This window comes from Labrys sp. F242 (assembly GCF_057813875.1).
In genome coordinates this window covers 456,900-511,283 of record NZ_JBVASG010000004.1, presented here as the reverse complement: position 1 = coordinate 511,283, position 54,384 = coordinate 456,900, and the positions used below count along the sequence as shown (strand labels likewise).

The following is a 54,384-nucleotide window of genomic DNA, read 5'->3' as shown; positions in this document are numbered from 1 at the left end:
GCGGGCGATAGCCCAGCCCCTCCAGCACGCCGCTCAACACGTCGAGCAGCTTCACCTCGTCGTCAACGAGCAGGATCGTTTGGGACATCGCCTGCCCTCCGTTGAGATGCCGGTATCACGAGTTCGAAAATGGCGCCGCCATGCGTGGCGTTGCGGGCCTCGATCCAGCCGCCATGACCTTCGGCGACGGCGAAGACGCGTGCGAGGCCAAGCCCGGTGCCGCTGTCCTTGGTGGTGACGAAGGGATCGAAGATGCGGTCGATCAGGGTTGACGGGATGCCAGGTCCATTGTCGGCAAAGATGAAATGCACCTCGTCTCCCTCGGTGGTGATGCGAATGTCGAGGCGTGGGCGAACGGCAAGACCGGGTGCCGTCGCCAGTTCGGGCGTTCCTTCCATGGCCTGCAGAGCGTTGAGCACCAGGTTGAGGCAGGCCTGGATCATCTGATCGCGATCGACATGGATGCGGGCTCCGCCGCTTTCGTCCTCGACATTGACGAGGACCTGCTGCTGCTCGATCTCGCTCTGGCAACTGCCGAGAACCCGGTCGACAAGATCGACGGGAGCCAGGTCCGTCATGCGCTGCGGCGGCCGGGCAAAGGCCAGGAAGTCGCGGATCAACTGGTCGATCCGGCGGACCTCGTCGATGACATAGCCCAGGCGCCGCGTCTCCACCTCGGTCAGGTTGGCGCTGTTCTGGAGGAGCTCGGCGGAGGTCTTGATGATGCCGAGCGGATTGCGCACCTCATGCGCAAGGCCGGCGGCAACCTCGCCGAGCGTGGTCATGCGCTCGCGCCTTCTGAGCTTGGCTTCCATCTTGCGCAGCCCCTCGAGCTGTTGGGCCATCGAGTTGAACGCGATGGACAACTGGCCGAGTTCATCGTGGCGGCGGGTCGGCACGCGCTGGGTGAAATCCCCCTTCGCGATGGCGTTGACGCCCTCCGCAAGACGAATGACCGGGCTGGTGAGCAGGCGCGACATGATCAGGCCGGCGCCGAGCGACAGCAGCATGCCGAAGGCGAAGATGGCGATGAACAGGTTCTTGCTCGTCACCCAATCGGCAATGCCCGACTCCGAGCTGAGGCCACAAAACAATACGCCAATGAGGGTGTTGCCATCTCGGATCGGCGCATAGATGCCGATGGAGATATCCTCGCTAGCGATGTCGGCGGATGTATACTCATCGACGCCATTGCCGGCGACCTCGGCCAGCGTCGCCGCGGGCAAGGCAATGGGCGCTTGCCCGTTGGAGGCATAGACCTGAGTGAACTGGCCATTGACCTTGTAGTAAAGGCGAACGGTCAGCGACGACAATGCCCCCATATTGGCGACGAAGCTCTGGTCGACCAGCGTACCGATCAGCACGTGGTAGCGCTGGCCTTGATAGTCGAAGGTGCTGGAGCCCGCCGCCATCAGGGTCGGCGTGCCGTCGATCACGTCGAGATAGAGCTTCTGGCCCTCGCCGAAGGGCACGCTGGTGATGTTGGTGGCCGGCTTGGAGGAGAAGACGACCTTGCCTTCATTGTCGGAGATCAGCAGGAGATCATAGCCGAGTGCATTGATCATATGCGACACCGCCGGCGGCATCTCGCGCGTTTGTCCGGTGACGAGAGCGGTCAGGCTGCCATTCTCGGCGAGCACGTCGGCGATGCTGGCGGTTTCCCGACGCTGGTCGAGGATGTTGGCCACGAAAAAGTGCGAGGTCTGGAACAGCCAGGCCTCGACATTGTCCTCGAACGTGGTGGAGACCACTTGCGTGGCGAATTTGGTCGCGATCAGCATCGGAATGACGCTGATGATGACGAACACGCCGACGAGCTTCCAGCGTATCGAGCGGCTCCACCATTTATAGAGAACGGTGAGCATCGTCACCCGTCGCCTCCCCCCATGACGACCACCCCCGCCACGATCAGGCCGATGCCCACCATGCGCCAGGGCGAGAGTTCTTCACCAAAGACATAGTGGGAGGCGATGGCAACCACCAGCATCACCACGGCGGTGAGAGGAAAGCCGAAGCTGAGCGGAATGCGATCGAGAATGACCATCCAGGCGGAGAAGGCCCCTAGATAGCCGAAGACCCCGACGATGACCCAGGGATTGCTCGCCGCTTCCATAAGCCAGGCGAGGCCGAAGGGAAGATGCGCCAGCGCCTCGCCGCCGATCTTGAGGGCGAATTGCGAGGTGGTTTCGAACACGAGCAGAAGCAGCCACGCAAACAGGGTATTGCGGTAGCCCGGACGCGGAGTGGATATCGTGTTGGTCATGCCGCATCCTTCACGAGATTGGCGATCGCAGGATCGAAGCGGTCCAACCGCACGAATTTGGCGACGACTTGCAGTATGGTGTTAATTGCCGCGTTGCGATGGCGGAAATATTGCCAATTGGGTTGCAGCCGGCAGCCCAGCCGCAGCTTGGGGCCATAGAAGGCCTGGCCGCTCTGATAGACCGGGATGCCGCGCTCGATGCAATAGCGGACATTGTGCAGCCAACTGTTGAAATAGAGACTGAATTTCGGAACGACGGCGTAGTTCATGCCGATATATTTGTCGATCAGTCGGTCCGCGGTCTCGATCACGAAATTGAAGGCGACCAGCTCATTGCCATGCCAGTAGAGGAAGACGCTGGCTTCGGGGGTAAGAAAGCGCAGCAACTGCGGGAAATAGTCCGGCGGCAGATACTCGAACTGAAGGTCGCTATGGGCGACCGTTTGCTGGTAGAGGGCGGATACCTCGCCAACCACGTCGTCGATCTCGCGGCGCTGCTCGACGCGAATATCCTTGAAGGCCTTGAGCTTGCGCCGCATGTCCTTGCGGGTGGCCTTGCTCAAGCTTTCGAGATAGGCGTCGAAAGTGACAAAAGGCAGGTCGAGCATGGCCGTCGGCAGGCCGGGCAGGCGGGTGAAGCCGCTTGGCGTGAGCGCGCCGCGCCACAGCCCGTCATCCCGGGAGGGGGCATCCTTGATGCCGAGCAGGCCGTAGCGCTTGGCGGCGCCAAATTCCTGCAGGGCGGTGACGATACGCCGGAGCAGAGCCGGCCGGTCATAGGCCGGCACCTCCGGCGCAAAGCCGAGATGACAGATTTCGGCAACCGGCGAGCCGAAGGCGATCAGGCGCAGTGACAAGAGAGCGGGCAGCACGCGATGGATCTGGTTGGTGATCCGCTTCAAGACCCCCTGCACGGTGGTGTCGAGGCGATATTCGGTGCCGAAGGCCGGCACGACGGCGACCAACCGGCCATTATCGCGGATGGCCGCGTAGTACCAGGTGAAGCCCGGAGGGCCGGCTTCCTCGCAGGCACGATAGAAGGCCCAGTTTTCCGGATCGGACGGAAAGCAGCGATTCCAGTCCGCACTGTCGAAGGCGGCGATCGAGTTCTCGACGACGGCGGTCAGCGTCATGATCGTCCTCGATTGAGCGCCAGGCTCAGCGCGGGCTGGGCGAGCCGGCGCGGCTCGGTACGCTTGAGGAAGCCGACGGAATGGTCGACCACCAGATCGCGCTCCTGGTCGAGCGTGATCATGTGATAGCTGTTTTCGAGCAGGATCTTCTCGACATTGCCGCCGAGATTGGCCGCCAGATAATTGGCATTGCGGATGCTGGTGACGTCGTCCTCGCGGGCATGCAGGACCAAAGCGGGCATGCGCAGGGCGGGCAAACGTGGTTTCAGATCCCGGATGAGGTAGAGAAGCTGGGCAAGGCTTCGGCCGGGCATATAGAGCAAGCCCGCCTCTTCACTGCGGCCGGATTCCATGGCGGCCTGCACCCGGGCCCGCAGTCGGTCGTCCTTGATGCCGTAAGGAAAATTCTCTCGGAAGCGGAAAAAGCGCCCGAGCCCAAGCAGGATGGCCACGTGCAGAAGCACGCTGCCGCGCGGCACGCTCCAGCCATCATAGAACATGGTCGGTGAATAGAGCAGGCAGCCCGCGACGCGATCGGAACGGTGGGACGCCACCAGGAGGGCCAGCAGCGCACCCATCGACAGGCCACCGACGAACACGGCATCGTGGTTCTGGCGGATCCGGTCGAAAGCTTCCAGGGCACTGGCGAGCCAGTCCTTCCAGCCGGTCGCCATGAGGTCGGCTTCGCTGCCGCAATGGCCGGCGAGCTGTACGCCGTAGACGGAATAACCGGCCCGGGCCAGGCCCTTGGCGACCAGCTTCAGCTCGGCCGGCGTGCCGGTCAGCCCATGAATCAGCAGGACGGCGGTCGGGCCGCCGGCATAATGGAAGGCATGGGCCAGAGGGGGCGCGGACTGGGTTTGGGTCTCAGATTTGCCGATCGGGGGGGTATGAACGTTCATGTCGAGGTCCCCACAATAGCGACACCCACGGCAATGAGGGCGGTCCCGAGCCAGCGCCGGCGCGATACCGGCTCCTTGAGAATGAAGCGACTTGCGAGCGCGATGCCGCAATAGGAGAGGCTCGCCAACGGGAAAGCGACGCTCAATGGCATGCGTGACAGCACGAACAGCCAGGCGCCGATCTCGATGGCGTAGGTCGCCACGCCCAGCCAGATCAAGGGCGTGGTCGCGACCTTGAGCCAGACCGGACGGGACGAATCCCCGCCTGTGACACCGTCGAGGCCAGCCTTGAAACAGAGCTGTCCGACGACGTCGCACAGGATCGTGCCGAAGAGGACGAGGAAGGCAAAACCGTTCATAGGACAGCCTCGAAGGCAGCGATCAGCCGCTCGTTGGTATGGGCATTGATAGTGAGATCAGGCTCTGCATCGACGCGCGGCTGGTCCAGCCGGGATTCGATAAGCTTGAAAGGATTGCGGTGGCGGATCGGCGCATATTCGCCGCAGATGTCAGCGCCGACCACGCTGAAATTGGCCGCCAGGCGCTGGATGGCTTCGATCAGGCGCTGCAGCGGCAGCCCGCCCTGGTCCCAGTTGGTCACGGCTTCGGTCGGCGGCAGCACGTCCTTGTCGATGGTGATCCAGATCCGTTCCGTCGGTACGCGCTCCATCAGGGCGCAAAGAAAGCCGCTCCAGTCCTGATCCACCAGATTATGCCAGCGGATCAGTCCGTCAGCAGCAATATGGCCGGCACCGCTGCGGACTTCCTTGCGCGTTTCCGAGGGACCATGCCACCAGGGGAAAAGCTCCAGCCGCCCGTTCGACAAGGCCTCCAGGTTGGCCCCCTTGCGATCCGGACGCACCAGATCGTCGCTGCAGGGACCGATGGTGACCACACGCTCGACATGCGGCAGGGCGAGCGCTTCGTTGACCCACGACCCACAATGGCGGCGGGGCATGGTCCAGCACCAATCGGGATGATTGTCGAAATGAACCACCGTCAGCGGTCCCGGTGCCGAGGCGATGAAGCCGGCGGTGAGATGATGGAAATCGCCCGAGCCCACCAGGGTGAGTGCTGGCTCGGACGGCGCCGGCAGGCTGGCCCAGAAGCTCTCGAAAGCGGCGTAGGTCTGCCGGCGCGCCCACAGACGCAAGGCCGGGCCGAGCGAGCGCAGATCATGCAGCACCGCCTGGCCGGACTGAAGGCGCCGGGCGATCGGCTTCTGGCCGGGTAGGCTACCGTCAAGATCCAGGATCCTGATCGGCATCATGGCAGCACCCTGCCTGGGATGCAGGCCTCGAGCAGGCCGGTATGCTTTTCCTGCCCGAGGAAGGCTCCATCGGGGACCTGCGCTGCCAGGCCGGCCAACCCGGCGCCGAGGCTCGGCAGTCGTTCGGCCAGAAGCTGCGTGACCTCGGCAAAATCCCTGTAGGGCAAATGCACGATGCCGCTGGCCTGGCAATGCTCCAGAAGGCCGGCCTTGGCGAAGACGAGATCGACGGCCCCGGCCGCGCAATAATCCGAGCGGCCGTCGCCGACCAGGATGGTGGTATGCGGCCCCGCTCCGCCAGTCGCCCTGACGGCCTCGCATTTGCAGGTTCCAGCAGCCGAACGGCAGGCCGTGGAAGCGTAGGGGCTGAGCATGGCATGACGGTCTTCGGCCAGGAACATCAGGCGGTTGGCGATAACAGGCAGGTCACCCAGGCCAAGACGCGAAAGGATGCGTCGGATGGCATAGTCGAGGCCGTCGCTGACGATGGTCGGCTCGATGTCATGGTCCCGGCAGAAGGCGACGAAATCGACGAAGCCGGGATCGATGTCGATGGAATCGAGCAATCGATCGAGGGCAGGGTGGCTGCAATGCAGGAGCGCGACCTGGCGCGCCATGCAATCGGCGGAGCCAATCAGGCCCGCCTGCCATTGGGCTTCGATGTCGCGCCAGCCGGGGGTCGCGAAAGCCTCGAGCAGGACGTCGGTAACGTCGCTGGTCGCTATCGTTCCGTCGAAGTCGCAATATATCCGATACGCCATTTCACGATCCGCTGGCAGAAGGTTTGCCTCTCGGGTGGCAAGATGCGTGCCAGTCGGCCTTCTTGGGGTCGCAAACCGGTGTGCCGGTCTCCAGACCGGCATGGAGACGAATGCTTGCCGGCGGAAATGCCGATCCCGCTCCATCGACCTGCCGATGGAACGGAGAAGATCGGCACGCTAAGGCCGCGGCTTCCTCGGCTCCCTCCAAATTGCGAGCTACAAGTTTTGTAGCTCGCGTCATGAAATGTCGGAGTGGCAATCGGCGCACTGCGCGCCGCCATGGCGGGCAATGTGCCAAAAACCTTGGTGGAAGGCGGCCATTCCCTGCTTTGGCGATCTTGGCACGTTCCTTGCGGTTGGTGCGGCAGCCGCTCTGTTGGTTGCCTGACCAGGCGACCGAACCAGGAACGTTCAAGATGCGCATGCTGCAATACTCAAAATGGGACTGGGTACCCGTGGTACTCGGCACCGCTCATTTCCTTGCCGTGATCGGACTGTTTTTCGCCTTTCCGCATTTGTCGTGGTGGAGCTTCATCTGCCTGGCACTGATCTATTCGCTGTCGATATCATGGAATATCAACAGTATATCCCACAACTTCATTCATAATTCGTTCTTTGCCAGCCAGACCTTGAATGTCGCCTTCAGCTTCATGCTGTCGATTACGCTCGGGTTTTCGCAGATCATGTATAATTTTGTTCATATGCGCCATCACAGTGGCAACATGGACCGCCCCGACGGCAGTGGAAAGACGATCGATTATCTGTCGATCTACAAGCATGGCCATGACGGAAAACCCGAAAACGTCTGGGCCTATACCTTCCTGAGCTATTTCCGTGATGACCCTGCCGAGATCCTCAGGGCCATGGCGGTCAGGCGTCCGGGCGAGGCTCGTCAGGCCAAGTTCGAACTTGCCGTGATGATCGGCTTCTACCTGGTGCTGGCGCTGCTCGACTGGCGCTTCATCGTCTGCATGCTGCCCTTCAACTATCTGGGCCAGTGCCTGTCGTCCCTCAACGGCTATTACGAGCATTTCGGTGGCGACCCGGAAAAGCCGCTGGCCTGGGGCGTGAGTACCTATGAAAAGGTCTACAACTGGACCTGGATGAACAACGGCTATCACGCCGAGCATCACTACAGGCCCAAGGTCCATTGGACCAAGATGCCCGAGCTCCACCGCAACATTGCCGCGGAGCAGGAACAGGCCGGCACGCGGGTGATCCGCCCGCCCCATCCCCTCGGTTTCCTCGACGCCGATCTAACCCAGCACTGAGCCCAGGAGCACCCGTCGAAGGACGGGGCGTTCGCCAACTCCCTCTTCAATCGAGATAGTTCCGTGAATTTCATCAGCACCACTCTCACGCGCACCGCCACCAGCGCCGCCCTGTTCGAAACGGCGCGCCATGTCATTCCAGGGGGCGTGAACTCGACCGCCCGGGCCCAATGGTCCGGCTGGCTGCCCTATCCCCTGTTCGTCGAGAAGGGCGAGGGATCTCGGCTCGTCGATGTCGACGGCAATCACTACATCGACTATTTGCTTGGGCTCGGCCCGATGATCCTCGGGCATCGCCCGCCCAAGGTGACCCGCGCCGTTGTCGATTTCATCGAGCAGCGCGGCACCGTTTTCGCCCTGCCGACGGCGGACGAGGCCGTCCTGGCCGAAAAGATCGTGGCCGCGGTACCTGGCGTCGAGCAGGCGCGCCTGTGCAATACTGGCACCGAAGCGGTGCTCTATGCGACGCGCCTGGCGCGGGCCTTCACCAAAAAGCGTAAGATCATCCGCTTCGAGGGCATGTATCACGGCTTTTCCGACGGCGTGTATTGGAGCAAGCACCCGCCGATCGACAAGGCCGGACCGGACCACAGCCCCACGGCCGTTGCACAGGGCCCCGGCATGCCGCGCGGCGTGGAGGAGAACCTGATCATCCTGCCCTGGAACGATGCGCAGGTGCTGGCCGACGTTCTGGCCAAGCATGGCGAGGATATCGCCGGCATCATTACCGAGCCGGTGATGTGCAATACCGGCTGCATCCTGCCCAAGCCGGGCTATCTGGAGGCGATGCGCGATCTCGCCACCCGGCATGATGTCGTGCTGATCTTCGACGAGGTCATCACCGGTTTCCGCCTGGGCCTCGGTGGCGCTCAGGCGCGGCTCGGCATTCGGCCTGATTTGTCGGTGTTCGCCAAGGGGCTCGGCGGCGGCTTCCCGGTGGCGGCCCTCGGCGGCAGGAAGGAGATCATGAGCCTGGTCGCTGACGGGACCGTGTCGATGGCGGGCACCTATACGGCCAATGGCATCGCGGTCGCCGCCGCCAATGCGGCGTTGGACGAACTCGGCCAGAATGGGATCTATGAGCAGCTGGATGCTGTCTCGGACGAATTGAGGACAGGCCTCGACCGCGTCCTGAAACAGGCCGGGCTGCCCGCCTACACGGTTGGTCTCGGCCCCCTGATGCAGGTGTGGTTCGCCGACAAGCCGATCCACAACTATCGTGATGCCGAGCGCTATGCCGACCAGGAACTGTTCCGGCGCTGGTGGGAAGGCATGCTGGAGCGCGGCGTGCTCTTCCATCCCGGGGCCTACGAGAACCTGTTCGTGTCGACGGCCCATAGCCGCGAAGACATCGCAGTGACGCTGGCGGCCGCCAAGGATGTCGCCGACAGCCTCGCACGGACGATGTGATCCATCCGGCCGCTGCTTGCTTTCCGCTGGCGGCGGCCGAAGTGTTTTCCATGCGATGATTGCTGAATGACCCTGAACCAGACCCTGTTCGCGATCCTCAATGCGGGCGTGCCGGCCAGTGCGGTCGGCCTCGACATCGGCTATCTCGCCGCTGTCTTTCTGATCTTCAGCCTGCCAGCGAAGCTGATGATCGACTGGCTATGGGGCAATTCGCGTGACCGTGGTGCCGCGATGGCCGTCGTGACCGCCATCTTGTTGGCTCTGGGGATCAATCTGTTGATCTCGACCGGGGTTCAGATACCCAGGCCGCACGAGGCTGGGATCGGACACAGCTATCTGGCGCATGCTGCCGATAGCTCGTTTCCCAGCGATCATGCGACCGTCCTGTTCGCCGCGGCCTGGGCTTATGCGTTCGCCGGACGGGCGGCTAGCGCCTGGCTGTTTGCCGTCATCGGGTTGATGGTCGGTTGGGCGCGCATCTATCTTGGCGTGCATTATCCCCTTGACATTTTCGGCGGCGCGCTAAGCGGCCTGACAGGAGCCATGCTATCGCGAGGCCTGATGGTGCTCGCGGGAACGAGGCTGCTCGCCTTTGCCGAGGCCTGCTATCGCCGCCTTTTCTCCATGTTGATCCGGGCCGGGTGGGTGCGGGCGTGATCCCGTGCCCGACGGCGGGCCGGTTCCGGCCTGCCTGATCCCGCGGATCATCCATGCGTGCCGCTGTCGAAAACAAGCGAGCGGTGCGCGGACACACCTGCCATCACACCGGTTGCAGACGCCAGCGTCGCATTTGCCATCATGCTGGTGACATCGCCAGCGGCAAAAACGCCCTCGATGCTGGTGCGCTTCTGGTCGTCGACGCCGATGAGGGGCCCGAGGGGGCCGTCCTCGATGCGGCATCCGAGCTGTTCGGCAAGGGGAGACGTCAAATAGGTCTGTGGTGCGGTGAAAATGGCTTCGACCGGCACCGTCAGGCCATCCGCGGATCGGACGGCCTCGACCGCCGTGCCGGAGCCGATAATCTCGACGATCGGGCTGTGTTCGACCTCGATCTTGCGCGTACGAAACAGGGGGAGGAGTTCCTCATCCGGCTCGAACCGGCCCTGAGTGAAATAGACAGTCGGGCCCCAGTCCGACACGAGGACGGCCTGATGCGCCGACATCGGATGGTTGGCGATTACGCCGAGGCGGCGATCCGCGACCTCATAGCCGTGACAATAGGGACAGCTGAAGATGGAAAGGCCCCAGCGCTCGCGCATGCCGGCGATCTCCGGCAGGTCGTCCCCGACGCCGGTTGCCAGGATCAGCCGCCGGCCGCGCACGGTGCCTTTTTCTCCCAGATCGATTTCGAAGAAATCTCCGTTCTTGCGTGCCTGCAGGGCCTGTCCGGCGAGAAAACCGAAAGTCGGATAGGCGGAGAGCTGGGCAAGAGCGGTGCCGATGATCTCGCGCGGGGGCCGTCCATCCTGTCCGAGAAAGCCATGGGCGTTCTCGACGAAGCGGTTTCGCGGCTGGCCGCCATCGATGAGAAGCACGCGGCGTCGGGCGCGGGCGAGCTGCATTGCGGCCGAGACGCCGGCAAAACTGCCGCCGATGATGATGACGTCGTGATCAGCGGCGTGGCGAGGGCGGTCGATACCGTTAAGAGGCGATGCGGCGATCATTGGAGCACCTGTAGGTCCGGAGTTGAGAAATGGCTCGCTGGCATGCCTGCCAGATTCGTATCATTAAGAGTTACATGATATGCGGGGCGCTCAAGAACGCAACTTTTATTGTTACGAGATCATATTGCGGCTATCTCTGCATCAGCGGAATCTCCGTGCAACGGTGCGATTGCCGGATCGGGGATGCCGGAAGAAAAGGGAACGGAAATGGCTCGCGACAGCCGGCTGTCACGCATGCTCCATGTGCTGCTCCACATCGATCAGGCCGAGCGCGGCCTGACCTCGGATGAGATCGGCAGGATGCTCGATACCAATCCCGTGGTGATCCGCCGCACCATGGCCGGACTGAGGGAGCAGGGCTATGTGACGTCGGAGAAAGGCCATGGCGGCGGCTGGAAACTGGCCCGGCCCCTCGATCAATTCACTTTGCGCGATGTCTATGCCGCCATCGGCGAGCCACCCATATTCGCCCTGGGTCTGGCCGAGGACCACCCGCAATGCCTGGTCGAACAGGCTGTGAATGCGCGTCTCGACGATGCGCTCGGCAAAGCCCGCCAATTGCTGCTCGATCAGTTTGCCAAGGTGACGCTGGCGGATCTCTCCGGCGATTTCCAGGCGCGCCTGGCGGCGCACCGTGAACGCGGCTGCGATGGGCATGGGAAGGAACGGTAGAACGACCTGCTGCGCCAGCGAGCAGGGGCTCAGTTCTTCTCCTCCATATCTGCTCCATCCGGTGGGCTGCGGACGAAGGTGTCCTGCGCGCCCAGCACACGTCCGTCCTGGGCACGAAGCTCGAGCCGGCGCACGGGCAGGGTGGTCTTCTTGTCCACCAACAGCACATGGGCTTCGTCCGGCTCGAAGAAGAAATCCTCTCCCCATTGCCGCAAGGCCACCAGAACCAGGAATAGGCCGCGGCCCTTCTCGGTCAGGACGTATTCGTGATGGGGACCGCCGTCACCGGCGGGCGCCAGATCCATGATGCCGTGGGCCACCAGGTTGCGGAGCCGGGCCGAGAGGATGTTCTTGGCCAGGCCAAGGCTCTTCTGAAACTCGCCGAACCGACGCAGGCCATCGAAGGCGTCGCGCACGATCAGCAGCGACCACCAGTCGCCGATCGCATCCAGCGGCCGGGCGACGCCGCACGCAGATTCCCGGTGGCTTACCCGCTTGGCCATGGCACTCGCCGATCCATCCTTGTTCGTGCCGAGGGGACGGCTCGACTGTCACGCATCGAAACGCGCTCCAGCCGTTCTCGGCTTGTCCCTCGAACTCATAGCATATCGGTTGCAAATTAAAACTGCAGGATTTAGTCCTGTCATGGTTTCAATCTAAAACCATGACAGGAGATATTCCCAATGATCGAGGCGGAAGCGACCTTCGACGGCACCTTTCCATTCGCTCCACACTTCACCAATGCCGCTGGTTTTCGAATGCACTATGTCGATGAGGGCCCCGATGATGGCGAACCCGTCCTGTGCCTGCATGGCGAGCCGACCTGGGGCTATCTTTTCCGCCATCTGATTCCCGTTTTAAGCCGGACGCATCGGGTGCTCGTTCCCGATCATATGGGTTTCGGCAAGAGCGGGACCCCGGCAGGCCGCAGCTATTGGCTTCAGGACCACATCGACAATCTCGAGCGCTTCGTCCTCGCGCTCGACCTCAGCCAGATTACCCTCGTCATGCATGATTTCGGCGGCCCCGTCGGCATGGGCCTTGCCGCCCGGCAGCCGCAGCGGATCCGTCGGATTATCTCGGTCAATGGACCGACGCCCTTCGGGCAAGCCGATCTCGTCGAGCGCCTCACGGCCAATGCACAAGCGGCGCCCTGGTTCCAATGGATTGCCCGGGCTCATGCCGGGGGCGTGTTGAGGAGCGTGCTCGACCAGCTCGGCTTCAACATCCTGAGCACACTGAAGCTCAACGGTTTCGAGAACAATGCCGTCATCACCGACGCATGGCTCTCGGCCTATGGCGCTCCTTTTTCAGATCCGGCTGAATGCGTGGGTGCCATCGGCTGGGCAGAGGGTTTTGCCCTAGGCGCCCACCGTTTCGAGCAGCCGGGCCCAGTGGCCTTCGAGATCATCCGCGACAAACCCGCCTTGGCGATCTGGGGCGAAGCAGACCGCACATTGCGGGCAGCGCATTTCCTGCCCTTGTTCTCCGAACTCTTCCCCCAGGCTCCCGTCGAGCGGCTCGCCGGAGTCGGGCATTATTGTTTCGAGGACGCTCCCGATGTCATCGCCGATCTGATCTGCAATTTCATTCGCCGGTCGTGATTTGACGCAGGAGGCCTCGGTGAGAGGCTGAATGAGTGGGCGATCCGGAAAGGCAGGATAGCATGATCGCCCAGGCGGGAAGGCCTCTTATCGAGCGCTTGGCGACCCGGTTTGCGCCTGGAGCAACTGCATGGCGAGGCGAGTTACGTCCTGCAGGCGCTCGCGCGATACGCCGTCCCGCGCCTTGAGCGACAGGCCATGCATCACGGTGGCGAAAGTGTCGCCGAGGGCGCGGGCATCCGCCTCGGGCCGCAACTCGCCCTCGCGGATGGCGCGATCGAGCCGTCCGGTGATCGCATCCGTCTGAGCACGGCGGCGCTCGGCCAGCCAGTCGCCTATCTTCGCATTCTCGGTCGCGCAATTGGTGGCAGCAGTGACGACCATGCAGCCCCAAGGCTTTCCCGGCCGCGTATAGGTGTCCACCGCCTCCCGAAAGATCCGTTCGGCGGCCGCCAGGGCCGTCGGCTCCTGGGCTAGCGCCCGTTCCACGAAGCCGCCTTCTTGCGCTTCGTAAAGCGCGACCGCTTCCCGGAACAAATCCTCCTTGGAGCCAAAGGCGGCATAGATGCGCGCCGAGGCGAGGCCAAGTTCGCACACGAGGTCGGCCATGGAAGTTCCCTCATAGCCACGGCTCCAAAAGACGTCACGTGCCTTTGCCAGGGCCTCGCCACGATCGAACTCCCGAGGGCGCGCCATCGAAGCCTCCATTCTTGACCAATCGACAAATAATTCTTCACGAGCCACATGGCAAGCCGGGCGCCTGCAGGCACTTTTTCCGGACGACAGACGTTCGGCGCGTTCAGCCTGCATATCGAGGTCAAGCTGCTGGGGTGAGCGTCAGGACGTTTTTTGAATGTTTGACATAAGGAATGCCATGGAATAATTTGAAATATATGAATTAAATTATATTTTTTATTGAGCTTCATCCGACGGGACGATAAGGGCGAGGTACAATCCGGCATGATAGGCTCGATCGGTTCTGCCGGTCAAATACCGCAATGAGGAATCAGCATGCTTACCAGCCAGATCAGGCCCTTCCTGCCGTTCATACCCGTTGCCCTGCTGGCACTGACGGCCTGCGCTTCCAATGCCGCACAGCCGGGGCCATCTTCATCTTGCGTGGCGGAGGCGGCGCAGCGCCTGGTCGGCCAGCCCAAGCCGGCGGACGATGAGGCCAGGAAACTGACAGGCGCCCAGATCGTGCGCCAGATCAAGCCGGGCCAGGCCGTCACCTTCGATTTTCGTCAGGATCGGGTCACTATCACCACCAACCCGGCGACCGGGCGGGTGGTCAGCGCCAGTTGCGGCTGAGCGACTGCCCATCCCCACCGGCCAGGTTCCTTGTTCAGGGTGGCCCGGTCACATCCAGCTTCTGCCGTCGCCGCTGGAGCAGCCATAGGGCGGCAGGCGGTCCCCGAAACGCTTTTGCAACTGATAGCAGCCCCATTTGCGCAGGGCCATCGGCATGCGGCTGTTGAGCTCGATGCCCACTTCGTCGAGCGGGTCCTTGGCAGCCGTCACATAGTCGTACCAGCGATAGCCGGCCGTGCCGACGATGGCGATGACGGCCACAGCCACGATCATGATGAGTTTTCGCAAGATCAGCATATTCGATACCTCAAGCAGGGCGCGTTCAGAGCTGGAGGCATGTTTGCTCCAGCTCCTTGTTTCCAAGCCAATCCGACGGATTGGCTTGAGCGTCTTTGCGATTTGACGGAATCGCAAAGACGCTTCAGGGCGTGATGGCATCCTACTGGAATGAACGGAATTTCTGCTGGAGAGCCATCGCGGCCTGTCCCTTGGCGTTGAAATCGTCGAGAAGCGGCTGCAAGGCCGACAGGGTCTTCTGATCCTTGGCGGTGATCATCATGCCGCTGACCTCGAGCCTGTCCTTATTGCCGGTGATGAAATCGGCGAGCCGCAAGGCAGCAGTGGTCATGTCCTGGACCGGCGGCAACATCTGCTTGACGTTCCTTGCAACCTCCGTCACGTCCCGCTCATAGGCCTTGTCGAAGACGGCCTTGAGATCGTCCGGCTGCTTGAGCTGCGCCTTGGCAGCGTCGGCCTTGGCAAGGGCCTGGTCGATGGCGCTGCCGAGCTCGCCGACAAGATTGTGCACGGCTGCCAGATCCTCGCGCCGCGTCGCCAGATCGCTCATCGAGCGAATAGAGCCCTTGGCCATGATGGCGCCGAAGCGCTGCTGTAGATTGCCAGGCTCACCCGTCGGGCCTGCCGCGAAGTCGGTGATGATGGCGTAGTCCTTGACGTAGGGGCCGAAGGCGTCCTTCTGGTTGCCGCTCAATTGCGGCACATGGGCGCCGGGCTTGTCGAGAATGCGGGTTTGCAGGAATTCGATGAATTCCTTGCGCTGGCTGGGTTCCTGGTCGCCGCAGGCGGAAAGGGCAAGGCAGAGTAGAACACCCACAAACGCTATGGGTCGGGCAAACACATTCATACGATCGATTCCAGGCAATTCGAATTGCGTGATTTGATGAGCGATTCCAGCAAGAACATTGAAATCATGACGATTTCCAGCTTTCCAACAGCATGCCGAAGCCAATCGAAGAAAAGCAAGGACAAGAGGAAGGCAGGATAAGTATCTCAAGAGCAAAGCGCGTTCATGGCTGGCGCTCGTCAGCTTTAACGCCTTGTTTGGACGCATCTTTGCGATTCTGGGCGGGCTCGCCGAACCGAAAAATGCTTTAGCATGCCGCACCGTTCATTCAAGCCTTGTGCACGACTAGATCGATCTGCGCCCTCCGGCGATCGGCGAAGTCTGGGCCGAGGTGCCCCGAAATTGTTCATTGAAGAAAATCATATTGAGGCTTCCATGCGCGACGATACGGCTCCGACATTTCTATCCTCGACGGTCTCAGCTCCCGCTGCGTATTTCCTGCGCGAGATCTGGCAAGCCGTCGGCGGAGATCCTGCGCATCTCAGCCATCTGACGATAGAAGGCGCCGGTGCTTTGCCCTCGACATTCCACGTTACCGATCTCGCCGGCGCGGCGGTGGCCGCCGCCAGCCTCTCTGTCGCCGAACTGGCGTCGTTGCGACAAGGCAAATTCCCCGCCGTGCAGGTCGATCGGCGGCTGGCCTCGTTCTGGTTCCTCACCACGCTACGGCCGCAGGGATGGTCGATGCCGCCGCTATGGGATGCTGTGGCCGGCGATTATAGGGCGGCAGATGGCTGGATCCGGCTGCACACGAATACCCCGCATCACCGCGATGCAGCCTTGGCTGTCCTGAGGACGCATGCCGAACGCGAGGCGGTGGCTGCCGCCGTGAAGCAATGGCAGGCGACGGCCCTGGAGACGGCCATCGTGGCGAAGAATGGCTGCGCCGCCACCATGCGGACGCTCGAGCAATGGGCCGATCATCCACAGGGAAGGGCCGTCAATGCCGAGCCGCTGCTGCATCGTAGCAGCACCGCTGGCGGTGACAGGCCGCACCTGCCGCTGTCGGCAGGTCGGCCTTTGCAGGGCATCCGCGTACTGGACCTGACGCGCATTCTTGCCGGTCCCGTTGCGACGCGCTTCCTCGCGGGCTTTGGGGCCGAGGTTCTGCGCATCGATCCCCCGGGCTGGGAGGAGCCGGGCACCGTGCCCGAGGTCGTGCTCGGCAAACGCTGCGCCCGGCTCGATCTGAAGAACCCCGACGGTCTGCGCACGCTGGAGCAACTGCTCGCGCGGGCGGACATCTTCGTTCACGGCTATCGGCCCGACGCGCTTGCCCGCCTAGGGCTTGATTCGACGCGCCGCCGGCAACTCAATCCGGGGCTGGTCGATGTGTGCCTGGACGCCTATGGCTGGAGCGGCCCCTGGAGCGGACGGCGAGGCTATGACAGCCTGATTCAGATGAGCACGGGGATTGCCGATGCAGGCATGCGCGCGGCAGGGCAGGACCGCCCGACACCGCTGCCCGGGCAGGCAATCGACCATGCCACGGGCTACCTCCTGGCCGCCGCGGCCGTCCGGGGGCTGGTGGAACGGCTGCAGACGGGGCGGGGATGCAGGATACGCGGATCGCTCGCGCGCACCGCGCGCTTGCTGGTTTCAGGTAGCAACCAACCGGACGACGCCGAAGCGCCGGCGCCCGAGCAACCTTCCGACTGGTCCGACCTCGTCGAGCAGACCGTTTGGGGACCGGCCCGCCGCATCCGCCCGCCCGTTGCGATCGCGGATATCCCAATGATGTGGGATTTGCCCGCGCCGAAGTTGGGATCTTCAGCGGCGGCCTGGCTGGCCGACAAGGCCTGACCACGCACCCGCAGCAGCGCCGCTCATGTCTGAACGCCCCCGCTCCTTAGGCCGTGGCTCTAGGACTTGGCCAGGGAAGCGCGTTTTTGTGCCGGGTGATTCCAATAGGTGGTCTGGCCCTGATAGGCTGTGACCCCGGCAATGGCCGTGGTCACGAGCGCCGCGGCGAGCGTCGCTACGATACAGACGGCGAAATAGTGCTGGCGACGAGCGATCCCCCGGCGGGCCTTCCTGGCCCGGGATTTTCCCTCGATAAGGTCCAGCAATGTTTCTTTCCGCACCAAGATTTCGCCCTCGAACTGTCGATATGACGTAACGACAAGGCAGGACGCGATCAGACCTGTCAGTGCGATTTCGCACATTGCGATCATCATCTGGCCGCAATGGCTGAAAAGGGGAATGAGGCCGGCGCGACGACCGTTGCATACGGGGTTGCCGTCGGAACCCGCGAGGAGGCGGGTTCCGTAAACGGCCGTCAAAAGCCCATGCCGCCGCCTCCGGGCATGGCTGGCGGCGCCTCCTTGTCAGGCAGCTCAGCCACCAGAGCTTCGGTGGTGATCAGCAGGGCGGCGATTGACGCCGCCCCCTGCAGGGCTGTCCGCACCACTTTGGCGGGATCGATCACGCCGGCCCGGACAAGATCTTGGTATTCACCCGTGTAGGCATTGTAGCCCCAACTATAGCTGTCCTTTTCCAGAAGCTTGCCGATGATGATGCTGGCATCGGCGCCGGCATTCGCCGCGATCTGCCGCGCCGGCACTTCGATTGCGCGTCTGACGATATCGATGCCGGTCTTCTGGTCGCTATTGCCCGGCTTCACGCTGTCGAGGGCGCCGAGCGAACGCAACAGGGCTACGCCACCACCGGGAAGAATGCCTTCTTCCACGGCCGCGCGGGTGGCGTGGAGTGCATCGTCGACCCGATCCTTGCGCTCCTTGACCTCGACTTCGGTAGCGCCGCCGACCCGGATCACCGCCACGCCGCCCGCCAGCTTGGCCAGGCGTTCCTGCAGTTTCTCCCGGTCGTAGTCAGAGCTGGTCTCCTCGATCTGCGCCCGGATCTGGGCGACGCGGGCCTGGATCTCGGCCTTCTTGCCAGCGCCGTTGACGATGGTGGTGCTTTCCTTCTCGATCACCACCTTCTTGGCCTGCCCAAGCATTTGCAGGTCGATATTTTCGAGCTTGATGCCGAGATCCTCGCTGACGACGCTGCCGCCGGTGAGAATGGCGATGTCTTCCAGCATGGCCTTGCGGCGGTCACCGAAGCCCGGCGCCTTGACGGCGGCAATCTTCAGCCCGCCGCGCAGTTTGTTCACCACCAGCGTGGCGAGTGCCTCGCCTTCCACATCCTCGGCGATGATCAGCAGGGGGCGGCCACTTTGCACGACGGCTTCGAGCAAGGGGAGCAATGCTTGAAGACTCGAGAGCTTCTTTTCATGGATGAGGATGTAGGGATCTTCGAGGTCGGCCCGCATCTTCTCTGCATTGGTGACGAAATAGGGCGAGATGTAGCCCCGATCGAACTGCATGCCTTCCACCACCTCGAGTTCGGTGGCCAGCGCCTTTGCTTCTTCGACGGTGATCACGCCCTCATTGCCGACCTTCTTCATCGCCTTGGCCAGGAACTCGCCGATCTCCGCATCGCCATTGGCCGAGATGGTGCCGACCTGGGCGATTTCATCGTTCTTGGTAACCTTGCGAGCGTGCTTCCGGAGATCGGCGACCACGGCTTCCACTGCCATGTCGATACCGCGTTTGAGATCCATCGGATTCATGCCGGCGGCGACAGCCTTGGCGCCCTCCCTGACGATGGCCTGGGCCAGAACGGTGGCGGTGGTGGTGCCGTCACCAGCCGAGTCCGAGGTTTTGGCGGCGACCTCGCGGACCAATTGGGCCCCCATATTCTCGAACCTGTCTTCTAGTTCGATTTCCTTGGCGACGGTCACGCCATCCTTGGTGATGCGGGGGGCGCCGAAACTTTTTTCGATGACGACATTCCGGCCCTTGGGGCCGAGCGTCACCTTGACCGCGTTTGCAAGCACGTCCACGCCTTGCAGCATCTTCTCACGTGCTTCGGATGAGAACTTCACGTCCTTGGCAGCCATGACAATTCCTCCTTTGACTGGCTCGACGTTTGGCAGAAATGCGCCTTTTCGCGCCAACTTCTTGTTTTGTCGTGTTTTCTTAATCGAAAAGTCTATCAACTTTTTCGGAAAACGCTCTAGCCCAAATATGAACCTGGCTTCTCTCCTGTTCCAGCTCTCAACATTGCTGCGACGGAAGAGCAAACGGGCCGGAATTATCCCTTGGCGCCGGCAAGAGGGCGTTGCAAATGTCGGAAGGGGCCGCTTTTTGCACGGTTGCGGGAATGCCCTGCAGCAGATCTTGGCTGCGCCGCGAGGGTCCCTCTCCATTCGATCGCAGGTGCGGTCGTCGAGTGGATACGTTGCCGGAAGCGCACCTGAAGGTGCAATGATCCTGCAAGGAACCCGGTATAGTGGATATTGTCGGTGGGAAGAGGACGATATTTCGCATTCCACCCGATCTGGCGGTTTGCCAAGCACGGTCGAGGGTGTAATGCTTGCCGCGTTCCACGACTCGCCAACAAGCATACATTCCTGAATGAAACCCCCCTCCAAGCCTTTCTTTGTCGAGGTCAGGCGATCGCGATCGACTCCGACCCAGGCCTCTCCACCCCCGCGACAGACGTCGTCCTGGGAGGATACGCCTGAGCCTGCGAGTTCGCGATCCAGAGCTTGGCAACATGCTGAGCAATTCTTTCAGCCTCGACCTGCCGACCCTGGGGCCGAGCGCCCAGAGCCTGCTCCTCTGGAGCCTGTGGCTGTTCCCGCTCAGGCCGCAGTCGAGCAGAAAAGCGAGGCCGAGGTTTCGCCGCGAGTCGAGGCTCGTGGTGGAGAGGAAGGCAAGAACGGCGCCAAACGCGGCCGGAAGGTCGCCAAGGTCCCGGCGCTTGAACCGGAGGAGGCGAAGACTTCTTCGGTAAAAAAGGCGCGCAAGAAAAAGGTGCCACGGGAAGATTCCGTTTCCGTGCAATCGCAGCCATCAGCCTCTCGGCCGGAGGAGGCCAGCACGGTCCTGCATAAGGCGCCTTCTGCTTCGAGTTCATATCTGGACGGCACCGCCGCCGAGGATGAAGCCGAGGTGGGCGGGCGAAAGCCCCTGTCGGCGCGCGCCGCGCGCTCCGCAGCCAAGCCTGCAGAACGCTGGACTTGCCGGTTGCGGCATGTCCGCCGGAGTCTGGGCGCGGGCCGCATCGGATAATTGCGTCCGCAACACACTTCCAGTCTCGCCAAAGGCATCGCCTTTCGACTGACGCTGTTGGTACGACCGTCTGCCTGCCGGGCGATGCCCGGGCCTGCGTGCATTCAGCGCGGAGGGTAAAGGCGTTGGCTGTTCGGCAAAGCGGGAGCTGAAGGTGTACACGGAACAAGGCATTCTCAAAGTCTCGATCGCCGTCACGATTTTCGTGGCCGGCTTCGGCGTCGTGTTCGGCCTGCTTTCCGGCTCCTTCTCCATCGTCTTCGACGGCGTCTATATGCTGGTCGATGCCAGCATGAGCGGCCTTGCGCTGATCGTGGCGAGCCTGATTGCGACCAATTCGTCTCCCGCCACCGCCGTGGGCAAGCTGCATGAGCGCTTCACCATGGGCTTTTGGCACCTGGAGCCGATGGTTCTCGGCCTCAACGGTGTGATGCTGATCGGAGCGGCCATCTATGCGATGATCAATGCCATTGGCAGCCTGATGGTCGGTGGCAGGGATCTCCAATTCGGATATGCCATCCTCTATGCAGCCGTGGCCTTGGCGGCCTGCGTCGCCATGGCCGTGGTCGAGACCCGCATGAACCGGACCATTCGCTCCGATTTCGTGGCGCTCGATGCCAAGGCCTGGATCATGTCGGCCTCGATCACCGGGGCGCTCCTTCTGGCCTTCTGCATCGGCTATGCGATCGAAGGGACCCGTTTGGACTGGCTCACGCCCTATGTCGACCCCGCGGTCCTGCTCCTGCTTTGCCTGGCCATCATTCCTCTGCCGGTTTCGACCGTCAGGCAGGCCCTGTCCGAAATCCTTCTGGTGACGCCATCCTCTCTCAAGGACCATGTCGACACAGTGGCCAAAACCTTCGTCGCCAAATATGGCTTCCTGACCCACAAGGCCTATGTCGCAAAGGTCGGCCGAGGCCGGCAGATCGAGCTTTATTTCATCGTGCCGGCTGGCCGGCCCGCCATGCGCCTGGAGGAATGGGATCGGATCCGTGACGAGATCGGCGAAGCGATTGGCGGGGAGAGCCGGGATCGTTGGCTGACCATCGCCTTCACCACCGATGTCGAATGGGCGGTGTAAGGCGGGCCAAGGTCGCCAGTCTGACCTCCAACCTCGCTGAGGCTGTAATTTCTGATAGAAATTTTATATATATCAAATTTTTATGGTTATTTTCTAAAGTAACACAGAAGGGAGGTTAAGGCAAAATCTTAGCCTTGAGCCATAGGAAGAGGGGCAGACGCGTCCACTGATTGAGGCGATCCGTATTCGCAATGTCGGGAACGGGCTCACGCAGGGCCGTGATCGCCAAGCCCGCTTGCGAGAGCGCGGCGACATAGTCCTCGAGCGGCTGCGACCAACCGGCGAAGTGCATGCGAAGGCCATCATGCTCCTCTTCGCCCTCGAAGCGCACGCGGCCGTAATAGCTGCCCTCCAGGACGAAGGGCGCATCGGGTGCGGGGCCGGCGAAGTGACCCCGATCCCGAAAGGGATGCACCAGTGAAATCAGGAACTCGCCGGCCGGCTTGAGGACGCGCCGGGCTTCGGCAACGGCCGCAGGGACATCCTCGACATCCATCAGGACGTTGTAGGCCACGACCAGATCGAAGCTCGCAGCAGCGAAGGGCAGGCGAGCAGCACTGGCGACGGCATAAGCGTCGGCCGATTCCGCTTCCCGGGCAGCATCGACCATGGGCGCCACGGCATCGGTTGCCGTTACGTGATAGCCCAGCTTGCGCAGTTCGCGGCTGACCCGCCCTTCACCGCAGCCGATCTCCAGAGCCTTGCCCTGGCCGGGGCCGATGAATGCGAGCAGTGACTGGCGATAGGCCCAGAAGGCGTCATGTTCGGGCGAGCGCGGCCAAGCGATCCATTGCTGGGCGACACCGGTCCAATGGGCTTCGTCCGATGAACGGTCCATCTTGTCTCACTCCGATCGGATTGCGATGATTCGAAGCGGCGAACCTAAAGCAAGGCGCGTTCAGGCGGAAACGGCCTTTGTCCGGGCCTTTGTTTCGAGACGTCTTGGTGATTCCCGATCGTCACGTCGAACCGCGAGATGCTTTCGGAGAGTGCCCACAGCGCGCGCAAAAGACCATTGCCGTCTCCAGGCCTTTCCCGCGAGCCGAGCGGCAAACCAGCGCGGTTGCGGTACCACTCGACGAAATTGCTTGCGGGCATGCCGGCGCTCGGCGCAAGGACAGGCGCGAAATGGCCGGCCGTCATATGCTCCACGATGGAACGGTCAGGTCTTGGTTACGATCGAGGTCTTGGCCATGATTGAGGTCTTGACCCCGATATTGCTTGGAGGCGGGGGTCCATGGTTCAGGTCATCAGGCAATCGAGCGATGTGCTGGTACTCGGTGCCGGCATCATCGGTGTCTCGATTGCTCTGCATCTTCAGAAATTGGGACGATCCGTCATTCTCGTCGACCGGCGCGCCCCCGGCGAGGAAACCAGCTACGGCAATGCGGGCCTGATCGAGCGCGCAAGCGTCATTCCCTACGGCTTTCCGCGCGAGCTCTCGACGGTTCTCCACTATGGGCTGAACCTTTCGGCGGATGTGCGCTACCATTGGCGCTTCCTGCCCAAGGCCCTGCCGTGGCTCGCGCGTTTCTGGTGGGAATCCTCTCCCAGGCGGCTGCGCCAGGCTGCCCTCGACATGCTACCTTTGATCGAGCATTCGGTCGATGAGCATGCCAAGCTGATGGCCGATGCCGGCATTTCGGAACAATTGCGACCGACCGGCTGGATGGAGGCCTATCGCACCACCGCGGCCTTTGAAAAAGCCTGTTCGGCGGCCAGACAGCTCGACGAATTCGGCCTGCGCTACGATCTGCTTGGCGCTTCCGCTCTGCGCGAGAGAGAACCGAATCTTGCGGGGGTGTTCGCAGGCGCGGTGCATTGGCGCGATCCGGCCACGATTGCCGATCCCGGTCGGCTGGTGAAGGATTATGCCGCGCTTTTCAGCCGCAATGGCGGTAACTTCGTTGAAGCCGACGCGACCGCCCTGCGCCAAGAGGAGGACGGCTGGAGCCTGGAGAGCCCGACCCGACACTATCATGCGCGCGAGGCCGTCGTCGCCCTCGGGCCGTGGTCGGACCGGCTCTACACGAAATTCGGCTATCGCATGCCGCTCGCGGTCAAGCGCGGCTATCATGTGCATTTCAAGCCGGCTCCCGGCGCCGTACTCAATCGACCTATCGTCGACATCGAGCGCGGTTATCTGCTGGCGCCGATGACCCGCGGTATCCGACTGACGACGGGAATCGAGTTCGCCTCACGCGATCACGCGCCGACGCCGGTGCAGCTCGACCGGACCGAACCTCATGCCCGCGAGGTGTTTCCGCTCGATCAGCGCGTCGAGGCCGAGCCCTGGATGGGATCGCGCCCATGCCTGCCGGACATGCGTCCCGTGATCGGCCCGGCACCGCGCCACAAGGGTCTTTGGTTCGCCTTCGGCCACAACCACCATGGCTTTACGCTCGGCCCGGCCACGGGGCGGCTGCTGTCGGAAATGATGATGGGGCTGCCCACTTTTGCCAATCCGGCTCCCTTTGCGATGGGTCGATTCGGCTGAAGGCGACGGCCAGCCGGCGCGTTCAGCCATGAGCGCGCTTTGCCCCAAGCGACATGGTGGTGCGGATCTTGGTGAAGAGGGCGGCCGGCAGAACCGGCTTGTGCAGCAGGGGAATGCCGCTGGCCTCCGCTTCGCGCAGCCGTTCAGGCGCGGTATCGCCAGTGATGAGAATGGCAGGCAAGCCGGGGATTTGTTCCCGCAGGATCGCGATCGCCTCCGCGCCGGTCCGCTGCTCGCGCAAGCGGTAGTCGCAGATCACCAGATCCGGCGCCAGACGGCCGAGGCAAAGCCGCGCCTCCTCGATGCCTTCTACCGCCTCACACTGCGCTCCCCAGGTTGTGAGCAGGCGCAGCATGCCTTCCCGGACGGCTTCGTCGTCGTCGATGACGAGGATCCGGCATGGCGCGCCCAACGCCGTGTGTTCGGCTAAGGATTCGGACGGCGCGGGATCTGCAGGCATACCCGGCTGCCCTGTGGCGAGCGGCAGCACGAGAGCGAATTTGCTGCCGCGGCCGACCACCGAGCGAAGCCGTAATTCATGATTGGCCGCCCGGGCGAGCCGCTCGGTAATGGCCAATCCGAGTCCAAGCCCCTTGCGGCGGTCACGCTCGGGGTTGCCGAGTTGATGAAACTCGCGAAAGATCTCCTGCTGATTGTCGGCGGCGATACCGATGCCGCTGTCCCAGACCTCGACATGCACCTGATCGAAACGGCGCCGGCAGCCGATCAGCACGCCACCGCGATCAGTATAGCGAATGGCGTTGGAGATCAGATTGCGGAGGATCAGTTCAACCAGCGCTGGGTCCGATTCCACCACGACATCGGTATCGCGCTGGCGGTAGACGATGCCTTTTTCATCCGCCGACGGGGCAAGTTCAGTGCCGATCCTGTTGAGCAGGGGCTGGAGTTCGAAACAGCGCTTGCTCACCGTGACCACGCCGGCTTCGAGCCGCGAGAAATCGAGAAGCGTGTTGAGCATGTCGCCCGAGGCGCTTGAGGCGGCGCGGGCATTGTCCAGGATTTCGCGTTGCTGTACCGTCAACTGGCCGCGGGCGAGCACCTCCAGGAACAGGCCCTGGGCATGGATGGGTTGGCGAAGATCGTGGCTGGCGGCGGCCAGGAATTTCGATTTCGCCTGGTTGGCCGTTTCTGCCTCGAGGCGAGCAGCCTGGGCGACCGCCGTCTCCTGGCGCAGGCGCTCCACCAATTCGTTGTTGTCGAAACGCAGCTCCACCATTTTTTGGAAGGTCTGCGAAGCGCTTCGCGCCGAAGCGATGATGGCGATGCAGAATAATATGCTGCCGATCGCCATGCCCCAATACATTGGATCGCCAAGCGTGATCAGCTTGAGGGCCAGCAGGGCGATGAACACGACCGAATAGCCGACAAAGGCCGGCAATACGGGAGCCATGAAAGTGAGGGAGCCGGCCTGGATGCCGGCCATGAAGCAGATCAGCAACGCTATGGCGAGCGGAGAAGCCTGATCGAAGGCGATCCAGGGCAATATGCCCCGCAAGACGCCGATCGCCGTGGCAAGGATGATGGTATAGCGCTGATAGCGGCCGACCTCGGCAACGGGATCCGGGCTGTCGCGAAAGCGGCTGGCGAGCAGGCGCAAAAAGGGCACGGGGAGAAAAGCGCAGACCGCCCAGATTGCCAAGGGAAGCACCGGAGCATCCAGGGCGAAGATGACGGCCATCGCCGCATTGCCGATGCCGCCGATGATGAAGGCGAACGGCGCCGTGCCGAGCATGAAGCGAAGCTGCTCCGCAGCAATGCGAGCTGGGACTGGCTTGAACCAGGGAACCGCCATTCAGCGCATCAAGCCACGTTCGCGGGCCACGGCCACGGCCTCAGCCCGGCTCGCCACATTGAAGGCGGCCAGCAATGCCTGGACATGCACGCGCACGGTATTTTCCGACAGGTTGAGGTGCCGCCCGATCACCTTGTTGGAATAACCCCGGCCCAATTGGTCGAGAACCTCGTATTGACGCGGCGTGAGCTGGGCCTGGCTTCTGGCGGCGGAGTGGGCAACCTCGCTGGGCGGCATCTCTCCCCGCAGGGCGCCTTCGACGGTGGCGACGATACGATCGGTCGGCTCCGCCTTGGACAGGAAGGCCGCGGCGCCCTTGGCCAGCGCTTCCGCCCGGGTGTCGACATCGTCATGCGAGGTGAGGATGATCACCGGCGCGCCCGGCCAGCGTCGCCTGAACACCGCAAGCCCTTCCATTCCGCTCAGGCCGGGCATCTCGATATCGAGCAGCACCGCATGGGGCCGCACCTGATCCTCGGCGATGGCCTGGGCGATCGAGCCGGCTTCGCGGATCATGGCATGCGGCAACCCCTGCTCCAGCACCAGGCGCAAGCCCGCGCGCAGGAGCGAGTGATCGTCGATCAGGAGCAAGTGCAGCGGCGATGGGGCGTGCATGACACCTCACTCTAGGCCAGTTGCCGAGCTTAGACCATTAGTCCATGCAGACTAGTCCAAGACAGACTATGGAAAAGGCTCTAAGAAGTTTCTAAAGTCGCTTTGACCAACGGGTTGGAGTTGAGTGGAGCAACTTAGCGGGATTGGTCTCACGACGAGCTTGCCGGCCGATTTTGGCTAGACCGCTTGCCGCAAGAGAATCGGATGGATGAGGCTTTCGCCTCGTCGATCTACCGCCGATCCTGGCAAGCGGGCCGCGCTTTCAATGGTAGCCAGCGGGACAGGGTGGCGCACTATGTGCTTCGGCAATTCGCCGCCGAAGGTCTCATGGTCCATTTTCTTGGTGAAAGACCCCTCCCGTGGAAACGATACCCGCTCCCCATTTTCCCGAACAAGACCGGCAGGGTGCGCCGTGGACGATCGCCGTCATCGACGAAAAGCAGCTCACCCGTAGTTGCCTGACACACAGCCTCATTTCTGCCGCCCCCGCTTTTGCTGCGCGCGGATATGCCAGCCTGGCGGAATGGCACCAGAACGGGGGAGGGCACGCATCGTGCATCGTCCTGCTTTGCGTCACGGGTCAGAAAGCAACCGAGGCGATCGTGGAGCTCGATCTCGATTATGTGTCACGCCATGAGGGCGACGTGCGGGTGATCGTGGTTTCCGACATCGAGGATCCCCGACTGGTCGTGGCGGCTCTCGGCAGGGGCGCCAGGGGCTATATCGGCATGAGCGCCAGTCTGGATGTTGCCCTCGCGGCCATACGCCTGGTGGCGGCGGGAGGCGTCTTCGTCCCGGCGAGCGGCCTGTTGCCGTCCAAGTCACGCGCTGGCCTTAGCGGCGAGGAAAGCCAGGATGAAGGGGTGCCGCGGCAGGCAGCATTCACGCCCAAGCAATTGGCCGTGATCCAGCGTTTGCGGCAGGGCGAGTCCAACAAGATCATCGCCTACAAGCTGAATATGGAGGAATGCACGGTCAAAGTGCATATCCGCAACATCATGCAGAAGATCCGGGCGCGGAACCGTACGGAAATCGCCTACATGACCAATAATCTGTTTGACGGCGATATCCAGTGATGCAGTCGGCGGGAGGCAGCGAAGCTCCGGCCCGCCCCGAGGACCAGGCTCGCGGCGCTGCGAGCCTCAAAGCGCGTCGGCTTCAATGATGCGAACGCCGGATCGCCGGGCCCGCGCGACCAGGTCCGCACAATCCTTGTCGCCCGGAAAGGCGATGACCAGGAAGGGCTCGTAGCAGTTGAGCATATGCTCGTTGCGCAGCGGACCTGCCGACTTGCCATATCGAAACCAGGACGCGCGCTCGGCGATTGACCGGACCCGATGCGCGACGGCCCATTTGGTCGCCAACAGGTCGGCGCCACGCTTGCCGCCATGAACGATACGAAACGCGCCTTCATCCATGAGAAGACGGTCCAGGATCGCAAACACGCGTTGCTCGTCAATGACCCCATCATTGCCACAGACGAGGACGGTCTTGAGCTTGTCGGGCGGCCGGCTCGCGGTCTCCCCGCCGGGAACCTGCGTCAGCGCGAGACTTACATCGTGAATGTCCATCGTCATGATTGCCACCGGCGGGACCCGCGACCGTATTGGATCGCAATTTCCTGTATTTCTTCGTGCTGATGCATCTGCCTGGGCAGAACGTCTTTTTGCTCTCTCAGGGAAATGCCGTGGGTCTAGCCGCGATGCCTGATGTCGAACACGTGCCGCAGCCGGACACCGGCTCGGTACCTGGTTCGGGTCAAACCCTCAGCCCTTCCATGCTGCTATTAAATCGCCAACCCGCGTGACAGGGATGTGATCCGATTGCCCCGTCAGGGCAGGGCCAAATAAGGTTGGAGCCGTTGCGCGCGAGCGCCCCATCCGTGCCCAACTCTCGTGGCATCCTTGCCCCCGCAATTGAGACCGATCTCTGTCCTTCAAACCTTTTGGTATGCGCCGCCCTTGTTGAGTATCGCCGACGCCCTCATCCACGCCCTGACATCCATCATCCTCGCTTTGGCAGCCATCCGCGCGACCGGCATCATTGCCCTCACAGCCGCCGGTTTGCTGGTGGCAGGCGCGGTAGCGGCGAGTATCCGGCGAAGAAAACGCGGGTGAGGGGCCTTGCCAGCCGTCAGCATCCGGGATCGCGCGCGCTGGGCCTAACGCAGCGGGTTTTCCACCGCCGGCTCACGCTGATAGGTCGCCAGCACCTGCCGCAGCTTGCGGCCCAGCAAGAGAAGGGCTGCCAAGCCGGCGCAGAGGCCGAAGCCGAGGGCGACGACCTGCAGCATGGACAGTTGACCATCCAGACTCGCGCGTAGCCCGGCCCCAGCAGCGACCTGCAAGGCGATGCCGGGCAGAATGCCAACGCCGGTCGCGACCAGGAAGGGGCCGAAGGCGATCGACGTCGAGCCGAACACGAAGCTGACCAGGCTCGAAGGCGCGATCGGCGCGCAGCGGCACAACAGCACGATGCGCCAGCCGCCCAGCCGGACGGCCTCGCGAAGCGGTTCCAACAAGCGCCAGCGCCGGGTGAGCCGGTGCCCGTAGCGGCGTCCGACCACCACACCCAGCCAATAGGCCACCGACGCACCGAGGATGGAGCCGATCAGGGCGAGCGGAATGCCGTAAAGCCCGTAGGCGGAGCCGGCTACGATGCAAAGCGCGGGCCGGGGCAGCAGGGAGATCGCACTGACGAAGAAGAGCAGCAGCAACACGGCCGCTCCCCATTCACCAGCAAAGCTCAAGAAATCCGCCTGCATGCCCAAGCCAGTCCCGATGTCGTTCGCCGTTCATACCGCGTCACAGGCAAGATGCAACTTCGGGGGGCTTTGCTCAAGGAACATTCCCGCGATTCGCAGAGCGCCTTGCCGATTTTGCCGCCCGAAAACAAAGCACCCGGCGTGTCGGGCGCCGGGTGAAAAGTTGGTTGCTATGCCGCCGATTTGCGGCATGGGCGCACTATTGTCGGACGATGTGACACAGCCGTGAAAGTGCTCGCCCCGACCGATTTGCGAGGTGACGAAGTCAATAGAGATAGAAAAGCATTTAGAAACAGCCGGGTGCGAACGCGCTCCGTTTTGGAATGAAGCGCGACGCCCGGTCGCAGACGCACCCTCGAAAGCCGAGCAAGCCTGTCAGAGTATGGTTTCGAGGATATTGGCCGCGTCGCCGATATCGGCCTGGATGGCGCGTACGGCGCCGGCGTGGTCGCCGGATTTCAGCGCCTCCACCAGGACACGATGGTGCTTGTTCGAAACGACGAAATTGCCGCGTTCCTGCAGCAGGTTGAAATAGGGGCTGACCTGGAGCCAGAGAGTTTCGATGATGCCGAACAGGGTTTCCGAACCGCTCGCCTGATAGATCTCGAAATGCAGGGCCCGGTTGGCGCGCAGATAGATCTTCCGCGCCTCCTTGTTCGGCTTGATATTGTCCATCTCCTCGACCAGTTCGTCCAGCCGGGCGAGTGTCGCGGGCTGAAGGTTGGGCACGGCCCATGACACCGCCAGGCCTTCGATCTCCAGGCGAGTCCGCGTCAGATCCGCCAGCCTTTCGCGGGTGAGATGGGGGATGCCGAGGCTCCGTCCGGCCACGACGGTGAGGGCCTTTTCCGCCGTCAGGCGAAGAATCGCCTCGCGCACGGGCATGGCGCTGACGCCGAAGGCATCGGCCAGCCACTGAATGGTGATGGACTGGCCCGGAGCCAGATCGCCATTGAGGATCAGTTCCTTGGCCTGGCGATAGACGTCCTCCTGCATGGTGGCGCGCTGCACACGCACGACCGAGAGCGGCTCTCGCGCCTTGGACCTGATTTCGCTCATGACACCTCCGCGTTGCAATCCCGATGCCGGGTTCTCGTCTTGTAGGTCGGTTCGCCGTCCGGAGAAAGCGGTCCTCTGCGCTTGCAAAATTTCTGATCTTTGATTTATGATCAAAAGTAGCTCAAAGAAGCTGGCTCATCAACGAGTCGAAGTGCCCGCCGCAACGAAGCGGGCTGACAGGGAGGGAAGAATGGGATTGGTAAAGCGCGGCGCTGCCCTGGTGGGCGCGGGACTGCTCGGCCTATGCGCCCTTGGCGGGCAGGCCGAGGCCAAGGACAAATACAAGATCTATCTGTCGATGAGCTATATCGGAAATGACTGGCAAGGCGAGGCCGCCAACATGGTCAAGGCCATGGCCGCCAGCAAGGAGTTGGCCGATAAGGTCGATCTCCAGGTCCAGGTCGCCGGCCCCAATGCCCAGCGCCAGATCCAGCAGATCAACGCCATGGTGCAGGCCGGCGCCAAGGCCATCGTGGTCTTCCCGATCTCCCCCACTGCCTTGAACGCAGCCGTGAAGAATGCCTGCGGCAAGGGCGTGGTGGTGATTGCCTATGATGGCGAGATCACCGAACCTTGCGCCTACAACGTCACGATCGACCAGAGCGAGGCAGGGCGGGTCACGGCCGAATGGCTGGCCAAGAAACTGAACGGCAAGGGCAACATCATCGCCATCACCGGCGTACCCGGCACCTCGGTCGATACGCTGCGCACCAAGGCCGCCAAGGAAGTCTTCGCCAAATATCCCGACATCAAGATCGTCAACGAAGCCATCGGCATGTGGAGCCAGGCGGTGGCCCGCACCGAATTATCCAAGATCATGGCCACCCGCAAATGGGACGAGATCGACGGGCTGTGGATGCAGGTGGGCTGCTATACCGCCAACACCATGCAGATCGAGGCCGGCGCTACTCCCGACAAGCTCAAGCCCTGTGCCGGTGAGGGCTCGAATGGCGGGCGCATCCAGATGCTGCCTGTGGGCACCGAGGTCGAGGGCGCCAACGGCACCTACACACCAATGGCCGCCCCCCGCATTTCCTATGCCTCACCGCCTTATTCGGGTGGCCTGGCCCTGAAGCTCGCCATCGCCAAACTCGATGGCAAGGACATCCCCAAGCACACGGTGCTGCCTTTGCCAATCGTGACGAACGAGACGATCAAGCTTTGCCAGGAGGGCAGTTGGGCGGAGATGAAGGCCGGCTGCAATGCCTTCAAGCCTTCTCTCGTTTCCAATCCCGGCTGGTTCGCCTCGATCTATTCGGCCGAGACGCCCGAACTAGGGCTGTCGGCGGCGCTGGTCGGCCAGCCCGAGAACTGACGGCGGCGTGGGTCTGCGCCATCCTTGCTGACCCACCTGTACTGCTTTGAGCATCGTACCGAAAAGGGGGCGCCGGTCTTCGGCAAAAACGATGCGGCATCAAAGATCTGCAGCACCAGAACCGATTCCGGCTCCGGTGCTGCCGACAACACCAATTTCCAGGGACCGGCTCGTATGTCATCCATATCCGTTCAGACGGCCTTGTCGAAAACGGCGATTGCGGCCTGCGATATCAGTCGCTCCTTCGGACCGACCATCGCCGTCGACGGCGTCTCCTTCGAGGTCCTGGCAGGCGAGGCCCACGCACTGCTGGGCGAAAACGGCGCTGGCAAATCCACGCTCGTCAAGCTGCTGTCCGGCCTGATCATGCCCACGACAGGCCATTTCGAGATCTTTGGCCAGCAGGCGGTGCTCGGCAGTCCGCGCGCAGCCCATCGGCTCGGTATTCAGACGGCTTTTCAGGAACTCACCATCGTCAAGGACCTGACGGTGCTGGATAATATGCTGTTGCCCTATCCGCCGACCCTGTTCGGCCAGATCCGCCGCTCGGAGGCGCGCCGGCAGGTGATTGATCATCTGGAAGCGCTCGGCCTGGAGGCGATCGATCTCGATACCGACCTGCGCGATCTCGATCTCAACATTCGCCAGAAAATCGAGATTGCCCGCGCCTTGTTCCGCCGCCCCAGGATCCTCCTCCTCGACGAACCGACTTCCACCTTGTCCGGCCGGGACATCGACTGGCTGGGCGGCCTGATCGATGGGCTGAAGCGCGACGGCGTGACGGTGGTGTTCATCTCTCATCGCATGGCGGAGGTGAGGGCCTTTTGCGATCGGGTCACGGTCCTGCGTGGTGGCAAGCATATCGCTACCGCCAGCCTTGCCGATGTCGCCGACGAGGACCTGATCGGCATGATAGCGGGCAGAGAGCTGGGTCGTTCCTTTCCGCCCAAGCCGCCGGTGCCGTCCCTGACCGGAGATCCCGTGCTGTCGGTGAAAGGACTTGGCACCCATAAGAGGCTCGATGAGGTCAGCTTCGACCTGCGTGCGGGCGAGATCCTCGGCGTCGCGGGCCTGCAGGGCATGGGCCAGCTCGAGCTCTTCTCGGCCCTGTTCGGCATGGAGGAATATCGCGGCGAGATCCGAATTGACGGGCAGGCGGTGACGCTGACCTCCCCGCGCGACGCCATCGAGGCGCGTATCGGCATCAGCCTGGTTCCCGAGGACCGCAAGACCGAAGCCCTTTTCCTCAAGCTTGACGGGCAGCGCAATGTCTCCCTGCCGGTGATCGAGCGCTATACAAGGTTCGGCCTGATCGACGAAACCCGCGAGGAGGCGGATGTCGCCAGGGTCTTCGGCAGGCTCAACGTGCAGATGCGCGCGCTGTGGACCAGCGTGAAATCCTTTTCCGGCGGCAACCAGCAGAAGATCGCCATCGCAAAATGGCTGTTCGCGCAAAGCCGCGTGCTGCTGCTGTTCGACCCGACCCGCGGCATCGACGTCGGCACCAAGCACGAGATCTATGCCTTGATCCAGCAATATGCCGCCGCCGGCGGCGCCGTCCTGTTCCATTCCACCGAGATTGCCGAACTCGACCATCTCGCCCATCGCGTCCTCGTGCTCTATCGCGGCAAGGTTGCGGCCGATCTCACCGGCCCTGCGATTTCCGAAGACGCCATTCTGCGCGCCACGCTGGGCAGCGCTTCCACGATCCGGGAGGCATCATGAGCGCGGCCCACGTCGACATGTCCCTCAAGCCGTCGCGGGCCAAGCGCGCGGGCCTGCGCTGGTCGCGCCATCGGGGTGCGCTGATCGCAGTCACCGCCTTCCTGGCCTGCCTCGGGCTGATCCGCCTCGTCAGCGGATCCCTCAACTATTACGATGTCTCGACCATTGCTACGGGCGGAGCCACGCTGGCGACGGCTGCTATCGGCCAGACTATCGTGGTGTTGTCGGGCGGGTTCGACCTGTCGGCGGCTGCCGTGGTTTCGCTGGTGAACGTCGCACTGGCAAGCCACATGCAGGACGATCCTTCCAACATCCTTTTGTGGTCCTGCGCCGGCATCGCCATCGGAGCGGCGGCGGGGGCGTTCAACGGTTTCTTCATCGCCTTCCTGCGCCTGCAGCCGATCGTCGTGACGCTCGCGACGATGTTCATCCTGCAGGGGGTGACGCTGCTGGTGATGGACAAGCCCGGCGGCCAGCTTCCCGCTGACTTCACGGCCTTCTTCACGGCCGACGCGATCCCCGAATGGCTGCCGGGACCGGTTCTCATGCTCGTACTCCTGGTGTTGGGCTGGCTTTTCCTCAAGAATACCGTCTTCGGCAAGGCGATCTACGCGATCGGCTCTGACCGGGACGCGGCCCGGGCGGCGGGCCTCAACACCCGCCTGTGCGAGTTCTTTGTCTATGTGCTGGCCGGCGGGCTCTACGGCCTGGCCGGCGTGTTCATCAGCGCGCAGACCGGCTCGGGCGACCCGCTGGTCGGCAATCCCATGCTGCTGCAGATGTTCGCGGCCGTGGTGGTTGGCGGTACATTGCTGGGCGGCGGGCGCGGCGGGCCTGTTGGTACCATCTTCGGCGCCTATGTGCTGATGATGGTGGTCAACATCCTGCTCGTCCTCAACGTGCCGGCCTTCTATTCCTCCGTCGTCGAGGGCACCATCCTGATCCTGGCGGTGCTCGGCGCTTCGATCACCCGCACATCGGTGCTCGCCACCACCCTGCGCCTGATCGGCCATCGCTTGGCGGCCTGGCGCCAGGGCCGCCTGCCGCGGCAGCTGTCACTGCCGGAAACGCGGTTGCGACTGCCGGCCGAGCCGGCTCAAGCCGCGCGATCTCAGATTGCCCGTCCCAGCTTCTGGATCCGCCGCCAGGAGGATCTGCGCACGGTTCTTCCAGCCTTTGTCTGCTTTGCGATCGTCCTCATCGTCAGCCAGTTCGTGCTCGGCAGTACGCTGGCGTCGTGGGGCTACTACAATTCACTGATCGTGCTCGCGAGCTTCCTGGCCATTCTCGCACTCGGGCAGGGGAGCGTGATCCTCACCGGCGGCCTCGACCTCTCCCTGCCGTGGACGATCGCGTTCTGCGGCATCGTCAGCGCCGGCCTGATGAAGGGATCGGACAGCGCCATGCTCTATGCGCTGCCGCTGGCCCTGGCGATGGGTACGTTCATCGGGCTGTTGAACGGCCTCGGCATCGTTGCCCTCGGCCTGTCGCCGATCGTGATGACCTTGGCGATGAACGGCATCCTGCAGGGCTTCGCGCTGGTCTATTCCGGCGGGACGCCCGACGGTTTCTCGGCCCCGGGGCTTCGCTGGATCATGACCGGGCAGGTGATGGGCGTTACGCCGATCGTGCCCCTCGTCGTCCTGTTCGTGTTCCTCGCCATCGTCCTGCTCGGCCGGACCGCCTTCGGCCGGCGTGTCTATGCCATCGGCAATGGCGCGCGCGCGGCCCAGTTGTCGGGCGTGCCGGTCGGCGCAACCACGGTCAAGGTCTATATGCTGTCCGGCTGCTGTGCGGCCCTGGTGGGCTGCCTCCTCGCCGGCTTCTCCGGCCAGGCGAGCCTGGGCATGGGCGATGACTATCTGCTGCCGTCCATCGCCGTCGCCGTGGTTGGAGGAACGCTGATCACCGGCGGGCGAGGGCGCTATATCGGCATGATCGGCGGCGTGCTGCTGCTGACGGCCCTGCAGACCCTGCTGGCCGGCACCACGCTCCCTTATGCGACCCGCGCCATTCTCTACGGGGTCGTGGTGCTTTGCGCCGTTATCACATTGCGTGAAAAAAATTCCTGAAAACATTGTAAATCAAGGAAATATACATGATCGGAATTGCCCTCAAACCTGGCCTTCGCGTTCTCATCACAGCCGGAGCTTCCGGCATCGGTCGCGCCATTGCCGATCTCTTAATCGACAATGGTGCCAGGGTGCATGTGTGCGATGTCGCCGAGCAGCATCTTGCCGATTTCAGGGCAGCTCATCCCGGACACGGTGCCAGCCTGTGCGACGTCTCGGACGAAGAGGCCGTGGCTGGGCTCTTCGACGACGTGCGAGCCGGGCTCGGGGGCCTCGATGCGCTCATCAACAATGCCGGCATTGCCGGGCCGACCGGCGGTGTGGAGGAGATCTCGCCCGCCGATTGGCGCCGCACCATCGATATCTGCCTCACCGGGCAGTTCCTATGTTCTCATCACGGCGTGCCCCTGCTCAAGCAGGCGGGCGATGGCGCCATCATCAACCTGTCCTCGGCGGCGGGGCGCTATGGCTATGCCTATCGCACGCCCTATTCGGCCGCCAAATGGGGTGTCATCGGCTTCACCCAGAGCCTTGCCAAGGAACTCGGCCCCTCCGGTATCCGGGTCAATGCCATCCTGCCCGGCATCATCCGCGGGCCGCGCATGGAAGGGGTGATCCGCGATCGCGCCGCCCAGGTCGGCGTGCCCTATGAGGCGATGGAGAAGCAATATCTCGACCGCATCTCGCTGCGCCGCATGACGGGCCCGGAGGATGTCGCTGCGATGGTGCTCTTCCTGTTGTCACCGGCCGGAATCAACATCTCCGGCCAGTCCCTGGGCGTCGACGGCAACGTCGAGTCCCTGTGAGCGCCTCCCTCTCAGTCGGGAACATTCCCATGAAGACAGCCATCATCGGATCCGGTTTCATCGGCCGCGCCTGGGCCATCACCTTCGCAAGGGCCGGCCATGAGGTCAGGCTCTGGGACAAGGATGCCGACGCCTTACCGAAAGCCTTGGCCTTCATCGACGAGATGTTGCCGGATCTTGCCGCAAATGACCTTCTCGGCGGTTCCGAACCTCACGAAGTCAAGGCACGCATCCGCATCGAGCCCGATCTTGCCGTAGCGCTCGATGACGTCGACCACGTCCAGGAGAACGCGCCCGAACAGGTCGAGCTGAAACGCACTCTGTTCGCCGATCTCGACCGGCTGGCGCCCGCCAAGGCGGTGCTGGCAAGTTCGACTTCGGCGATCCTGCCTTCCGCCTTCATGGAGCATCTTCCCGGTCGCCAGCGCTGCCTCGTGTGCCATCCGATCAATCCGCCCTACCTGGTACAAGCGGTGGAGGTCTGCCCCTCGCCCTGGACCTCGCAGGAGGCCATGTGCAAGGCGGCCGACTTCATGCGCAGTTGTGGCCAGTCACCTTTGGTGATGAAGCGCGAGATCGACGGTTTCATCATGAACCGCCTGCAGGGTGCTCTGCTCGAAGAAGCGTTCCGCCTGGTCGCCGACGATATCGCCAGCGTCGAGGACATCGATATAGGCCTGCGCGACGGGCTGGCCTTGCGCTGGTCGTTCATGGGCCCCTTCGAGACGATCGACCTCAACGCGCCCGGGGGCGTGCGCGACTATGCCGAGCGCTACCAAGGCATCTACGCCAACATCTTCCCGTCGGTGCAGTACCGCGTCGATTGGGCTGGCCCCGTGATGGAGCGCATCGAAGCGGAGCGCAGCGCCCTTCTACCGCGCGACAAGCTCGGTGAGCGCCAGAAATGGCGCGACCGCCAGCTGATGGCTCTGCGCGCGCACAAGCGCAGGACCGCCAAGGACATCGGAAAGTGAGTAAACGGCATGGCCCGCAATAAAGTCATCATCACTTGCGCCGTAACCGGCGCCATTCATACGCCCTCGATGTCGCCGCATCTGCCGGTGACGCCGGAAGAGATCGCCGATGCGGCAGTCGGCGCCGCCGAGGCCGGCGCGGCGATCGTGCACCTCCATGCCCGCAATCCCGTGACCGGTGAGCCCGACCAGAAGCCGGAGGCCTTTGCCAGGTTCCTGCCCCAGATCAAGCAGCGCTCGAACTGCGTCATCAACCTCACCACCGGCGGTGCCCCGACCATGAGCATCGAGGAGCGCGTGCGACCGGCGGCAACCTTCGCGCCGGAGGTCGCCTCGCTCAATCTTGGTTCCATGAATTTCGGCCTGTTCGGCATGCTCGATCGCTTCACCGATCTCAAGCATGAGTGGGAGCGAACCTATCTCGCCAACAAGGACATCATCTTTCGCAACACCTTCGGGCAGATCGAGCACATCCTGACCACCTGCGCGGGCAACGACACCCGTTTCGAGTTTGAATGCTACGACACGGCGCACCTGTACAATCTAAAATATTTCTTCGATCGCGGCCTGGTGAAGGCGCCGCTCTTCATCCAGACCGTCTTCGGCCTGCAGGGTGGCATTGGCGGCCATCCCGACGACGTCCAGCACATGAAGCGCACCGCAGATCGCTTGTTCGGCGACCAGTATCGCTGGTCCGTCCTCGGTGCGGGCCGCAACCAGTTCAACATTGCGGCGATGTCGGCTGCGATGGGCGGCAACGTCCGCGTCGGGCTGGAGGACTCGCTCTGGAACGGGCCCGGCGTGCTCGCCCGCTCCAATGCGGAACAGGTCACCAGGGTCCGCCAGATCATCGAGGGGCTGGGCCTCGCCGTGGCGACCCCGGACGAGGCCCGCGAAATACTGAGCCTGAAAGGCGGCCATGCCGTGAATTTCTGAGCACTTGATCGGGGCTGCCAGCCGGAAGGCTGACGACAAAACGGCTGAAGGAGAGGGAACGAGCATGCGTATCGAAGTCTTGCTGGATGTGAAGACCACCCTGGGGGAGGGCCCGCTTTGGGACGTCGACCAGCAGCGTCTCTACTGGATCGACAGTTTCGACGGCCGCGTCTTCCGTGCCACTGCCGCTGGCAGGGAGCTCCGGGCCTGGGACGTGCCGCAGAAAATCGGCTCCATGGCGCTGCGCAAGGACGGCTCGGGCGCCGTCGTCTCGCTGGCGCGTGGCTTCCATCTTCTCGACTTCAAGACGGGTGACGTCGAACTCATCCACGATCCCGAGCCCGACCTGCCCAACAACCGCATCAATGACGGCAAGGTTGACAAGCGCGGCCGCTTCATCGCCGGCTCGATGGACACGATGGAGGAAGGGCCGAACGGGGCGCTCTACAGCCTGTCGACGGATTTCAAGGTCACCAGGCTCGATTCCGGCATCATCTGCTCGAACGGGCCGTGCTGGAGCCCGGACGGTACTATTTTCTATTTCACCGACACCTGGTCCGGCGAGATCTCTGCGTATGACTATGACCAGGACACTGGCGGCGTGTCGAACCGCCGGACCTTCGCCAAGGTCGATGGATCGGGTGGTGGTGCGGCCGATGGCTCGACGGTGGACGCCGAGGGCTGCCTGTGGAATGCCCTGGTCTACGATGGCAAGCTGGTGCGCTATCGGCCGGACGGCTCGGTCGACCGGGTGATCGAGATGCCGGTCAAGAAGGTCACCAGCGTGATGTTCGGCGGTCCCGATCTTGATGTGCTCTATGTGACCTCGATGGCCAAGCCGCCTTTGCCGCGCTTCCCCGGCGATGGCGTGTTGCGGGGCAGCCTCTTCGCCATCCATGATCTGGGCATTCGGGGCATCCCGGAACCCCGTTTCGGCGGGTGAGGGGATCGGAGAATGGCAGGGACGTGGCAGCGGTTCCCGGTCACGGCGTACGCGGGCGTCCCGTCAGAGGCGCCCTGACACGAACTCCGATGGGTTGGCTCGTTGAAGTTAAGGATAAGAATGACCTTGTGCTGATAACCTGACTTATACGAGGTGGCCACGCTAAATTGGCTTGCTCATGCACCGAGCGCGCATACCCGTTTGGCGCATCTTGTGCCTATGCCGAAAGGGCAAGCCTCTTCCTTGTATTTATAAAAAGATATTATATATCAATGACATATATAATATTCCTATATCGATGTCTTATCGAGCTGATCTGCTTTGTCAGGTGTAGTGCATACCTATATCCGCCACTCTTATGGCGATAGAGGCGTGCCGAAGTGCCATGCCCTGGTCCGCGCTTGCTGAAGCAGAAGCCCTGATCTTCCGGCTGCTGTGTCGCGCAGCCGGAAGATTTCTCAATCAACTCTGCAGCGAGCCCGTTCGAAGCGAGGCACGGCCGCAAGCGAGCCCTATTCTACAACCTGTACGATCCGGCGGGTGCCCGGATCGACCAACACCACCTCGTCGTTGATCACCGTATATTTGTAGCGGACTTCACCATAGTCCGCGGGCACGTCATAATATTCGATACCGTCCTCGGGCAGAACGACGCCCACATTGACGGGCTCCTCATAGCGGTAGGACGGAACGTGCCTCTCGATCACATATTGACGGAAGCGGGGGCGCTGCTGAATTCCCAGCAGTCCGTTGATACCGCCCGTCACAGCGCCAACCGTGCCACCGACGATGCCGCCGATCGGCCCGGCGTTCTCATTACCGCGTTCCGCCCCTTCCTGGGCTCCGCCCATCACGCCTTGCGCCTGGGCAGCGGCTGGCAGCCATAGCGCCACCAAAGATACGCCAATCAAGTTCATCAACCTGTTTGTCATGGTCTTTCTCCGCGATTGTCGAGTGTACGCACTCCAGATATGAGCAGTATAACAATCGGAGGATAAAATTGTTCCCATATAAATTTTCCTAAAATAAGAATTATGGCAGCTGCCTTCAAATTATCTTTGATTTCTCAATGAGAACACATTTCAGATAAATGTATGGCGTTTATATTATTCTGATAAATTCTGAAGATATCGATCTATATAGAACGAGAATTCTTATCGGTCTTGCTTACACGCGCGGCAATGAGCTCTCGATTCCAGCGTGGGTAACGGTCCTCCAGGGCACATCAGATCATTGTCCGCCAACTGGATTCGCCATCGTCCGTGGGGCGCCACGCCACGGCGTATGTGCGAAATCGCACATACGCCGCAGGGAAATACCTCTATCGCTCCACGCAGTTTGTAGGCCTGCTGGATAGGGGCGGTCTGATATAAGGTAATATGGTAATGGGTACTGCTGTTCTTTCCGACGCCTATAGGAGCGTCGACATGTTTGATCGCCCGCCGAGACTGCGCGATGACGCAGTGCTACCGACGGCGCCCATTGCCACGCCCTCCGTCACGCCTCGGATTGCAACAATCCCGGTCCTCATCATCAGCGCGGCAACGCTGATCCGAGACTGTCTGGCGCGCTGCCTCGCCGATTCTGAATTGAACTGCACGATGAGCGGCTACGGATCGGTAGACGAATGGCGCCCGTTGGACCCAGCCGCTCCCGTGACCGTACTGCTGTGCGCAACTGGCGACTGGGCGACGGAACACGCCATCTGCGACGACATTGCCAAGCTGCAAGCCAAGGCTCCCGATAGCCAGATCATCGTACTCTCCGATGCCGAGAATCCCGCTTTGGTTCGCCGTACCCTGGAGCAAGGCGCCCGTGGTTTTGTCGGTATGACCTTCAATCTGGATATGGCGGCGGCGGCCATTCGTCTGGTCCAGGCCGGGGAGAGGTTTGTGCCTGTTACGAGCCTCCTGGCTGCGCAGACAGCTCCCATGCAGGCTCCGGAGAAGGGGCCATTCCACCAGGTTCTTACCCAAAGGCAGATCGACGTCATCGACCACTTGCGCCGCGGCGAGTCCAACAAGATCATCGCCTACAAGCTCGAAATGAGCGAGAGCACGGTGAAGATCCATATCCGCAACATCATGCGCAAGATCAAGGCGCGCAATCGCACGGAAGTGGCGATCCTGACCCAGGATCTGTTCAACTGATCGCGGGGATTTCCCTCAACGGTCGTACCGACCGCAATTCCAGTTGAACCGCGTCAAATCTCAAAATGCTCCAAGGCTCCCCAAGGGGAGCCTTTTTCGTGCGTCGGCGGCAAGACGGGAACATGGCGCCAGGTCGGGCGTTATAGTTGGGTGCGGTGCAGGCTACGAGCCATCGCCGTCACGGATCACCAGAACGGAGAACATGATGGCCGACTCGATTTCCTCGGACGATGTGCGCAAGGAACTGGAAAAGCAGATTACCGAACTCAGAAAGGAAATCGGCGCACTTGGCAAATCCATCGCGGACCGTGGCGCCGAAACATTGGAGCGCACGCGCGAGGCGGCCTCGGAGGCCGTGGATCGAGCCAAGGGACAGACGCGAGCTTCCTTCCAGCAAGCACGCGAGCAAGCGCACGCCGTGACCGATGCGGCGAGGGAACACCCAGGCACCGCCGCGACGATCCTGTCCTCAGCCGGCATTGTCGGGTTCGTAATAGGGCTTGTGGTCGGCGCCACCCTGCTCGGAAGCGAACGCCGTTGATGTTTGCGTGTCGAGCAAGCATCGACACGCTGTTCTGAAACAGTTTTTCGGCCAGGGGTGCTTTACCAGCTGCGCTTACTTGTCGACCAGGGCAAAGCGCAGCCTGGCCGGTTCGCTTGCAGGATTTGGCCAACCCAGGGTCGAATTGGCAAAGGCATGAAGGAGAGCCGCCAGCCGGGCGCAAGGCTCCGAGCCGGCGACGACTGCCTTGCCGGCTTCATCTGCGTCTAAACCATACCGCACCTGGCATTGAAACTGTTCCAGGGCGCCATCGAGCGACCTGACATTCAATCGGCTCCCGGGCAGCAGGCATTGCCGAAGTCTTTCGACGGCATCGACGGAGGCTGTGAGCGCGTCAGGCTCGGCACGATGCGAACCATTGGCTGAAGACAGGCGATGGTCAGGCAGGACGACCAGCCAATCGGCGAACATGCAACCATCGAGATAACGAAGGCTCAGGCAGATGTCGCGATCGAGCGATGGATCGCTGCCGCTCAGCCGACTGGCTCTGTCGGCAAATGAGAAAAGCGCGCGCACGTCATAAGCTTGCATCGGATCCGTACCTTGATGATTGTCGATGGCGAGAACCGCTACCAACAGCAAAGGTTTCTGGCCTGCGACGAATTGGAGCAGAGCCACAGGGTCAGCCGGCGGGAACCACGGGGCCGGTTAGCAGGTTCAGCAGCAAGGCGTTTGGACATCAAGGCCACGGCGATCGGGCGGGGTCTGCGGCTTGAAAAGGGAGGACGATATGCGTGGCCTTGGCCTTCTGGCTTCATTTGCGGGACTGATCACCATTGCCAGGCTTCTGGATGACAATCATCGGCTGCGCCGGAAACTGGAGGTGCTGAATGCGCACGGCGCGGCAGCCGCCGGTAGGCGCCGGAATATGGCGATGCAGCCTGCCGATCCTTGGGACGAGGTCGACGAAGCGAGCGACGAGTCGTTCCCTGCCAGCGATCCGCCCGCTTTCACCGCACGCCGCGGGACCTGAAACGTACCGAAAACCGGCATCCGCTTTTCGGCACGGTGCTCTAACCGCCAAGTGCTTTGACGATCAGGATCAGCGCGGCGGCGATGATTACGCCTCCGATCAGCCGCGCGGCGAGTGGACCGTTCGGTGCGAGACGCTCGAAGCTGATGGCCGCCGTGACGGCTGCCATCATGCGCAGATCCATCATCCCGGTCATCAGAAGGATCGTGGTCAGGCCGACGGAGTTCAGGCTGCAATGGGCCCCCAGCCACAAGCCGTCCAGCAAGGCCGCGTGCGCCGGTCGCTCGACTCTGTTTGCTGGCATACCGTGCCAGCAGGCGAGCTGGTGGGCCTTCCATGGCGTGAATTGCCAGGCGCCGGCCAACAGAACGATCAGGCCTGCGGCGAGCGGTACGGTACGCGACAACTCCGGCAGCTTGGCGCATGCTACCGCGAAGGTTGCGCTGCACAGGAAGACAAGGCAGCCGACCAAGGCCCACACCGAGAGATAACCCAGGCCGATCAGGGCGATGAGATGGCCGGGACGCCTTTTTCCCGCCGCGACCAGAGCCTCGCGACGGCGCCACAGGACGGGCGACAGGCTCGGCAGCATCATGGCTGCCATCATGGCCAGCCACATGGCGAGGAAGGATAGGACCAAGCCGGGCCAGCTCTGCCCGCATGTCGGCAGCCACATCATCGACATCGTCCAGTTGCCGGGCATCGGGATCTCGCCCATGCCGGCCATCGCCAGCGACCATTCCAACATGATCGCCGTGCCCAGCGCGAAGGCGAGACCCAGACAGCCGACAAAGGTAAGCCGGGAGATCCATCCGGCGCCGTCATGCGCTGGGCTGTTCCATATCCTGCTGGCGTGAATGAGGCTCATGACGGGTCTCGCGGCGTTCTCGATACGATCCGGTGTTTCGTGCTAGTCCGGGAGTGTCGGATGGTGGGAGTGACAAGTTTGGCGGGATTCGAATGGACTCGCTGATTACGGCCGCGGCCCGTGCGCTCGCCGCCGGCGATCCGCTCGGTGCCCTGAACCGGATTGCCCTGCGCGACGATGCGCCGGCATTGGCCCTGCGCGGCATCGCAATGGCGCAGCTCGGGGACCTCGATCGCGCTCGGACACTGATCCGAAGCGCGGGCCGTGCCTTCGGCACCAGGCAAGCGGTGGCGCGCGCAAGATGCGTTGTCGCCGAGGCGGAGATCGCCTTCGTCTCGCGCGATCTAGGCTGGCCCGCCAAGGCCCTTCATGCGGCGCGCGTGACGCTGGAACAGCATGGCGACTGGGTGAATGCCGCACATGCCAGATATCTCGAAGCTCGGCGCCTGCTGCTGATCGGGCGCCTGGACGCCGCCGAGGCAGAGCTTGCCAATTTCGATCCCGCGCCGCTGCCGCCGGCCTTGAGGACGGCGCATGATCTGGTGGTTGCCGGCATTGCGATGCGCAGGCTGCGGACCCGACAGGCCCGTGAGGCGCTGACCCGGGCCAAGCTGGCCGCACGCCAGGCCGGGATCCCGGCGTTGGCGGCGGAGGTCGAAAGCGCCATGCGGATTCTGGACACACCGGCCGCGCGCCTGATCACCGGCGGCTGCGAACGCCCCGTGCTGCTCGATGAAGTCGAGGCTTTGCAGACATCGAAAGCCTTCCTGGTCGATGCCTGCCGTCATGTCGTGCGCGATGCAGAGAAGGGGGCTTCGCTCGCCAGACGGCCGGTGCTGTTTGCCCTTGTCAGGGCGTTGGGCGAGGCCTGGCCCGGCGATGTGACGCGCGACGAACTGGTGGCGCGCGCCTTCGGAGCCAAATCGGCCGACGAGTCCCATCGCGCCCGGCTTCGGGTCGAGATGGGCCGCCTGCGCGCGATCTTGCGGGGAATGGCCGCCGTCAACGCGACCCGGCGCGGCTTTGCCCTGGTCCCTCGCCGTGCCGGCGACGTCCTGGTACTGGCCCGGCCGGTCGAAGAGAAATATGCAGCGGTGCTGGCGTTCCTCTCCGATGGCGAAGCCTGGTCGAGCTCGGCTCTAGCGCTTGCGCTCGGTGCCAGCCAGCGTACGGTGCAGCGCGCCCTCGACGAGCTCGCCTTGGCCGCCAAAGTGCAGTTCTTCGGCCGCGGCCGGGCACGCCGCTGGGTGACGCCGCCCGTGCCGAGTTTCGCGACAACCTTGTTACTCCCCGCGCCTTTGCCATGAAGTTAGGGTCGCCCGATGAAACGGACATCAGCAGAAATCCTTCGCGAATATGGCCCTTTTGCCGGTGTCGAGGCCGTGCACGGGGTCAGCTTCGATGGTGACAACGTCTGGTTTGCGTCCGGCGACAAGCTGAACGCACTCGATCCCGACAGTGGCAAGACGGTGAGGTTTCTCGATGTCGCCGCGCATGCCGGCACCGCTTTTGACGGCCGGCATCTGTTTCAGATCGCGGAGGATCGCATCCAGAAGATCGATCCGGCCACCGGCAAGGTGCTCGCCACCATTCCAGCGCCCGGCGGCGGCAAGGATTCAGGCCTGGCCTGGGCGGAAGGCGCCCTTTGGGTCGGCCAATACCAGGACCGCAAGATTCACCAGATCGATCCTGAGACCGGCGCCACGCTACGCACCATCGAATCCAACCGTTTCGTCACTGGTGTGACCTGGGTGGATGGGGAGCTTTGGCACGCCACCTTGGAAAATGATGAGAGCGAATTGCGGCATATCGATCCGGCTACCGGCAAGGTTCTCGACAGCATCGAGATGCCGGCCGGCCTGGTCGTCTCCGGGCTCGAATCCGATGGGGGCGATCGCTTCTTCTGCGGAGGTGGTGCCAGCGGAAAAGTCAGGGCCGTCCGCCGGCCCTCTAGAGCAAAGCGCATTCATGACTGAACGCTTGTTTGCTCAGACGAGCACCGGCCGGTTGGACACGAACAGATCGGCGAGAATGCCGAGAGCCCGATCGAGCTGATCGATTGCCGGAGCGCCGAGGCTTATCCGCACGCCGCCCTGCAAAGCGGCGGGATCGGCCATTGCTGCGCGCGCCGGCATCAGAGCGACCCCGTGCAGGGCGGCGCGGGCGACGAAACGGTCTGCCGCCTCGGCCGGCATCGGCAGCCAGGCATGAAAACCGCCATTGACCTTCAGTGACGCATGCTTGGGCAAGCGTTCGGTGGCGAGCGCCGAGCGTCGGGCCGCGTCCGCGCGGACCGACGCCGCAACCGCTTCCGCTGTCCCGTCCACCAGCCACATCTCCATGATTTCGGCCAGGAGTGCCGACGCCATGGTGCTGCTCGCCTGCAGCCGTGCCTCCGCCTCGGCCATGCGATCGGGCGGGACGACGAGCGCGCCCATGCGAAGCCCGGGACTCAAGGTCTTGGAGAGGCCGGTGACATAGAAGGTACGTTCGGGCGCAAGGGACGCCAGGGGACAGACGCCTGCGGGCGCGAAAATGCCGTAGACGTCGTCCTCGATGATGGCGACGTCGTGGGCTCGGCATAGGCGGACCAAAGTCTGGCGGCGTTCAGCGCCCATCGTCGCCGTTGTTGGATTGTGCAGGGTCGGGGTCACATAGAGCACCCGATGCCGGCCGCGCTCGGAGCCGAGTGCTTCGGCCAGGGCGTCGGGCGTGAGTCCTTCCTCGTCCATCGCAAGACCGACGGTCTCGAGGCCGGCCTGCCCTGCCGCCAGCAACGCCCCCGGATAAGTCAGCGCCTCGGTCAGCAAGATCGTTCCCGGCGGGCAGGCGATGGCCATCGCAATAGAGAGAGCGTGCTGGGCGCCATGGCTCAGCACGATACAGTCCGGCCTAGCCTCAAAGCCCCATCTGGCCAGCCAGCGCGCCATCAGGCGCCGATGCTCCGGGCGGCCTGCGGGATGGGAATAGGCTCCGAAGGTGCCGGCATCGAGGCGCTTTGCCAGTGTCGACAGTGTGGCCTGTAGCAGCCTGTCGCTCAGCATCTGCGGAGGGGCGTTGATGCCGAGGTCGATTGCGCCGGCCGCCGCGGCCGAGGAACCGGCCACGAACATGCCGCGGCCATGGAGTGACCTCACCAGGCCGCGCTGCTCCAGCCTGGCATAGGCCTTGGTGACGGTGCCGACGCCAACGCCGAGACGCCAGGCAAGGTCGCGATGGGCCGGCAGACGGTCGCCGGCGCCGATCAGGCCGGCGGCAATGTCGTCGGCAAGCGCTGCGGCAAGCCGCTCGAAAGGTGGCCCACCACCTTGTGCCAAGTGCGGTACCCAGGGAGATGCAAGCTTCACGGCAGGACCATCAATTGTGTCACATGACACTATTGCATATTTCAAAATAGTGTCACGCCGCTATGATCCCGTCAATTCTCTACGGAGCGGCCACTTCCCATGACACCCGACTTCCCATGACACCCGACCTGCTTATCGCCTTCGTCATCTACGCCTTCGTCACCTCGATCACGCCCGGCCCGAACAATACGATGCTGCTGGCCTCCGGAGCTAATTACGGTCTCAAGGCCACCATGCCTCATCTTCTCGGCATCAATCTCGGTTTCTGTGTCCTCGTGCTCGCCGCCGGTTTCGGCATAGGCGGCCTGTTCACGGTCTTTCCGCTCCTGCACACGCTGTTGCGCTATGGCGGTGCGACCTATCTCCTCTACCTTGCCTGGAAGATTGCCAAGGCAGGCAGGCCGGATTCCGAAGGCGGCCAGGATCGCCCGATGACCTTTTTCCAAGCAGCGGCCTTCCAGTGGATCAATCCGAAGGCCTGGATCATGGCTATCGGCGCCATTGCCACCTATACGCCGGCCAGTGGCTTCTTCGGCAATGTCCTGGTGGTGGCGGCCATCTACGTTCTGGTTAATGCACCCTGCCTCTTGGTCTGGGCGGCAGCGGGAACCGCTTTGCGCGGTTTCCTGTCGAAACCTCTACGGCTGCGTCTTTTCAACATCGCCATGGCGTTGGCACTGGTCGCCTCGCTCTATCCGATCCTGGCTGAAGCGGGGCATTGACCGACAGGCGCATCGACATCCCTTGTTAGAGGTCGAAGGTGAGATAGTAGGTCAAGAAGGAGAACAGCAAGGCAAGCAGCACACTTTCGAGCATCGGCTTTGCTCCGGTGAAAGAGGCCGTCAACATGCGCGCACTGCCTTAACCTGCGATTTCCATTTGTTTCGCCGTGATGGTGATATCGCGGCATTTCGCGGTCTCCTGCCCAGCGATGCCGCGGGCATGGCAAGGGCGCAGCTTGCCCCATTCGTCACGACGGACTGTATGTTGCGAATGTGGGGGATTCGCCTTTCTGATAGACTTGGATCGAGAGGCCGGCTGGCGTCACTTCGGTCTTCACAGGCTTGAACCCGAGAGGCTGCCCGCCTTCCTTGAAGAGCCTGCGGCCCTGTCCCAGCACGACGGGAGCGACCATGAGCCTGAATTCATCCACCAATCCAGCCGCCAGCAGCGAATAGGCGAGCCGGCCGCTGCCATGGATTTGGAGTTCGCGGCCGGCCTTTGCCTTCAACGCGGCGACGCCGCCGAGAATGTCGCCCGACAGGATGGTCGAAGGCGCCCATGTGGCCTGCTCGAGTGTGTTCGAGGCCACATATTTCGGAGCGCCGTTCAACTTGCTGGCCACGGGATCATTGGGATCGTCCATCTTCGGCCAATCGCGCGCGAAGCTTTCATAGGTGCGGCGGCCGAACAGGAAGCCATCGGCTTCGGAGACCCAGTCGGTTACCGAGCGCATCAGGGCATCATCGATGAAGGGGACGAACCAGCCGCCACGGACAAAACCGTCCGTCGTGTCTTCATCGGGGCCTCCCGGGCCCTGATAGACACCATCGAGAGACAGAAATTCCATCAATACCAGCTTCATCACATCACCTCTCGCGGTTTTATTGCCGCTGCTGTCCGGGCCGAGGCCGGAGATAATCAATTACCTTATGGGCTAACTATCAGTCTTTAATACTTAGCACAAGAGCTTAGTTTTTGTGCGTGATGAGCCGGCTTGCCGTGAGGCAGGGAGAGATGACCGACAGGTGGGCTTCCGCCTGTGACGGGTGGTCCGGCGACGAGCGGGCAGGGCGGTCGGGTTAGTGGAACTTGGTTTCCCGCAAATCGAAAAAGCCCTTGCGATCGACCACGGCGATCAGCAGTTGCAATTCCGTCATGGCGTCGGAGACCACGATGATGTCGCCGGTGGTCGTCACGCGCGCCATTGGCCGAATGTCCCTATACTCGCCGTGCCGCGTGTAGAGGCGGGCCTCCTTGAGGACATCGGCGGGTTTACGGCCGATCAGTTCGAGCGTGCCGGTCATCGCGTATTTCTTGGCGATCTCGTAATTGTACCAGGCGTCGCACGGTCCGTAACGGGCACCGGGGTCGGAGCTGAAGCAAACGGCTTCGCCTTCGATCGTATCCGTGGCGTGAAAGATGTCCACCACATAGGTTCTGGGCTGGGGAGCGTCGATCTTCCCCATCTCCTGGAGAACCGCGACGGCCGCGTGCACGGCGGCACGATCCGTGCAGTGCCTGACGATGTGTTCGAGGCCCTTCACCACCTGCTGATAGGTAAGCAAGCCCGTAGCGCTGGATTGCATGGACATGGCGCAACTCTTGAGATGAAAGATTTTCGAGATTTTGAATGAGGAGCCGGCAAGAAATTTCGAAGAGAATGTGAGATGGCGTGAACCTGTTCTTCTGCATAATGGTGCGAAGTCGGGCGGGAGAGAGCTCGCAGCGACGATTGGCGGGTTCGCTGCGAACCAGTTCGGACCCCGTTCAAGCGTGAATCTGCTGCATCGGCGTAATCAGGTCGCTCCACTCGCATGGCGCGGGATCCGCCAGCCCGGTGCGCGGCAAATTCAGAGCGTCCATCCGGACAAAGACGCCGAGATTGACAGCCATATGGGCGGCGATGACGGGCTCACCCGCAATGGTCTTTGGCAGCCCCATCGGGAAGGGGTCGAAACCAAGTTCACTCGCTCTGGTAATCCAGCCCGGATGGGCCTGCCAGACCAGGGTCTGGATATCGAACTTCAAGGCGACATAGGCCACGCTCCGCAGCAACAGACCAATCGGGCCGTTCCAGCCTCGGCCGGCGCCGCGCGCCCGCTTCGCCGTGCCCATGCGGCTCCACTCCCAGGCCCTGGGGTCTCGGATCAGTCCCCGCGAAGCCAGGCCGGGATAGACCTCGGACAGAACATGAGGCTTGATCGTCGGGTTGAGCCGGCTATAGGCCTGAACCTGCTCATCCTTCATGGCCAGGATGTGGATGGTGTCGTCGGTATCGAATTGATCGATTTCCCTGCGATCGGGCCGGCGCAGATTTTCCCAGCCGGCTTCTTCGACAAACGCTTCGTTCCGAAAACGGAAAGCCAATTCCAACTCAAATTGCTTAGAGGAATCAAATCCCTTGATAATGTGTAACATAGCAGAACCTCTCCATTTGTCCGGAGAGACTTGCCGTCATGGTACAGTATTGCAATACCCCAAAAATGGGGCAGTGTCATTGTAGCAAATGTAGTCTATATGCTCTTGAAACTGTATGGGCTTTGGTTCGGGTTCCGAGTTTTTTGGCAACATTCTTGAGGTATTTTGTTGCCGTTTCTTCGGATATTCCCAGGATGCAACTGATCTCCCACGCCGTCTTACCTTCCGCAGTCCAGCGCAGACATTCGGTCTCGCGAGCCGAGAGAACAGGTCCGCCACCGCCGGAAGGACGCGTCGTTCGCAAGCGCCGAATGGCTTCGTAGGCATAGATGCTGATCATGTGGATCGCGGCATTCTCTTCCTCGGACAGAATCCAGTTCTTTTCCGGTGTCGAAATCGAGATCAGCCCCGCGACGGAGGTGAGGCCATGAATGGGAACGCAGAAGCCATCGCCCATGCCGAAATCCGAACGGGCCTCGGCCATGATCCGGTTTGCGATCGAGTTGTCTTTGAACGCCTCGGCGGCCTCATGCCAGTAATAGGGGTTGATCTGCCGGCCGACATTGTTGGGTATCGGATCATGCATGGCATAATCGCGCTCCACATAGCGCTGCTGCCATGCCTCGGACCAGTTGGAGGCGTGCAGTTCGCGAACACCAGGCGGTGCGCCTGCCGGAATGTCACAAATGACAAAGGAATGGGATCCGAAATTCTGTAGCGCTAAACCAAACGTCGATTTCACCTCATCGACCGTCTTGGCTCTGCGCAGATCATGCAACGTCTCAAAAGCCATGACTTCCAGCATTTGACCGTCCCCCGGGGCTGACAGCCCATCGCCTGTGTAGCTGGTCGAATACTTGCCGCCTTGTGACCGGTGATGAAAATCCGCAGACACGCTACCGGTACACATTATTATTGTGCATGAATGCCCCAAGATTGCCAAGTCCAGCTTGAAGTAAAGAAGGCAAAAACAGCAACCTCCGCTTGCATCATACCGAAAAGAAGGAGTTCATTCGCGATGATATTGGCTGGAGCATAATACTTTAGACGTCTCGCGAGGAGGCCCTTCCTGACCCCGGGCCTGTGCTGGTAGCGACGAATGAGGCCACTCCATGTCGGCACCTTCGACTGAGGGAGGCTCCTCAAGGGCAGCACAGGCGCGATGCGCGATAGTGAGAGGCGTTACTGAGGGATGCCAAGTCCCACCTGGCACACAAGCGGCTGGACGCGTGAAGCGATGCAAGCTTCTTATGTGCCTCAAATGCCATGACGCAACGTCAAATAATGAAGAACGCCGTGGAGGCGAGTGCTCCACGGCGCAATTGATCGATAGTCGACTGTGTTCGGGTGAGAGAGCCCGCCAAGTCTCCTATTGGGCGTCGATGCGCTGGCCGATATGGGCGATGGCCTGCTGATAGACCGAGGCGGCATTCCAGGCCTGGATGGCCGAGAAATTCGGCTCGCCCGGCTGATAGCCCTGGCCAGCGCTCCAGCCATGACCCTTCAGATAGTTGGCGGTCGAATCGAGGGCGCCGGCCGCACTGTCGAGATTGCCGACACCATATTGCAGCACGGTCTTGGGCATGAACTGGGTCTGGCCCACTTCACCATGCATGGAACCGCGGGTTTGCGCTGTGAAGCGGCCGCTGTCGACAAGCTTGAGCGCGGCGTAGAGTTGGTCGGTGAAGAATTCGGGCCGGCGGCAGTCATAGGCAAGCGTTGCCACCGAGGAGAGCATGTTCTGATTGCCCTTGACGGCACCAAAGCCCGACTCCATGCCCCAGATCGCCAGCAGCGGTCCGGGGGGAACGCCGTAACGGCGCTGGATATCGGCAAACAGCGCGCCTTGGGATTTCTTGAGCTGGCGCCCGCGCGCGACGATCGTATTGCCGCCGCGCTTGGCAAGGAACTGATCCAAGGACAGCTTGAAGCTCTTCAGGCCACGATCGGCGTTGATGGTGGCTGTGGCGTAATGGGTGCTCATCAGCGCGGCGATGCCGGCCTGACCAACGCCCTTGGCGCGTGCCTCGGCTGAAAACTCCTGCTTCCATGCTTCATAGCCGGATGCGTTCTTGCCGCATTGGGCAGCATGGGCTCCGCCTGAAAGCTGGAACAGGCTCAAGACCGCTCCGGCCAGTGCCGCTACATGTATCCTCGTGCTCATTCCAATCCCTTTTTTGAGAACATCCAGGCTGCCGGCGACTACAGCAGTGACGCGGGGTCAAGTCAATCGATGCAGAACGGTGCCCACATCTGGCTTTCGATTTTGGGTTTACGAAGCGGTTAAATCTGAAGTGTCTGGTGTCATCGGCCGAGCATTGGGCATCCCCGACTGCGCCACCTGAACCTTCGTGGGTGAATGGCGGCCGAGCCCGACGCGTTCAGGGTAGCAGATCCCTTGCCCTCAGAGCGCGGTGATTTGGCTCCCGAACCCGCCACAGAGCGGTGAATTGCGATTTCCCTACATCGACGTTCTGCTCTAACTTTTTGTTTCAATGTACTTTCCTGTAGCCAGGAAGCCCATAAACTTTTCAGGAAAATGTTTTAGATTGCGGCCATGCCGGATTTGTTCAGTCTTAAAAAAACCGAGACCTTCAGACAGGAGGTCAAGAAAAGTCGTTTTCTGGCGACAGCGGCTCCCGCCACGGATGAAGAGGCGGCCAAGGCTTTCATCAGGGACCATTCCGATCCAACGGCCAATCACAATTGCTGGGCTTGGCGAATAGGTCCGCTCTACCGCTTCAACGATGACGGCGAGCCCAGCGGCACTGCGGGCAAGCCGATCCTGCAGGCGATCGACGGCCAGGCCTTGGATGGTGTCGCCGTCGTGGTCACGCGCTGGTTCGGCGGTATCCTGCTTGGCAGCGGCGGCTTGATCCGGGCCTATGGCGGTACCGCCGCATCCTGCCTGCGCGCCGCCGAGAAGCTGCCGATCGTCGCCCGGGTGGAGGCGCGTATTGTCTGCGGCTTTGCCGATCTGGCGTTGGTTCAGGCGCGATTGTCGGCGCATCAGGCGGTGCAAATTCTCGCTCAGGACTATACCGCGACGGGGGCCGAATTTGTCGCTGCGATCCGCGAAGAGTATCTGGCCGATGTCCGGCAGTTGATGGCCGACGTCACCAGCGGTCGCGCCGTGCTGTCCATTCTGACGCAGGGCGAGCCTTCGGCTCGTGTCTGATCGGTGCCGTATTCTATCCCTGATCTTCCGTCTTGCGCTTGCTTTCGCCCTTTTCCTTGCTGGGTTCGGCCGGGCTTTCGCGTTCGACGCTGACGGACAGCTTCTGATAGACGCCGAGACCGACGATCATCGCGGTGCCGCCGAAGAGCAGGAGTGCCGGATAAAGCAATTGCTCCGGGCTTTGCTTGGCCACCTTGAACACGGTCACCAGGGCTTCGAGGAAAACCGCGATCACGATGGCCGACATGAATTTGGTCAGGCTGCGCCGGGCTTCCACGGCGTCGCGCATTTCGCGGGCGCGCAGCACTTCCTCCTCGAGGAAATAGCGAGCCACGTCGAAAACCGCGATGCCGACGACCACGAAGCCGATTGAGTCGAGCAGCGTATTGTCGAACTGGCCGTCTGAATACGCGGCGCGGAAGACCCGGACGCCGGCAATCGCCACAAGGCCGCCCGCCAACACCATCAGGCAGATGCTGGCCACGGTGAAAACGAGCCGAGATATAACTTCCATAGGCCCCCGCAAAGTCTCATCCATCAGCCTCTACCAGGCTGCACGGCGCTGGAAGATGGATCTCCCGGACAGGATCTAGAGCCGTTTCCTTCGCGGTTTCAATAGCAACTCCCGGCCGAAGGTCGACCGGGAGCCTGTGCTTCATCATTTCAGTCGGCGACCAGGAACCAGGAACGGCGCGCGAAGGTGAGGCCCACCGCATAGATGCTGAATGCGGCCACGGCCGTTGCCGGCGCGGACAACTCCGCATAGGCGCCGCCGAACAGATGCAGGCCGATGCCGATGGCGGCGCCGGCAAACCAGGCGACGAGGCCAAGCGGATTGAAGGCCGGCACATGGCTCGAACGGTACTCGATCGTATCGCCAGCCAGGCGCCGGTAGCGGTCGCTGAGAATATGGGCCATTGCCACGGCAACCCAGGCCACCACGAAGATGCCCTGATAGGCGAGGGCTTGCAGGAGATAGGCAAAAACATCTGCCAGCATCAGGAGATAAACGATCAGGCCGACGACGACGGCCCAGCCGATGCGTCCGAAGGGCAGCTTGCCGAAGAGCTGGACCA

General features: G+C 62.3%; 59 protein-coding genes (2 of these 59 running past the window's edge). 26 read left to right on the top strand and 33 right to left on the bottom strand.

Going from position 1 to position 54,384, the window contains the following annotated elements; all coding sequences use genetic code 11:
• The 8 genes in view from ACZYTC_RS25825 to ACZYTC_RS25790 are tightly spaced (at most 2 nt apart) and all read right to left on the bottom strand, a layout consistent with a single transcriptional unit that may run on beyond the window.
• Positions 1-88, bottom strand: the start of a protein-coding gene (locus ACZYTC_RS25825; RefSeq protein ID WP_434960742.1) for a sigma-54-dependent transcriptional regulator. It extends 1,295 nt beyond the left edge of the window; only the first 88 of its 1,383 coding nucleotides appear in the window; its start codon is at positions 86-88; its stop codon lies off the left edge, out of view.
• Entirely contained in the window at positions 63-1,865 is a 1,803-nt protein-coding gene (locus ACZYTC_RS25820) for a sensor histidine kinase (RefSeq protein ID WP_441770829.1), read from the bottom strand. Before ACZYTC_RS25820 ends, ACZYTC_RS25825 begins: the two co-directional genes overlap by 26 nt.
• Before the next feature lie 2 nt (positions 1,866-1,867).
• Complete coding sequence (locus tag ACZYTC_RS25815) at positions 1,868-2,263, bottom strand: EamA family transporter (protein WP_434960743.1); 396 nt, start codon at positions 2,261-2,263, stop codon at positions 1,868-1,870.
• Entirely contained in the window at positions 2,260-3,396 is a 1,137-nt protein-coding gene (locus ACZYTC_RS25810; protein WP_441770714.1) for a GNAT family N-acetyltransferase, read from the bottom strand. Before ACZYTC_RS25810 ends, ACZYTC_RS25815 begins: the two co-directional genes overlap by 4 nt.
• Complete coding sequence (locus ACZYTC_RS25805) at positions 3,393-4,298, bottom strand: alpha/beta hydrolase (protein WP_441770715.1); 906 nt, start codon at positions 4,296-4,298, stop codon at positions 3,393-3,395. Before ACZYTC_RS25805 ends, ACZYTC_RS25810 begins: the two co-directional genes overlap by 4 nt.
• On the bottom strand, positions 4,295-4,657 hold the full coding sequence (locus ACZYTC_RS25800) for an EamA family transporter (protein ID WP_434960746.1): 363 nt from the start codon (positions 4,655-4,657) through the stop codon (positions 4,295-4,297). The genes ACZYTC_RS25805 and ACZYTC_RS25800 overlap by 4 nt, the downstream gene beginning before the upstream one ends.
• Positions 4,654-5,568, bottom strand: coding sequence for an arginase (locus tag ACZYTC_RS25795; protein WP_441770716.1), 915 nt, complete (start codon positions 5,566-5,568; stop codon positions 4,654-4,656). Before ACZYTC_RS25795 ends, ACZYTC_RS25800 begins: the two co-directional genes overlap by 4 nt.
• Entirely contained in the window at positions 5,565-6,329 is a 765-nt protein-coding gene (locus ACZYTC_RS25790; RefSeq protein ID WP_441770717.1) for an MtnX-like HAD-IB family phosphatase, read from the bottom strand. Before ACZYTC_RS25790 ends, ACZYTC_RS25795 begins: the two co-directional genes overlap by 4 nt.
• Before the next feature lie 416 nt (positions 6,330-6,745).
• On the opposite strand from ACZYTC_RS25790, the gene ACZYTC_RS25785 reads away from it, so the two are divergent.
• The 3 genes from ACZYTC_RS25785 (at position 6,746) to ACZYTC_RS25775 (ending at position 9,667) form a co-directional block, all read left to right on the top strand.
• Positions 6,746-7,600, top strand: coding sequence for a fatty acid desaturase family protein (locus ACZYTC_RS25785; protein WP_434960749.1), 855 nt, complete (start codon positions 6,746-6,748; stop codon positions 7,598-7,600).
• A gap of 63 nt (positions 7,601-7,663) precedes the next feature.
• A complete protein-coding gene (locus ACZYTC_RS25780; RefSeq protein WP_441770718.1) occupies positions 7,664-9,010 on the top strand; it encodes an aspartate aminotransferase family protein in 1,347 nt (448 codons plus the stop codon).
• A gap of 66 nt (positions 9,011-9,076) precedes the next feature.
• On the top strand, positions 9,077-9,667 hold the full coding sequence (locus ACZYTC_RS25775) for a phosphatase PAP2 family protein (protein ID WP_434960751.1): 591 nt from the start codon (positions 9,077-9,079) through the stop codon (positions 9,665-9,667).
• A gap of 47 nt (positions 9,668-9,714) precedes the next feature.
• On the opposite strand, the gene ACZYTC_RS25770 is transcribed toward ACZYTC_RS25775, so the two are convergent.
• Positions 9,715-10,674 (bottom strand): NAD(P)/FAD-dependent oxidoreductase, encoded by a 960-nt coding sequence (locus ACZYTC_RS25770; RefSeq protein WP_488990884.1) that lies wholly within the window; start codon positions 10,672-10,674, stop codon positions 9,715-9,717.
• Between the two features lie 207 nt (positions 10,675-10,881).
• On the opposite strand from ACZYTC_RS25770, the gene ACZYTC_RS25765 reads away from it, so the two are divergent.
• Positions 10,882-11,346 (top strand): Rrf2 family transcriptional regulator, encoded by a 465-nt coding sequence (locus tag ACZYTC_RS25765; protein ID WP_441770721.1) that lies wholly within the window; start codon positions 10,882-10,884, stop codon positions 11,344-11,346.
• Between the two features lie 29 nt (positions 11,347-11,375).
• Here the strand turns inward: ACZYTC_RS25765 and ACZYTC_RS25760 are convergent, their stop codons facing one another.
• Complete coding sequence (locus ACZYTC_RS25760) at positions 11,376-11,849, bottom strand: winged helix-turn-helix transcriptional regulator (RefSeq protein WP_441770722.1); 474 nt, start codon at positions 11,847-11,849, stop codon at positions 11,376-11,378.
• Between the two features lie 180 nt (positions 11,850-12,029).
• On the opposite strand from ACZYTC_RS25760, the gene ACZYTC_RS25755 reads away from it, so the two are divergent.
• Positions 12,030-12,950 (top strand): alpha/beta fold hydrolase, encoded by a 921-nt coding sequence (locus ACZYTC_RS25755; protein ID WP_488990883.1) that lies wholly within the window; start codon positions 12,030-12,032, stop codon positions 12,948-12,950.
• 87 nt (positions 12,951-13,037) lie between these two features.
• Here the strand turns inward: ACZYTC_RS25755 and ACZYTC_RS25750 are convergent, their stop codons facing one another.
• Complete coding sequence (locus ACZYTC_RS25750) at positions 13,038-13,646, bottom strand: TetR/AcrR family transcriptional regulator (RefSeq protein WP_488990882.1); 609 nt, start codon at positions 13,644-13,646, stop codon at positions 13,038-13,040.
• 315 nt (positions 13,647-13,961) lie between these two features.
• Between ACZYTC_RS25750 and ACZYTC_RS25745 the strand changes: the two genes are divergently transcribed.
• Positions 13,962-14,261: an I78 family peptidase inhibitor gene (locus ACZYTC_RS25745; protein ID WP_488990881.1), complete on the top strand. Its 300-nt coding sequence runs from the start codon at positions 13,962-13,964 to the stop codon at positions 14,259-14,261.
• 48 nt (positions 14,262-14,309) lie between these two features.
• Here the strand turns inward: ACZYTC_RS25745 and ACZYTC_RS25740 are convergent, their stop codons facing one another.
• A complete protein-coding gene (locus ACZYTC_RS25740; protein WP_434960758.1) occupies positions 14,310-14,558 on the bottom strand; it encodes a hypothetical protein in 249 nt (82 codons plus the stop codon).
• A 142-nt stretch (positions 14,559-14,700) separates the two neighbouring features.
• The gene (locus ACZYTC_RS25735) at positions 14,701-15,405 is read right to left on the bottom strand and encodes a DUF3053 family protein (RefSeq protein WP_441770725.1); all 705 of its coding nucleotides are present in this window, start codon (positions 15,403-15,405) and stop codon (positions 14,701-14,703) included.
• A 375-nt stretch (positions 15,406-15,780) separates the two neighbouring features.
• Between ACZYTC_RS25735 and ACZYTC_RS25730 the strand changes: the two genes are divergently transcribed.
• The gene (locus tag ACZYTC_RS25730) at positions 15,781-17,208 is read left to right on the top strand and encodes a CoA transferase (protein WP_488990880.1); all 1,428 of its coding nucleotides are present in this window, start codon (positions 15,781-15,783) and stop codon (positions 17,206-17,208) included.
• Positions 17,209-17,267: 59 nt separating this feature from the next.
• Here the strand turns inward: ACZYTC_RS25730 and ACZYTC_RS25725 are convergent, their stop codons facing one another.
• Positions 17,268-17,687, bottom strand: a complete 420-nt coding sequence (locus ACZYTC_RS25725; RefSeq protein ID WP_488990879.1) for a hypothetical protein — start codon at positions 17,685-17,687, stop codon at positions 17,268-17,270.
• Complete coding sequence (groL, locus tag ACZYTC_RS25720) at positions 17,684-19,312, bottom strand: chaperonin GroEL (protein ID WP_488990878.1); 1,629 nt, start codon at positions 19,310-19,312, stop codon at positions 17,684-17,686. Before groL ends, ACZYTC_RS25725 begins: the two co-directional genes overlap by 4 nt.
• A gap of 733 nt (positions 19,313-20,045) precedes the next feature.
• Between groL and ACZYTC_RS25715 the strand changes: the two genes are divergently transcribed.
• Both ACZYTC_RS25715 and ACZYTC_RS25710 read left to right on the top strand, forming a co-directional pair.
• Entirely contained in the window at positions 20,046-20,489 is a 444-nt protein-coding gene (locus ACZYTC_RS25715) for a hypothetical protein (protein WP_454817917.1), read from the top strand.
• Positions 20,490-20,643: 154 nt separating this feature from the next.
• Positions 20,644-21,570 (top strand): cation diffusion facilitator family transporter, encoded by a 927-nt coding sequence (locus ACZYTC_RS25710; protein ID WP_488990877.1) that lies wholly within the window; start codon positions 20,644-20,646, stop codon positions 21,568-21,570.
• A gap of 115 nt (positions 21,571-21,685) precedes the next feature.
• Here ACZYTC_RS25710 and ACZYTC_RS25705 read toward each other — a convergent pair whose 3' ends face one another.
• A complete protein-coding gene (locus ACZYTC_RS25705; RefSeq protein ID WP_488990876.1) occupies positions 21,686-22,408 on the bottom strand; it encodes a class I SAM-dependent methyltransferase in 723 nt (240 codons plus the stop codon).
• Between the two features lie 44 nt (positions 22,409-22,452).
• Complete coding sequence (locus ACZYTC_RS25700; RefSeq protein WP_488990875.1) at positions 22,453-22,713, bottom strand: hypothetical protein; 261 nt, start codon at positions 22,711-22,713, stop codon at positions 22,453-22,455.
• 94 nt (positions 22,714-22,807) lie between these two features.
• Between ACZYTC_RS25700 and ACZYTC_RS25695 the strand changes: the two genes are divergently transcribed.
• Positions 22,808-24,067 carry an NAD(P)/FAD-dependent oxidoreductase gene (locus tag ACZYTC_RS25695; RefSeq protein ID WP_488990874.1) on the top strand — a complete coding sequence of 420 codons (1,260 nt, stop codon included), beginning with the start codon at positions 22,808-22,810 and terminating at the stop codon, positions 24,065-24,067.
• 22 nt (positions 24,068-24,089) lie between these two features.
• On the opposite strand, the gene ACZYTC_RS25690 is transcribed toward ACZYTC_RS25695, so the two are convergent.
• A complete protein-coding gene (locus tag ACZYTC_RS25690) occupies positions 24,090-25,880 on the bottom strand; it encodes an ATP-binding response regulator (RefSeq protein WP_441770731.1) in 1,791 nt (596 codons plus the stop codon).
• Positions 25,881-26,495: a response regulator gene (locus ACZYTC_RS25685; RefSeq protein ID WP_434960768.1), complete on the bottom strand. Its 615-nt coding sequence runs from the start codon at positions 26,493-26,495 to the stop codon at positions 25,881-25,883.
• Positions 26,496-26,854: 359 nt separating this feature from the next.
• Here ACZYTC_RS25685 and ACZYTC_RS25680 point away from each other — a divergent pair, with 359 nt between their 5' ends.
• Positions 26,855-27,571 (top strand): LuxR C-terminal-related transcriptional regulator, encoded by a 717-nt coding sequence (locus tag ACZYTC_RS25680; protein ID WP_441770732.1) that lies wholly within the window; start codon positions 26,855-26,857, stop codon positions 27,569-27,571.
• A 66-nt stretch (positions 27,572-27,637) separates the two neighbouring features.
• On the opposite strand, the gene ACZYTC_RS25675 is transcribed toward ACZYTC_RS25680, so the two are convergent.
• Complete coding sequence (locus ACZYTC_RS25675; RefSeq protein ID WP_441770733.1) at positions 27,638-28,072, bottom strand: SLOG family protein; 435 nt, start codon at positions 28,070-28,072, stop codon at positions 27,638-27,640.
• Between the two features lie 387 nt (positions 28,073-28,459).
• On the opposite strand from ACZYTC_RS25675, the gene ACZYTC_RS25670 reads away from it, so the two are divergent.
• Positions 28,460-28,612 (top strand): hypothetical protein, encoded by a 153-nt coding sequence (locus ACZYTC_RS25670; protein WP_434960771.1) that lies wholly within the window; start codon positions 28,460-28,462, stop codon positions 28,610-28,612.
• A 44-nt stretch (positions 28,613-28,656) separates the two neighbouring features.
• Here the strand turns inward: ACZYTC_RS25670 and ACZYTC_RS25665 are convergent, their stop codons facing one another.
• Both ACZYTC_RS25665 and ACZYTC_RS25660 read right to left on the bottom strand, forming a co-directional pair.
• On the bottom strand, positions 28,657-29,244 hold the full coding sequence (locus ACZYTC_RS25665) for a TVP38/TMEM64 family protein (RefSeq protein ID WP_488990873.1): 588 nt from the start codon (positions 29,242-29,244) through the stop codon (positions 28,657-28,659).
• 390 nt (positions 29,245-29,634) lie between these two features.
• Positions 29,635-30,318, bottom strand: a complete 684-nt coding sequence (locus ACZYTC_RS25660) for a GntR family transcriptional regulator (protein ID WP_434960773.1) — start codon at positions 30,316-30,318, stop codon at positions 29,635-29,637.
• Between the two features lie 190 nt (positions 30,319-30,508).
• Between ACZYTC_RS25660 and ACZYTC_RS25655 the strand changes: the two genes are divergently transcribed.
• The 7 genes from ACZYTC_RS25655 to ACZYTC_RS25625 all read left to right on the top strand — a co-directional run bounded on the left by ACZYTC_RS25655 (position 30,509) and on the right by ACZYTC_RS25625 (position 39,089).
• Positions 30,509-31,633: a sugar ABC transporter substrate-binding protein gene (locus ACZYTC_RS25655; protein ID WP_434960774.1), complete on the top strand. Its 1,125-nt coding sequence runs from the start codon at positions 30,509-30,511 to the stop codon at positions 31,631-31,633.
• A gap of 174 nt (positions 31,634-31,807) precedes the next feature.
• Positions 31,808-33,358, top strand: coding sequence for a sugar ABC transporter ATP-binding protein (locus ACZYTC_RS25650; RefSeq protein ID WP_488990872.1), 1,551 nt, complete (start codon positions 31,808-31,810; stop codon positions 33,356-33,358).
• On the top strand, positions 33,355-35,430 hold the full coding sequence (locus ACZYTC_RS25645; protein ID WP_488990871.1) for an ABC transporter permease: 2,076 nt from the start codon (positions 33,355-33,357) through the stop codon (positions 35,428-35,430). Before ACZYTC_RS25650 ends, ACZYTC_RS25645 begins: the two co-directional genes overlap by 4 nt.
• A gap of 26 nt (positions 35,431-35,456) precedes the next feature.
• Entirely contained in the window at positions 35,457-36,236 is a 780-nt protein-coding gene (locus ACZYTC_RS25640) for an SDR family oxidoreductase (RefSeq protein WP_488990870.1), read from the top strand.
• Positions 36,237-36,265: 29 nt separating this feature from the next.
• Positions 36,266-37,210, top strand: a complete 945-nt coding sequence (locus ACZYTC_RS25635; protein ID WP_488990869.1) for a 3-hydroxyacyl-CoA dehydrogenase — start codon at positions 36,266-36,268, stop codon at positions 37,208-37,210.
• A 9-nt stretch (positions 37,211-37,219) separates the two neighbouring features.
• On the top strand, positions 37,220-38,146 hold the full coding sequence (kce, locus tag ACZYTC_RS25630) for a 3,5-dioxohexanoate:acetyl-CoA acetone transferase (RefSeq protein WP_488990868.1): 927 nt from the start codon (positions 37,220-37,222) through the stop codon (positions 38,144-38,146).
• A 64-nt stretch (positions 38,147-38,210) separates the two neighbouring features.
• Entirely contained in the window at positions 38,211-39,089 is an 879-nt protein-coding gene (locus tag ACZYTC_RS25625; RefSeq protein WP_488990867.1) for an SMP-30/gluconolactonase/LRE family protein, read from the top strand.
• A gap of 512 nt (positions 39,090-39,601) precedes the next feature.
• On the opposite strand, the gene ACZYTC_RS25620 is transcribed toward ACZYTC_RS25625, so the two are convergent.
• The gene (locus ACZYTC_RS25620; protein WP_434960781.1) at positions 39,602-40,021 is read right to left on the bottom strand and encodes a DUF1236 domain-containing protein; all 420 of its coding nucleotides are present in this window, start codon (positions 40,019-40,021) and stop codon (positions 39,602-39,604) included.
• A 495-nt stretch (positions 40,022-40,516) separates the two neighbouring features.
• On the opposite strand from ACZYTC_RS25620, the gene ACZYTC_RS25615 reads away from it, so the two are divergent.
• Positions 40,517-41,239: a response regulator transcription factor gene (locus ACZYTC_RS25615; protein ID WP_488990866.1), complete on the top strand. Its 723-nt coding sequence runs from the start codon at positions 40,517-40,519 to the stop codon at positions 41,237-41,239.
• 202 nt (positions 41,240-41,441) lie between these two features.
• Complete coding sequence (locus ACZYTC_RS25610) at positions 41,442-41,780, top strand: ElaB/YgaM/YqjD family protein (protein ID WP_488990865.1); 339 nt, start codon at positions 41,442-41,444, stop codon at positions 41,778-41,780.
• A 75-nt stretch (positions 41,781-41,855) separates the two neighbouring features.
• Here ACZYTC_RS25610 and ACZYTC_RS25605 read toward each other — a convergent pair whose 3' ends face one another.
• Complete coding sequence (locus tag ACZYTC_RS25605; protein ID WP_488990864.1) at positions 41,856-42,332, bottom strand: hypothetical protein; 477 nt, start codon at positions 42,330-42,332, stop codon at positions 41,856-41,858.
• A gap of 199 nt (positions 42,333-42,531) precedes the next feature.
• Between ACZYTC_RS25605 and ACZYTC_RS25600 the strand changes: the two genes are divergently transcribed.
• Positions 42,532-42,774 (top strand): hypothetical protein, encoded by a 243-nt coding sequence (locus ACZYTC_RS25600; protein WP_441770743.1) that lies wholly within the window; start codon positions 42,532-42,534, stop codon positions 42,772-42,774.
• Between the two features lie 40 nt (positions 42,775-42,814).
• Here the strand turns inward: ACZYTC_RS25600 and ACZYTC_RS25595 are convergent, their stop codons facing one another.
• A complete protein-coding gene (locus tag ACZYTC_RS25595) occupies positions 42,815-43,642 on the bottom strand; it encodes a DUF2182 domain-containing protein (RefSeq protein ID WP_488990863.1) in 828 nt (275 codons plus the stop codon).
• 92 nt (positions 43,643-43,734) lie between these two features.
• Between ACZYTC_RS25595 and ACZYTC_RS25590 the strand changes: the two genes are divergently transcribed.
• Entirely contained in the window at positions 43,735-44,949 is a 1,215-nt protein-coding gene (locus ACZYTC_RS25590; protein ID WP_488990862.1) for a helix-turn-helix domain-containing protein, read from the top strand.
• 15 nt (positions 44,950-44,964) lie between these two features.
• Positions 44,965-45,618, top strand: a complete 654-nt coding sequence (locus tag ACZYTC_RS25585) for a Vgb family protein (RefSeq protein WP_434960788.1) — start codon at positions 44,965-44,967, stop codon at positions 45,616-45,618.
• A 12-nt stretch (positions 45,619-45,630) separates the two neighbouring features.
• Here ACZYTC_RS25585 and ACZYTC_RS25580 read toward each other — a convergent pair whose 3' ends face one another.
• Entirely contained in the window at positions 45,631-46,989 is a 1,359-nt protein-coding gene (locus ACZYTC_RS25580) for an aminotransferase-like domain-containing protein (RefSeq protein WP_441770746.1), read from the bottom strand.
• A gap of 116 nt (positions 46,990-47,105) precedes the next feature.
• Between ACZYTC_RS25580 and ACZYTC_RS25575 the strand changes: the two genes are divergently transcribed.
• Positions 47,106-47,711, top strand: coding sequence for a LysE family translocator (locus tag ACZYTC_RS25575; RefSeq protein ID WP_441770747.1), 606 nt, complete (start codon positions 47,106-47,108; stop codon positions 47,709-47,711).
• 248 nt (positions 47,712-47,959) lie between these two features.
• Here the strand turns inward: ACZYTC_RS25575 and ACZYTC_RS25570 are convergent, their stop codons facing one another.
• The 5 genes from ACZYTC_RS25570 to ACZYTC_RS25550 form a co-directional block, all read right to left on the bottom strand.
• Positions 47,960-48,559, bottom strand: a complete 600-nt coding sequence (locus ACZYTC_RS25570) for a dihydrofolate reductase family protein (protein ID WP_441770748.1) — start codon at positions 48,557-48,559, stop codon at positions 47,960-47,962.
• A gap of 232 nt (positions 48,560-48,791) precedes the next feature.
• Positions 48,792-49,304 carry a hypothetical protein gene (locus ACZYTC_RS25565; protein WP_441770749.1) on the bottom strand — a complete coding sequence of 171 codons (513 nt, stop codon included), beginning with the start codon at positions 49,302-49,304 and terminating at the stop codon, positions 48,792-48,794.
• Between the two features lie 175 nt (positions 49,305-49,479).
• A complete protein-coding gene (locus ACZYTC_RS25560; protein WP_434960793.1) occupies positions 49,480-50,079 on the bottom strand; it encodes an acyl-homoserine-lactone synthase in 600 nt (199 codons plus the stop codon).
• A gap of 127 nt (positions 50,080-50,206) precedes the next feature.
• On the bottom strand, positions 50,207-50,935 hold the full coding sequence (locus tag ACZYTC_RS25555; protein WP_434960794.1) for a LuxR family transcriptional regulator: 729 nt from the start codon (positions 50,933-50,935) through the stop codon (positions 50,207-50,209).
• Positions 50,936-51,499: 564 nt separating this feature from the next.
• Positions 51,500-52,294, bottom strand: a complete 795-nt coding sequence (locus ACZYTC_RS25550) for a lytic murein transglycosylase (RefSeq protein WP_434960795.1) — start codon at positions 52,292-52,294, stop codon at positions 51,500-51,502.
• A gap of 402 nt (positions 52,295-52,696) precedes the next feature.
• On the opposite strand from ACZYTC_RS25550, the gene ACZYTC_RS25545 reads away from it, so the two are divergent.
• Positions 52,697-53,308: an IMPACT family protein gene (locus ACZYTC_RS25545; protein WP_441770830.1), complete on the top strand. Its 612-nt coding sequence runs from the start codon at positions 52,697-52,699 to the stop codon at positions 53,306-53,308.
• Between the two features lie 13 nt (positions 53,309-53,321).
• Here the strand turns inward: ACZYTC_RS25545 and ACZYTC_RS25540 are convergent, their stop codons facing one another.
• Together ACZYTC_RS25540 and ACZYTC_RS25535 are read right to left on the bottom strand one after the other, a co-directional pair.
• Positions 53,322-53,822 (bottom strand): GNAT family acetyltransferase, encoded by a 501-nt coding sequence (locus ACZYTC_RS25540; RefSeq protein ID WP_434960796.1) that lies wholly within the window; start codon positions 53,820-53,822, stop codon positions 53,322-53,324.
• Between the two features lie 149 nt (positions 53,823-53,971).
• Positions 53,972-54,384, bottom strand: the final stretch of a protein-coding gene (locus tag ACZYTC_RS25535; RefSeq protein WP_441770750.1) for a purine-cytosine permease family protein. It continues 943 nt past the right edge of the window; only the last 413 of its 1,356 coding nucleotides appear in the window; its start codon lies beyond the right edge, outside the window — the gene reads right to left on this strand; the stop codon is at positions 53,972-53,974.

What these genes read in the sequence shown, in the direction of transcription:
- ACZYTC_RS25775 (WP_434960751.1), top strand. Translation starts at nt 9,077, where the DNA reads ATGACCCTGAACCAGACCCTGTTCGCGATCCTCAATGCGGGCGTGCCG.
- ACZYTC_RS25765 (WP_441770721.1), top strand. Translation starts at nt 10,882, where the DNA reads ATGGCTCGCGACAGCCGGCTGTCACGCATGCTCCATGTGCTGCTCCAC.
- ACZYTC_RS25705 (WP_488990876.1), bottom strand. Translation starts at nt 22,408, where the DNA reads ATGGACCGTTCATCGGACGAAGCCCATTGGACCGGTGTCGCCCAGCAA.
- ACZYTC_RS25605 (WP_488990864.1), bottom strand. Translation starts at nt 42,332, where the DNA reads ATGCAAGCTTATGACGTGCGCGCGCTTTTCTCATTTGCCGACAGAGCC.
- ACZYTC_RS25565 (WP_441770749.1), bottom strand. Translation starts at nt 49,304, where the DNA reads ATGTCCATGCAATCCAGCGCTACGGGCTTGCTTACCTATCAGCAGGTG.
- ACZYTC_RS25760 (WP_441770722.1), bottom strand. Translation starts at nt 11,849, where the DNA reads ATGGCCAAGCGGGTAAGCCACCGGGAATCTGCGTGCGGCGTCGCCCGG.
- ACZYTC_RS25730 (WP_488990880.1), top strand. Translation starts at nt 15,781, where the DNA reads ATGCGCGACGATACGGCTCCGACATTTCTATCCTCGACGGTCTCAGCT.
- kce (WP_488990868.1), top strand. Translation starts at nt 37,220, where the DNA reads ATGGCCCGCAATAAAGTCATCATCACTTGCGCCGTAACCGGCGCCATT.
- ACZYTC_RS25770 (WP_488990884.1), bottom strand. Translation starts at nt 10,674, where the DNA reads ATGATCGCCGCATCGCCTCTTAACGGTATCGACCGCCCTCGCCACGCC.
- ACZYTC_RS25570 (WP_441770748.1), bottom strand. Translation starts at nt 48,559, where the DNA reads ATGGAATTTCTGTCTCTCGATGGTGTCTATCAGGGCCCGGGAGGCCCC.
- ACZYTC_RS25575 (WP_441770747.1), top strand. Translation starts at nt 47,106, where the DNA reads ATGACACCCGACCTGCTTATCGCCTTCGTCATCTACGCCTTCGTCACC.
- ACZYTC_RS25660 (WP_434960773.1), bottom strand. Translation starts at nt 30,318, where the DNA reads ATGAGCGAAATCAGGTCCAAGGCGCGAGAGCCGCTCTCGGTCGTGCGT.
- ACZYTC_RS25685 (WP_434960768.1), bottom strand. Translation starts at nt 26,495, where the DNA reads ATGCACGCCCCATCGCCGCTGCACTTGCTCCTGATCGACGATCACTCG.
- ACZYTC_RS25750 (WP_488990882.1), bottom strand. Translation starts at nt 13,646, where the DNA reads ATGGCGCGCCCTCGGGAGTTCGATCGTGGCGAGGCCCTGGCAAAGGCA.
- ACZYTC_RS25790 (WP_441770717.1), bottom strand. Translation starts at nt 6,329, where the DNA reads ATGGCGTATCGGATATATTGCGACTTCGACGGAACGATAGCGACCAGC.
- ACZYTC_RS25700 (WP_488990875.1), bottom strand. Translation starts at nt 22,713, where the DNA reads ATGACGGCCGGCCATTTCGCGCCTGTCCTTGCGCCGAGCGCCGGCATG.
- ACZYTC_RS25555 (WP_434960794.1), bottom strand. Translation starts at nt 50,935, where the DNA reads ATGCTGGAAGTCATGGCTTTTGAGACGTTGCATGATCTGCGCAGAGCC.
- ACZYTC_RS25800 (WP_434960746.1), bottom strand. Translation starts at nt 4,657, where the DNA reads ATGAACGGTTTTGCCTTCCTCGTCCTCTTCGGCACGATCCTGTGCGAC.
- ACZYTC_RS25635 (WP_488990869.1), top strand. Translation starts at nt 36,266, where the DNA reads ATGAAGACAGCCATCATCGGATCCGGTTTCATCGGCCGCGCCTGGGCC.
- ACZYTC_RS25620 (WP_434960781.1), bottom strand. Translation starts at nt 40,021, where the DNA reads ATGACAAACAGGTTGATGAACTTGATTGGCGTATCTTTGGTGGCGCTA.
- ACZYTC_RS25600 (WP_441770743.1), top strand. Translation starts at nt 42,532, where the DNA reads ATGCGTGGCCTTGGCCTTCTGGCTTCATTTGCGGGACTGATCACCATT.
- ACZYTC_RS25615 (WP_488990866.1), top strand. Translation starts at nt 40,517, where the DNA reads ATGTTTGATCGCCCGCCGAGACTGCGCGATGACGCAGTGCTACCGACG.
- ACZYTC_RS25655 (WP_434960774.1), top strand. Translation starts at nt 30,509, where the DNA reads ATGGGATTGGTAAAGCGCGGCGCTGCCCTGGTGGGCGCGGGACTGCTC.
- ACZYTC_RS25645 (WP_488990871.1), top strand. Translation starts at nt 33,355, where the DNA reads ATGAGCGCGGCCCACGTCGACATGTCCCTCAAGCCGTCGCGGGCCAAG.
- ACZYTC_RS25740 (WP_434960758.1), bottom strand. Translation starts at nt 14,558, where the DNA reads ATGCTGATCTTGCGAAAACTCATCATGATCGTGGCTGTGGCCGTCATC.
- ACZYTC_RS25820 (WP_441770829.1), bottom strand. Translation starts at nt 1,865, where the DNA reads ATGCTCACCGTTCTCTATAAATGGTGGAGCCGCTCGATACGCTGGAAG.
- ACZYTC_RS25795 (WP_441770716.1), bottom strand. Translation starts at nt 5,568, where the DNA reads ATGATGCCGATCAGGATCCTGGATCTTGACGGTAGCCTACCCGGCCAG.
- ACZYTC_RS25625 (WP_488990867.1), top strand. Translation starts at nt 38,211, where the DNA reads ATGCGTATCGAAGTCTTGCTGGATGTGAAGACCACCCTGGGGGAGGGC.
- ACZYTC_RS25595 (WP_488990863.1), bottom strand. Translation starts at nt 43,642, where the DNA reads ATGAGCCTCATTCACGCCAGCAGGATATGGAACAGCCCAGCGCATGAC.
- groL (WP_488990878.1), bottom strand. Translation starts at nt 19,312, where the DNA reads ATGGCTGCCAAGGACGTGAAGTTCTCATCCGAAGCACGTGAGAAGATG.
- ACZYTC_RS25675 (WP_441770733.1), bottom strand. Translation starts at nt 28,072, where the DNA reads ATGACGATGGACATTCACGATGTAAGTCTCGCGCTGACGCAGGTTCCC.
- ACZYTC_RS25650 (WP_488990872.1), top strand. Translation starts at nt 31,808, where the DNA reads ATGTCATCCATATCCGTTCAGACGGCCTTGTCGAAAACGGCGATTGCG.
- ACZYTC_RS25610 (WP_488990865.1), top strand. Translation starts at nt 41,442, where the DNA reads ATGATGGCCGACTCGATTTCCTCGGACGATGTGCGCAAGGAACTGGAA.
- ACZYTC_RS25550 (WP_434960795.1), bottom strand. Translation starts at nt 52,294, where the DNA reads ATGAGCACGAGGATACATGTAGCGGCACTGGCCGGAGCGGTCTTGAGC.
- ACZYTC_RS25585 (WP_434960788.1), top strand. Translation starts at nt 44,965, where the DNA reads ATGAAACGGACATCAGCAGAAATCCTTCGCGAATATGGCCCTTTTGCC.
- ACZYTC_RS25805 (WP_441770715.1), bottom strand. Translation starts at nt 4,298, where the DNA reads ATGAACGTTCATACCCCCCCGATCGGCAAATCTGAGACCCAAACCCAG.
- ACZYTC_RS25640 (WP_488990870.1), top strand. Translation starts at nt 35,457, where the DNA reads ATGATCGGAATTGCCCTCAAACCTGGCCTTCGCGTTCTCATCACAGCC.
- ACZYTC_RS25815 (WP_434960743.1), bottom strand. Translation starts at nt 2,263, where the DNA reads ATGACCAACACGATATCCACTCCGCGTCCGGGCTACCGCAATACCCTG.
- ACZYTC_RS25540 (WP_434960796.1), bottom strand. Translation starts at nt 53,822, where the DNA reads ATGGAAGTTATATCTCGGCTCGTTTTCACCGTGGCCAGCATCTGCCTG.
- ACZYTC_RS25755 (WP_488990883.1), top strand. Translation starts at nt 12,030, where the DNA reads ATGATCGAGGCGGAAGCGACCTTCGACGGCACCTTTCCATTCGCTCCA.
- ACZYTC_RS25810 (WP_441770714.1), bottom strand. Translation starts at nt 3,396, where the DNA reads ATGACGCTGACCGCCGTCGTCGAGAACTCGATCGCCGCCTTCGACAGT.
- ACZYTC_RS25690 (WP_441770731.1), bottom strand. Translation starts at nt 25,880, where the DNA reads ATGGCGGTTCCCTGGTTCAAGCCAGTCCCAGCTCGCATTGCTGCGGAG.
- ACZYTC_RS25745 (WP_488990881.1), top strand. Translation starts at nt 13,962, where the DNA reads ATGCTTACCAGCCAGATCAGGCCCTTCCTGCCGTTCATACCCGTTGCC.
- ACZYTC_RS25695 (WP_488990874.1), top strand. Translation starts at nt 22,808, where the DNA reads ATGGTTCAGGTCATCAGGCAATCGAGCGATGTGCTGGTACTCGGTGCC.
- ACZYTC_RS25590 (WP_488990862.1), top strand. Translation starts at nt 43,735, where the DNA reads ATGGACTCGCTGATTACGGCCGCGGCCCGTGCGCTCGCCGCCGGCGAT.
- ACZYTC_RS25785 (WP_434960749.1), top strand. Translation starts at nt 6,746, where the DNA reads ATGCGCATGCTGCAATACTCAAAATGGGACTGGGTACCCGTGGTACTC.
- ACZYTC_RS25735 (WP_441770725.1), bottom strand. Translation starts at nt 15,405, where the DNA reads ATGAATGTGTTTGCCCGACCCATAGCGTTTGTGGGTGTTCTACTCTGC.